Source organism: Micrococcus sp. EWR3.9.1 (assembly GCF_052615555.1).
This window is the reverse complement of record NZ_JBQXFD010000002.1, coordinates 57672-114028: the sequence shown is the minus strand read 5'-3', so window position 1 is coordinate 114028 and position 56357 is coordinate 57672. Positions and strand designations below refer to the sequence as shown.

Genomic DNA, 56357 nt, shown 5'->3' with positions numbered 1-56357 from the left:
CCATGACCGACGCTACCTCCGAGGACCAGCCGGACGACGTCCTGGGCCCGCTGCGGACCCACCTGACGGCGACCGTGGACGAGCTCGAGGCCGGGCGGCGGGCCCCCACGGTCCTGTTGCTGGCCTTCGAGGGGTGGAACGACGCCGGGGAGGCCGCGACCGGGGCCCTGGGCGCGCTGCGGGAGCAGTGGGACGCGGCGGACGCGGGACGGGTGTGCGACGGCGAGTTCTACGACTACCAGGTCACTCGACCCCTGGTCCGGCGCGACGCCGACGGGCTGGGGACGCTGGACTGGCCGGCGGTCACCCTGCACGAGGCGCTCCTGGACCGTGAGGGTCGGCCCGTCGCGGGCGAGGCTGCCCCGCCGGACGGGGTGCGTGTGCTCCTCGCCGTCGGCGTGGAGCCGAACGTGCGGTGGCGCGCGTTCCTCGAGGAGCTGTTCACGGCGGCCGACGCGCGTGACGTGGACGCCGTCGTGACGCTGGGCGCGCTGCTGGCGGACGTGCCCCACACCCGGCCCCTGCGCGCCCGCCCGACCTCGCCGCTCGTGGACGTGCGGGTGGCCGTCGGCGCGGACCGTCCGGTCTACGAGGGGCCCACCGGGATCATCGGCGTCATCGCGGACGAGGCCGCGCGCCGCGGCCTGCCGAGCCTCTCGCTGTGGGGGACGGTGCCCCACTACGTGGCCCAGGCGCCCTCCCCCAAGACGCTGCTCGGGCTGGTCGAGGCGGTCGAGGACCTGCTGCACGTGAGCGTGTCCACGCGCGGGCTCGAGGACGACGCGAGGGCCTGGCAGCGCGGCGTGGACGAGCTGGCCGCCGAGGACCCCGACGTCGCCGCCTACGTCCGGCAGCTCGAGGAGGCCCAGGACACCCAGCAGCTGCCGGAGGCCTCGGGCGAGTCGATCGCGCGGGAGTTCGAGCGCTATCTGCGCGGGCGCGGCGGACGCTGACGCCCGGCCGCGCCCGGCGGGGTCAGCGCAGGCGCAGACCCAGCAGCGCCGCCACGACGTCGACCACCGGCAGCGGGTCGGCGGCGGCCTCGGCCAGGCCCGGCAGGGTGCCGGCCGCCCATGCGTCGAGGGCCTCCAGCGCGCGGGGGGCGTCGAGGTCGTCCGAGAGCGCCGCGTGCACCGCGTCCAGCACGGCGACGCCAGCGGCGGCATGCGGTCCGTCCAGGGCGGCGCGCCAACGGGCCACCCGCGCCTGGGCGTCGGCCAGCACCTGCTCGGACCACTCCCAGTCCGACCGGTAGTGGTGCGCGAGGATCGCCGCGCGGACGGCCACCGGCTCGACGCCCCGCGCCCGCAGGCGGGAGACGAGTTCGAGGTTGCCGAGGGACTTGGACATCTTCTCGCCGTCCAGGGCCACCATGCCGGTGTGCGCGTAGGTGTGCGCGAGCGGCAGGCCGTCGACGGCGGTGGCGTGCGCGGCGGAGAACTCGTGATGCGGGAACCGCAGGTCGGAGCCGCCGCCCTGCACCGTGAACGGCGCCGGCAGGTGGGCCCGGGAGATCACGGAGCACTCGATGTGCCAGCCGGGCCGGCCGGAGCCGAGCGACCGCCCGTCCCAGGCAGGCTCGCCCTCGCGGTGCACGCGCCACAGCAGCGGGTCCAGCGGGTCGCGCTTGCCGGGGCGGTCGGGATCGCCTCCCCGCTCCGGGAACACCGCGGCCATCTCGTCCAGGCCCATCGCGGAGACCTGTCCGAGGCGGCAGTCGGTCGCGGACTGGGCCGCGCGGACGTCGAAGTAGACGTCCCCGTCGGGCTCGCCGTCGCCGCCCGGCACGCGGTAGGCCCGGCCCGCCGCCAGCATCGTCTCGACGGCGTCCACCACCAGGCCCACCGCCTCGGTCGCGCCGACGTAGTGGTCCGGGGCGAGCACCTCGAGGGCGGCCATGTCCGCACGGAACAGGTCGGTCTGCTCCTCGGCGAGCGCGCGCCAGTCGACGCCGGTCGCCTCGGCCCGCTCGAGCAGGGGGTCGTCCACGTCGGTCACGTTCTGGACGTAGGCGACCTCGAGACCGGCCGCGCGCCAGTAGCGGTGCAGCAGGTCGAAGGCCACGTAGGTGCTCGCGTGGCCGAGGTGCGTCGCGTCGTACGGGGTGATCCCGCAGACGTACAGCGAGGCGCGCTGGGCGTCGTTGCCCGGATGCCGGGTCCGTCCCGTGGCGGTGTCGTGCAGCCGCAGCCGGTCGGGGCGGCTCGGCACGGCGGGCGGGGCGGGGGTGCTCCAGGACTTCACGGGACTCCTCACATCGGGGTGGTTCGGCGGTGCCGGGCCGTCATGCCCGGCGGCGGGAGCGGGCTCAGGCGTTGATGACGCCCGCACCCAGCAGGGCGAACAGGACGCCGCCCAGGAGGATGCGGTACCAGACGAACGGCAGGAACGAGTTGGTGCTGATGAAGCGCATGAGCCAGGCGATGACCGCGTAGGCCACCACGAAGGCGATCGCGGTCGCGACCAGCGTCTCCCCCATGCCGTACGGGCCCTGCGTGCCGGGATCGGTGAGCGAGGTGTACAGCTTGTACAGGCCGGAGGCGAACACGGCGGGCACCGCCAGCAGGAACGCGTAGCGGGTGGCGGCGGGCCGGGTGTAGCCCATGGCCAGGCCGGCCGCGATGGTGCCGCCGGAGCGCGAGACGCCCGGGATCAGCGCGAGGGCCTGGGCCAGGCCGTAGAGGACGCCGTCCCGCACGGTGAGCTTCTCGAGCGGCTTGGTCTGACGGCCGAGCCGGTCCGCCAGGGCGAGCAGGACGCCGAACACGATGAGCATGGTCGCCGTGATCCACAGCGACCGGAACTCCGTGTCGATCCAGTCCTCCAGCAGCAGGCCCAGGACCGCGATCGGGATCGAGCCCACGATGATCAGCCAGCCCATGCGCGCATCGGGGTCCGAGTGCGGGATCCGCCCCGTGACCGCGGCGCACCACCGGCCGATGATGCGGGTGATGTCGCGCCAGAAGTAGATGAGGACCGCCAGCTCCGTGCCGAGCTGCGTGATGGCCGTGAAGGCCGCCCCCGGGTCGGTCGCGGAGGGCAGGAACTCGCCCACGATGCGGATGTGGGCGGAGGAGGAGATGGGCAGGAACTCCGTGAGGCCCTGCACCAGGCCCAGGATGATGGCTTCGATCCACGTCACGGAGGGTCACTGTACGCCACGGCCCCGGGTGGGAACCCGGGGCCGTGCGGTCCGTCACGAGCGGGACGGTCAGTCGTCGTCGTCCTCGTCGTCGAAGAGGTCGAGCGGGGTGACCTCCTCGGTGTCCGCGTACAGGGCGTCCTCGTAGGCCTCGAAGGCGTCGGCCACGGCGAAGAAGGCGGCTTCGACGGCGGGGTCGTCCTCGCCCCGCTTGTTCTGCGCGGCCACGAGGTGTTCGTTCAGGGCGGTGGTGAGGGCCTCGAGGGCCATGCGGGCGTCAGAGCTCATGGGTGAACGGTAACCCGGTGGCCGGTGACGCGGCCAGGGGTGGGCCGTGCGGGACCGGCCGCCGGACCCGACGCCGTCTGCCAGGATGGGCGGGTGCGTGAACAGCTGATGTCCTCGACCCTCGACGCGATCTCCCGCGGACAGAAGTGGGAGTACCTGGTGATGACGGTCGCCGCCCACGAGTCCCTCGCCGACGCCCGGCGGCGCCTCGTGGAGCACGCGGAGTACGGCCAATGGGAGCTGCAGCGCTCCGTGCACTACCGTGACGGGGCGCGCCGCTACTGGATGCGCCGCCGGGTGATGCGCGTGGCCTCGACCCTGCAGACCCTCTGAGGCGCGGGCGCGACGACGGCGCCCCGGCCGTCGTCGCCGCCCGCTGCCCGGATCAGCGCGGCTCCAGCATCCGCTCGAGCACCCGGCAGCCGAACTCGAGCGCGTCCACGGGCACCCGCTCGTCGATGCCGTGGAACAGGGACGTGAAGGCCAGGTCGGCAGGCAGGCGCATGGGCGCGAAGCCGTAGCCGGTGATGCCCAGCCGGGAGAGGGACTTGTTGTCCGTGCCCCCGCCGAGCATGAACGGCAGCACCTGGGCCTCGGGGTCCTCCGCCTGTAGCGCGGCGATCATCAGCTCCACCAGGTCTCCGGAGAAGGGGGTCTCCAGGGCGACGTCCCGGTGCTCGGGTGCGATGGTCACCTCGGGGCCGGCGAGCTCGGCGATCGTGGCGAGGGCGGACTCCTCCTCCCCGGGGATCAGGCGGACGTCCACGGTGCCGGTGGCCGAGGACGGGATGACGTTGTGCTTGTAGCCGGCGGTCAGCCCCGTCGGGTTGGACGAGGTGCGCAGGGTGCCGGCCACCCAGGAACGGGCCTGCCCGAGCGCGTCGAGCTGGGGCGTCGGGTCCGTCTCATCGAAGTCCACGCCCATGATCTCGGCCACCTGTTCGAGCAGCGCGCGCGTGGTCTTGGTGTACACGAGCGGCCACTCGTGCCCGCCGATGCGGGTCATGGCGCCGGCCAGCCGGGTGACCGCGTTGTCCGGGTGCGGGGCCGAGCCGTGCCCGGGGGCGCCCTCCGCGGTGAGGTTGAGCCAGGCGAGCCCCTTCTCCGCGGTCTGCACGAGGTAGGCGCGCGAGCCGTGCACCTCGGTGGAGAAGCCCCCCACCTCCGAGATCGCCTCGGTGCACCCGTCGAACACCTCGGGGTGGTGATCCACGACCCAGCGTGCGCCGTAGACGCCGCCGGCCTCCTCGTCGGCGAAGAACGCGACCGTCAGGGGTCGCCGCGGCCGGCGGCCCGTGCGGGCCAGGTGCAGCAGCACCGCGAGCACCATGGCGTCCATGCCCTTCATGTCCACGGCGCCGCGCCCCCAGATCATGCCGTCCTTGAGCTCGGCGCCGAACGGGTCCACGCTCCACTCGTCCGCCTCGGCGGGGACCACGTCCGTGTGCCCGTGGATGACGAGCCCCGGCGCCTCCGGATCCCAGCCCGGCAGGTGTCCGACGACGGAGACCCGGCCCGGCGCCGACTCGAAGAAGCGGGGGGTCATCCCCGCCTCGGTCATGAGCCGGGCGCAGTACTCCGCGGCCTCGGGCTCACCGACGGAGACGTTGCCCCCGCGGTTGGTCGTGTCGATCCGGATGAGGTCGCGGCAGATCTCCACGACGCGGTCCTCGGGGCGCGAGCGGGCGGGGTTCTCGATGTTCTCGACCATGGTTTTGAGCCTAGCCCGAACCCGTGCTATCTTTCTCGAGTTGCCTGGAGCGGGACGGACCGGACAGGACCGGAGTGCGGTGGGCGACGGAGCCTCTCCCAGGGCTCCACCGATGAGCGCGAGTGGCGGAATTGGTAGACGCGCAGCGTTGAGGTCGCTGTGTCCGCAAGGACGTGGGGGTTCAAGTCCCCCCTCGCGCACCGCTCGTCGAGCAGCAGGGCCCCGGTCGTCACGACCGGGGCCCTGCGTGTTCCCCGGCCCGGCGTCCCCTCTAGAGTGGTGTCCGTGCGACGGCAGGCGCCGTCGGTGGAACCGCACGACGGCATGGAGGACCCGATGGCCCTGGAAGCCCCCGCACTGCTGCATCGGCTCGCGCGAGCCCACGGGGTGCAGCCCGAGTACGTCGGGCAGGACGGCTCGGCCCAGACCGTGCCGGACGAGGCCCTCGTGAAGGTGCTCGCCGCTCTCGGGGTGTCGGTCCGTCCGGACGGGGTCGCCGCTCTGGCCGAGGCGCTGGAGGAGGCGGAGACGGCCCCCTGGCGGGACGTGCTCCCGCCCACCGTGGCCGCCCGGTCCGGCCACCGCCTGTCCGTGCCGTGCCACGTGGCCGCGGGCGAGCCGGTCGTGGCCCGCGTGCGCACGGAGGACGGGCGGACCCTCGAGGTGAGCGTGAGCGAGCCGGTGTCCGAGGTCCGCCTCGTGGACGGCGTCGAGCGCGAGCGCGTCCACGTGCAGATCCCCGCCGACCTCGCCCCGGGCTGGCACCGGCTGGAGGTGACCAGCGGCTCCGGCTCCACCGCCTCCGCGGTCCTGGTCTGCGCCCCGTCCCGGCTGAGCACGGCGCGTCCCTTCCTCGAGCGCCGCGGCTGGGGCGCGGCCGCGCAGGGCTACTCGGTGACCTCGGCGGACTCGTGGGGCATCGGCGACGCGGCGGACATGGCGTCCCTGGCCGAGATCGTCGCCCGGCACGGCGCCGACTTCCTGCTGCTGCACCCCCTGCACGCGGTCGAGCCCGGCCCCCATCCGGCGGACTCCCCCTACTCCCCCGTCTCCCGTCGGTTCCTCTCGGCGCTGATCGTGCACGTGCCCTCGATCCCCGAGTTCGCCGACCTGCCCGCCGCGGAGCAGGCGGAGCTGCGGTCGGCCGGCGCCCGCGTCCAGGCGGAGCTGGAGCGCACCGGCCGGATCGATCGGGCCGCCGTCGCCGCCGTCCTGTGGCCCGCGCTGCGCCGCGTGCACGAGGTGCCCCGCTCCCCCGAGCGCGAGGCCGCCTACGCGCGGTTCCGCGCCGAGGCCGGCCCGGGCCTGGACGACTTCGCCCTCTGGTCCGTCCTGCGCCTGGACGGCGACGGCACCGGGCCCGATCTCGCCGACCCGGCCTGGGCGCCGGGCGGGGTCGAGGCCGAGCGGGTCCGCGTCGAACGCGCGACCGACGTCGACCTGCACCGCTGGGTGCAGTGGATCGCCGCCGAGCAGCTCGCCGGCGTGCAGGAGCGGGCCCGGGCGGCCGGCATGCGCATGGGCGTCATGGTGGACCTGGCAGTCGGGGCGACCCGCGAGACCGCGGACGCGTGGATGCTCGGGGACGTGCTGGTGCCGACCATGTCCGTCGGCGCGCCGCCCGAGCTGTTCAACCAGCTGGGCCAGGACTGGTCGCAGCACCCCTGGCATCCGCGCCGCCTGGCCGAGACCGGCTACGCCGCGTTCCGGGACATGCTGCGCACCGTGCTGCGCGGCGCGGGCGGCATCCGGATGGACCACGTCCTGGGGCTGTTCCGCCTGTGGTGGATCCCGGAGGGCGCCGGTGCCACCCAGGGCGCGTACGTCGAATACGACCACGAGGCGATGCTCGCCGTGCTCACGCTCGAGGCCGAGCGGGCCGGCGTCGTCGTGGTGGGCGAGGACCTCGGCACGTTCGAGCCGTGGGTGCAGCGCCGCCTGGCCGAGGCCGGCGTGCTCGGCACGTCGATCCTGTGGTTCGAACAGGAGGACGGCGAGCCCACCCCGCCGGAGCGCTACCGGCGGCTGGCCATGGCGGCGGTGAACACGCACGACCTGCCGCCCACGGCCGGTTACCTCGAGGGCGTCCAGGTGGACCTGCGCGAACGGCTGGGCCTCTACACCGTGGACGTCGCCCAGGAACGCCGCCGGTCGGCGGAGGAGGTGCGCGCGTTCCTCGCCGCCGCGGCCCGGCGCGGGCTGCTCGCCGAGGCGGACGTGGACGTCCCCGACGCCGGCCCCGAGGTGCGCGAACGCCAGATCGTGGCCCTGCACCGCCTGCTCGCGCAGGCGCCCTCGGCCCTGCACAGCGTGGCGCTCGTGGACGCCGTGGGCGAGCGGCGCATCCAGAACCAGCCCGGCACCCTCCAGGACCAGTACCCGAACTGGACTGTGCCGCTCGGCGACGGCGCCGGACGGATGGTCTCCGTCGAGGACCTGGCGGACTCGGCGTCGGCGGCCCGGCTGTTCGACGCCGTGGACGCCGAACTGCGGGCGTCCGTGCCGGTGGGGATCGGGGTCAGCCTGCACACCTCCCCCCTGGCCCAGCCCGGCCGCGGCGACGCCGGCGGCATGAACGTCTACGTGCGGCAGGCCGCCGTGGCCCTGGCCCGCCGGGGCGTGCGGATGATCCTGCTGACCCGGGCGGAGGAGCCGGTGGGAGCGGATGGCGCACGGGTCCGGATGCTGGACGCCGGCGGGCAGGCCCCGCCGGTCACGGTCGTGGACCTCGCCGCCGGGCCGTCCGCTCCCGTGCCCAAGGAGGAGCTGGCGGGACTCGGCGCCGAGTTCACCCGCGCGGCCCTGGACTGGCTCGCCTCGGACGCCGTGCCGGGCGGTCCCGTCCTCGGTGGCGCGGACGCCCCGCCCGTCGCGTTCGTGCACGGCCACTACTGGCTCTCCGGGTCCACCGCCGCGGCGCTGGCGCGGGCGGCGCACGCCCCGTACCTGCAGACCATGCACACCACGGCGGCGGCGAAGATGCTCGAGGACCCCGAGCTGCGCGAGCCGGCCGCGCGGATCGAGGCCGAGCGCGAGGTCGCCGAGCGGGCCGACCTGCTCGTGGTCAACTCCGCCGCCGAGGTCGCCGACCTGCGCGAGCTGCTGGACGTGCCCCGCGCCCGCACCCGGGTGCTGCCCCCCGGGGCCGACCTCGAGACGTTCACGCCGGAGGGCGCCGCGCAGTGGCCGGGCGCCCCGGAGGACGACGGGGCCCTGCGCGTCCTGTTCGCCGGCCGCGTGCAGCGGCACAAGGGCCCGCACCTGCTCGTGGCCGCCCTCGGGGTGCTGCGCGAGCGGGCCGGTGGCGCGGGCGCCGACCCGGGGGTGCGCCTGCACGTGAACGGGGCCGCTTCGGGGGACGACGAGCTGGACCTGGCGGGCCTGGCCGCGCGGGAGGGGGTCGCCGACCTGGTGACGTTCTCCGGGCCGGTGCCCGCGCCCGCCCTGGCCGCCCAGTTCCGGGCGGCGGACGTCGTGGCGATGCCGAGCGCGTCCGAGACCTACGGCCTGGTCGCCCTCGAGGCACAGGCCTGCGGCACGCCCGTGCTGGCGCACCGGGTCGGCGGACTGGTCTACGCGGTCCTCGACGGCGTGTCCGGCCGCCACGTGACGGCGGGCACCCCCGAGGCGTGGGCCGATGCCCTGGCCGAGATCCTGGCGGATCGTGACGCCTGGGCGGCACTGGGGACCGGCGCCGTGCGCCACGCCGCCGGTCACTCGTGGGAGGCCTACGCGGACGGGCTGCTCGAGGCCGTCACCGCCGTGCCGCGGCGGTCGCCCGGGCTGGACGCCTGACCGCCCGAACGCACCGGCCCGCCGAGACAGCGAGTCTCGGCGGGCCGGTGCGCGGGCCCGGTGGCCGTCAGGACCCGAGCGGAGTGATCTCCCCGGAGAAGTGCGGGCGCCGGCGCCGCGCATCCCAGCCGCACACGCGCGTGCCGCCGTCGGGCCCGGGCTCGTAGCGGACGGCCACGGTGGTCGGCAGCACGACGGGCGCCTCGAAGTCGATGTGCCAGCGGAACCCGGCGCCGGCCGGCTCCCGGCCCTCGAGCATCCGGGCGGCCAGGAACATCCCGTGGGCGATCGCGCCCTTCATGCCGAACAGGCGGGCCGAGACGCCGGTCAGGTGGATCGGGTTCCAGTCCCCGGAGACGCCCGCGTACCGGCGCCCGGCCCCCGTGCCGAAGCGCCACTGGGCGGTCGGCGTCGGGGGCACGAAGTCCGGGCGGGCGGGCCGCTCGGGACGCAGGCCGGAGAGGTGGACGCCCTTGGCGAGGTACCGGGAGACGCCCTCCCACAGCAGTGCCTCCCCGCCGTCGTCGCCGGGCCCCTCCACGGTCACGACGACGTCCACCGCGGTGCCCGCGTGGTGCGGGACGAGACCCACCGCACGCGCGGTGACGCGCAGGGCGGTCTCAGCCGGGACGGGCCGGTGGTGCAGGACGGTGTTGCTCAGGTGCACCAGCCCGGGCAGGGGCAGCGGGAACTCGGGGTCGGCCATCAGCTCCATGGCGGCACCGAACACCTGGGTGTGCACCAGGACCGAGGGCAGGTCCGCCGGATCCGCGGACCCGACGGCCCCGCGCCACGCGGTCACGGCCTCGGCCGGGATGCGGTGGCCGGTCACGACCACCTGACGGTCCGGCAGCTCGCGGGGACGCCGGCGGCGGACGACGGCGTCCGTGGCGGCCTGCCCGGCGGCCCGGACGTAGAGGCGGGCGAGGGAGGGCGGGGCGGACAGCTGCGTGGTCTGCATCCTCACGCCCCCAGCTTCGACTGGCCGCAGACCCGCAGCGTGGCCCCGTTGGTGCCGCCTGCGGCGTCCGAGGCGAGCCAGGCCACCGTCTCGGCCACGTCCTGCGGCAGGCCGCCCTGCTGGAGCGAGTTGAGCCTCCGGCCCACCTCGCGCGTGGCGAGCGGGATCTTCGCGGTCATCTCGGTCTCGATGAAGCCCGGGGCCACCGCGTTGATCGTGCCCCCGCGGGCCGCGAGGACCGGGGCGGACGCCGCGGTCAGGCCGATGACCCCGGCCTTCGAGGCCGCGTAGTTCGTCTGGCCGCGGTTGCCCGCGATGCCGGAGATGGAGGCCAGGCCCACGATGCGCAGCCCCTGACCCGCCACGTCCCGGGCGTCCTCGGCGAGGAACGCCTCGTTCATGGCCAGCTGGGCCGTGGTGTTCACGGCGAGGACGGAGTCCCAGCGTGCGGCGTCCATGTTGGCCAGCATCCGGTCCCGGGTGATCCCGGCGTTGTGCACCACCGCGTCCATCCGGCCGTGCCGGGTGCGGCAGTGCTCGAGGATGCGCGCGCCGGCGTCCGGCGCCGTGATGTCCAGGGCCAGCGCGGTGCCGCCCACCTCGTTCACAACCTCGGCCAGCGCCTCGCCCGCCGCCGGGACGTCCACACCGACGACGACGGCCCCGTCGCGGGCGAGCGTCCGAACGATAGCGGCGCCGATGCCGCGGGCGGCACCCGTGACCACGGCCACCTTGCCGGCCAGCGGGCGCGCCGCGTCGGCGGGGACCGCGCCGTCGGCGGTGGCGACGGGCACGAACTGGCCGGAGACGTACGCCGCACGGCCGGAGAGCAGGAACGCCAGCGCGCCGGCCGCACCGGGGGCGGTGAGCGGCACACCCTCGCCCAGGACCAGGCCGTTGGCCGTGCCGCCGCGACGCATCTCGTGCGCGATGGAGCGGGTCAGGCCCGTCACGCCCTGGCGGGCGGCGCGCAGGGTCGGGTCCGTGGCGGCCTCGGGGTCCTCGAACACGGTCACCACGCGCGAGGAGGAGCCCAGCGAGCGCAGCGCGCCGCCGATCTCCAGCGCCACCGCGCCGAGGTCCGCGGGCGTGGCGACCCCGTCGAAGCACGCGACGATCGCCGCGTGGCGGGCGCCCTCCCGGGGGGCGTCGGCGACCTCGAGGCCCCACGAGGCCAAGAGGGTGCGGGCGTCCGCGGCTGCGGGGGTCGCGCCCAGGACGAGAACGGAGCCGGGCAGCACGGGGTCGCCGGGGGTGTGCCGGCGCAGCTCGACGGGCTGAGGCAGGCCCAGGGCGCCGGTGAGGCGGCGGCCCAGGGGCGAGGCGACGAAGGTGCCGTAACGGTCGGTCATGGTCGGTCCTCTCGGGTCGGGTCGGTCGGGGCTCAGCGGCCGCGGAGCAGGGCGACGATGCCCTGGCCGCCGGCGGCACAGACGGAGATGAGGCCGAGGGAGCCCTCCCCCTTCTCGTGCAGCATCTTGGCCAGCAGGGCGACGATGCGGCCGCCGGTCGCGGCGAAGGGGTGACCCGCCGCCAACGAGGAGCCGTGCACGTTGAGCCGGGCGCGGTCCACCGAGCCCAGCGCACCCGGCAGCCCGAGGCGCTCGCGGCAGTACTCCTCGTCCTCCCAGGCGGCGAGGGTGGACAGGACGGTGCCGGCGAACGCCTCGTGGATCTCCACGAAGTCGAGGTCGTCGAGGGTGAGCCCGTGCCGGGCCAGCAGGCGCGGGACGGCGTAGGCCGGGGCCATGAGCAGGCCCTCGTGCCCGTCGACGAAGTCCACGGCGGCGTTCTCCATGTCCACGAACTCGGCGAGCACGGGAAGCCCGCGCTCGGCGGCCCACTCCTCGGAGGAGAGCAGCACCGCGGAGGCGCCGTCGGTGAGCGGGGTGGAGTTGGCGGCCGTCATGGTCGCCTCGTCCCCCAGCTGGCGACCGAACGCGGGCTTCAGGCCGGCCAGCTTCTCCGGCGTGGAGTCGGGGCGGAGGTTGTTGTCGCGGGCCAGGCCGTGGAACGGGGTCACCAGATCGTCCATGTACCCGGCGGCGTACGCGGCGCCGAGGTTCCGGTGGGAGGCCGCGGCGAGCTCGTCCTGGGCCTGACGGGTGATGCCCCACTTGTGGGTGGTCAGGGCCTGGTGCTCGCCCATGGACATGCCGGTGCGCGGCTCGCCCGCACCGGCCGGCTCGGGCACGAGCTGCCCGGGGCGCAGCTGGGCGAGGGCGCGCAGGCGGTCCTTCATGGTCTTGGCGGTGTTCAGCTGCAGCAGCACGCGGCGCGCACCGTCGGAGAGCGAGACGGGTGCGTCCGAGATCGAGTCCACGCCGCCGCCGATGGCGGAGTCGAGCTGACCGAGCCGGATCTTGTTGGCCAGGGTGCCCAGGGCCTCCATGCCGGTAGCGCAGGCCACCTGGACGTCGGCGGCCGGGGTCGCGGCGGAGAGCGCGGAGCCCAGGACGGCCTCGCGGGTGAGGTTGAAGTTGCGCGGGTGCTTGAGGACGGCGCCGGCGGTGACCTGACCGAGGCGCTCGCCCTGGAGCCCGAACCGCGCGACGAGGCCGTCGAGCGTGGCCGTGAGCATCTCCTGGTTCCCGACCTCGGCATAGGCGGTGTTGGCACGGGCGAAGGGGATGCGGTTGCCGCCCAGGATGACGGCGGGGCGCAGCGCTCCACCGGCGACGGCGGGGCGGGAGGCGGTCTCGGACGCGGGGGTCTCGTGGTGGGTCATGACGGTCCTCTCGACGGCGGGCCCACCGCCGACGCGGCGGGGGCGTTGTCACCCCGGACGATACGGACGATACGGACGTCGGCGGGGTGGGTGACTGTGATCCACAGTACCTGATACGCTCGGTTTCGTGAATCCCGTCACGTCCACCGCCCGGGACGGTCGCAGCGTCCGCTGGGACCGGCACCGCGCCGAGCGCCGTCTGGAACTGGTCCGGGCCGCCCGGTCGGCCGTGCACGCCCTGGGCGCACACGCCTCGATGGAGGAGATCGCGTCCCACGCGGGCACCTCCAAGACCGTCTACTACCGCTATTTCGGCGACCGCGAGGGCCTGCGCCTGGCGGTGTCCGAGCGGGTCACCGCCCACATGGAGCGCCGCCTGCTCGAGGTCGCGGACGAACCGGTCTCCGAACCCGAGGCGCTGCGTCGCATGGTCGAGGTGTACCTCACGGTCGCGGCGACGTCGCCCGAGGTGTACGCGTTCGCCGTCGCCCCGTCCCCCGCCGCGGCCGAGGCCCCTGTGCTGGGCCCGTTCCTCGAGCGCGTCTACGCCATGCTCGAGTCGGGCCTGGCGCGCGGGATGGCCGCGCGGGGCCACGCCCCGGCGCCGGCGGACCCGCTCGCCCTGTGGCCGCGCGCCGCCGTCGGCCTCGTCCGGGCCGCCGCCGAGACCTGGCTGCGGACCCCGGCCGCCGGTCGCATCCCGGTCGAGGCGATGGCCCGCGCCATCGCCGACTGGCTGCTCACCGGCCTCATCGGCGCCGCGCCCGGCGCCGCCCTCGAACCCGCGGCGGCGGACGCCGTCCGCGCCCGCCCCCACTCACGAACAGGAGCATCGTCATGACCGTCCACGAGAAGCTCGCCCCCCAGTCCTCGACGCCCAGCACCGAGGTTCCCTCCGACGTCGCCGAGATCGCGCCCGAGCGGCCGACGCCCGGCTCCCTCGACGCCGCGGCCCTCGAGGAGGCCCTCCTCGGCCGCTGGGCCGCGGAGCGCCGCGAATCCCGCGAACTGGTCAAGGATCCCGCCCTGTGGCGCGACCCGCTGCTCGGCATGGACGAGCACCGCGCCCGCGTCCTGCGGCAGCTGGGCGTCCTCGTGGAGCGCAACGCGGTCCACCGCGCCTTCCCGCGCGAGTTCGGCGGCGAGGACAACCACGGCGGCAACCTCGCCGCCTTCGGTGACCTCGTGCTCGCCGACCCCTCCCTGCAGATCAAGGCCGGTGTGCAGTGGGGCCTGTTCAGCTCGGCGATCCTGCACCTGGGCACCGCGGAGCACCACCGCCGGTGGCTGCCGGGCGCGATGGACCTGAGCGTCCCGGGCGCCTTCGCCATGACCGAGATCGGGCACGGCTCGGACGTCGCCTCGATCGCGACGACCGCCACGTACGACGAGGCGACCCAGGAGTTCGTCATCCACACCCCGTTCAAGGGCGCCTGGAAGGACTACCTCGGCAACGCCGCGCTGCACGGCAGGGCGGCCACGGTCTTCGCGCAGCTGATCACCCGGGGCGTCAACCACGGCGTGCACTGCTTCTACGTCCCCATCCGGGACGAGGAGGGCGCCTTCCTGCCCGGCGTGGGCGGCGAGGACGACGGCCTCAAGGGCGGACTGAACGGCATCGACAACGGCCGTCTGCACTTCACTCAGGTCCGCATCCCGCGCACCAACCTCCTCAACCGCTACGGCGACGTGGCCGAGGACGGCACCTACTCCTCGCCCATCGCCTCCCCCGGGCGTCGCTTCTTCACGATGCTCGGCACGCTCGTCCAGGGCCGCGTCTCCCTGTCCCTCGCCGCCACCACGGCCTCCTTCCTCGGCCTGCACGGTGCGCTGGCCTACGCGGAGCAGCGCCGCCAGTTCAAGGCCTCCGACCCGCAGCGGGAGGAGGTGCTGCTGGACTACCAGAACCACCAGCGCCGCCTCATCGACCGCCTGGCCCGCGCCTACGCGGACGCCTTCGCCTCCAACGAGCTCGTCGAGAAGTTCGACGACGTCTTCTCGGGCCGCTCCGACACGGACGTGGACCGGCAGGAGCTCGAGACGCTCGCCGCGGCCGTGAAGCCGCTGACCACGTGGCACGCCCTGGACACCCTGCAGGAGGCCCGCGAGGCGTGCGGCGGCGCCGGGTTCCTCGCCGAGAACCGGGTGGCCCAGATGCGCGCCGACCTGGACGTGTACGTCACGTTCGAGGGCGACAACACGGTGCTCCTGCAGCTCGTGGGCAAGCGTCTGCTGACCGACTACTCGAAGGAGTTCGGACGTCTCAATGTGGGCGCCGTCTCCCGCTACGTGGTCCATCAGGCCTCGGACGCCCTCCACCGTGCGGGCCTGCACAAGGCCGTCCAGTCCGTGGCCGACGGCGGGTCCGAGCGCCGCTCGGCGAACTGGTTCAAGGACCCCGCCGTGCAGCATGAGCTGCTCACCGAGCGCGTCCGCGCCAAGACCGCCGACGTCGCCGGCACCCTCTCGGGGGCCCGGGGCAAGGGCCAGGCGGCGCAGGCGGAGGCGTTCAACACGCGCCAGCACGAGCTCATCGAGGCCGCCCGCAACCACGGCGAGCTGCTGCAGTGGGAGGCCTTCACCCGCGCCCTGGAGGGCATCACGGATGAGACCACGAAGACCGTCCTGACGTGGTTGCGCGACCTCTTCGCGCTGCGCCTCATCGAGGACGACCTCGGCTGGTTCGTGGCCCACGGCCGCGTCTCGAGCCAGCGCGCCCGGGCCCTGCGCGGCTACGTCAACCGGCTGGCCGAGCGGCTGCGCCCCTTCGCCCTCGAGCTCGTCGAGGCGTTCGGCCTCGAGCCCGAGCACCTGCGCATGGCGGTGGCCACGGACGCCGAGACCCAGCGCCAGGAGGAGGCCCACGCCTGGTTCACGGCCCGCCGGGCCGCCGGCGAGGAGCCGGAGGACGAGAAGGCCGTGCGCGCCCGCGAGAAGGCGGCGCGGGGTCGCCGCGGCTGACCGCGTCCGTCCCCGGACGCACCGGGCCCCCGTCACCTCGCGGTGGCGGGGGCCCGTCTGCGTGGTCGGCCGGGCGGGCTCAGCGCAGCACGGCCTCGTAGACCTCGATCGTGCGCTCCGCGATGGTCTCCCACGAGAAGTGCTCGATCGCGCGGGCCCGGCCGGCCTCACCCATCGCGCGGGCGCGCTCCGGGTCCTCCACGACGCGGGTGAGCGCGGCCGCGAAGTCGGCGGCGAACCCCTCCTCGTCCACGGGCGCCCCCGTGCCGTCGTCGACCTGCTCGAAGGGGACGAGCAGGCCGGTCTCGCCGTCCTGCACGACCTCCGGGATGCCGCCCACGGCGGAGGCGACGACGGCGGTGCCGCACGCCATCGCCTCGAGGTTGACGATGCCCAGCGGCTCGTAGACCGAGGGGCAGGCGAACACGGTGGCGGCCGTGAGGATCTCCATCACCTCGTGGCGCGGGATCATCCCCTCGATCACGACGACGCCCTGGCGGGTGCGCCGCAGCTCGGCGATCAACCCGTTCACCTCGTGCGCCAGCTCCGCGGTGTCCGGGGCGCCCACGCACAGCACGAGCTGGACGTCCTCCGGCAGCCGCAGGGCCGCACGGAGCAGGTGGGGCACGCCCTTCTGGCGCGTGATGCGGCCGACGAACGCGACGGAGGGCTTGTCCGGGTCGATTCCGTACTTCTCCAGTGCGGCGGTGCCGGTCTGCGGGGTCCAGACCTGTGTGTCGATGCCGTTGTGGACCGTGTGCACCTTTGCCGGGTCCACGTCCGGGTAGCAGGCCAGGATGTCCCGACGCATGCCGTCCGAGACCGCGATGACCGCGTCCGCCCCGAGGTAGGCCGTGCGCTCGGCCCAGCTGGACAGGGCGTAGCCGCCGCCGAGCTGCTCCGCCTTCCAGGGGCGCAGCGGCTCGAGGGAGTGCGCGGAGAGGACGTGGGGGGCCTCGTGCAGGAGCTTGCCGAGGTGGCCGGCCAGGTTGGCGTACCAGGTGTGGGAGTGGATGACGTCGGCGCCCTCGAGGTCCCCGAGGATCGTGAGGTCGGTGGCCAGGGTCTGCACGGCCCCGTTGGCGGCGTCGAACCCGGGCGGGTTCGGGTACGTCAGGACGCGGGCCCCGTGGTAGTCCGGGTCGCGCGGCTCGCCGAAGGCATGGACGCGGACGTCGACGCGGGAGGCGAGGACGCGGGTCAGCTCGGCGACGTGGACGCCGGCACCGCCGTAGATGGACGGGGGGAACTCTTTGCTCACGATGTCGATGCGCACGCCCCCAACCTAGTTCAGCCCGGCGGGGGTCGATAGTCTGGCGGCACGGATGCCCCGCACGCCCAGAGCACGCGTGCGGGTCGCGACGACCCGGCTCATGAGGAGTGACGCAGATGGTGCAGAAGAAGGTCCTCTCGGTCGTGCTGGCGGGCGGTGAGGGCAAGCGTCTGATGCCGCTGACGGCCGACCGTGCCAAGCCGGCCGTCCCGTTCGGCGGCACGTACCGCCTCATCGACTTCGCGCTGTCCAACCTGGTCAACAGCCGGTACCGCGAGATCGTCGTGCTGACGCAGTACAAGTCGCACTCGCTGGACCGCCACATCTCCGAGACGTGGCGGATGTCCACGCTGCTGAACAACTACGTGGCCTCCGTGCCGGCGCAGCAGCGCCGGGGCAAGGACTGGTTCACGGGCAGCGCGAACGCCATCTACCAGTCCATGAACCTGATCCACGACGCACGGCCGGACATCGTCGTCGTCATCGGCGCGGACCACGTCTACCACATGGACTTCCAGCAGATGGTGGACCAGCACATCGCCTCGGGCGCCAAGGCGACCGTGGCCGCGGTGCGCCAGCCCCTCGAGCTGGCCTCCTCGTTCGGGGTGATCGAGACGGACCCGCAGGACAGGACGCGGATCTCGGCGTTCGTGGAGAAGCCGAAGACGACCCCCGGCCTGCCGGACGACCCCACGCAGTTCCTGGCCTCGATGGGCAACTACGTGTTCGACACGGACGCCCTCGTGGCGGCGCTGAACCAGGACGAGGAGAACCCCGAGTCGAACAACGACATGGGCGGGGACATCATCCCGCTGTTCGTGGAGCGCGGCGAGGCCGGGGTGTACGACTTCACCTCCAACGAGGTGCCCGGCGGCACGGCCGGCAAGCACTACTGGCGGGACGTCGGCACCCTGGACTCCTACTACGACGCGCACATGGACCTGGTGCAGCCGTGGCCGGAGTTCAACCTCTACAACCGCGAGTGGCCGCTCTACACCCGCCAGTCCGTCTCCCCGCCCGCCAAGCTCGTGCGCTCGTCCACCCGCCGCCCCGGCTCGGCGAACGACTCGATCCTCTCCCAGGGCGTGGTCATCTCCGGCGGCACCGTGGCCCAGTCCGTGCTCTCCACGGACGTGCGCGTGCACAACGAGGCGTGGGTGGAGCAGTCGGTGCTGCTGGACTCCGTCGTGATCGGCGAGGGGGCCCACGTGCGCAACGCGATCCTGGACAAGAACGTGGTCGTGCCCCCGGGCGCGCGCATCGGCTTCGACCGGGCGGAGGACGAGGCGAACGGCTACACCGTGACAGAATCCGGCCTGACGGTGCTCTCCAAGGGCCAGCCCGTCCCGAAGCCGCACTGACGCGGCCCCGGGCCGCCGGTCCCGGACCACCGCCGACGCGCGGGCACGCCCCGGTGTGTCCGCGCGTCGCCGTCCCCGCTGGATCCCCGACCGGAGGCTCGCCTTGACCGACACCACCCCCGACCTCGACGCCACCAACGTCACCCGCGCTGAGGCCGCGGAACGCTCCCGCCTGCTCACGGTGCAGGACTACGCCTTGGACGTGGACCTCTCCGACGCCCGGGACGCCGCGACCGACACCTATCCGGTCCGCACCGTGATCCGCTTCGCGTGCGCCGAGCCGGGCGCGCAGACCCACCTGGACTGGATCCACGGGGGCGTGGAGTCGGTGACCCTCAACGGCACGGCGCTGGACGTGGCCGAGGTCGTGGGCGGGGCCCGGGTGCTGCTGCCCGATCTGGCGGCGCAGAACGTGGTCGAGCTGGTCGGCCGGTCCGTGTACTCCCGGTCGGGCGAGGGCCTGCACCGCTTCACGGACCCCGCCGACGGCGAGGTCTACCTCTACACCCAGTACGAGCCCGCCGACGCGCGCCGCGTGTTCCCGGACTTCGAGCAGCCGGACCTCAAGGCCGCCTTCACCTTCTCCCTCACCGGACCCGAGGACTGGGTGCTGGCCTCGAACCGGCCCGAGGTGTCCCGGACGCGGGCCGGGGACGGCGTCGTCCGGGCGGAGTTCGCCCCGACGCTCCCCCAGTCCACCTACATCACGACGCTGCTCGCCGGCCCCTATGCGCAGTGGGAGGACGCCTGGGACGGTCACCCGGCCAGCGGTGCGCAGGCCGTGCCGCTGCGGCTGTTCACCCGGCGCACGATGGCCGACGCGTTCGACCCCGAGGCCGTGTTCGACGTGACGAAGCGGGGGCTGACGTTCTTCCACGACCTCTTCGGCGTCGCGTACCCGTGGGGCAAGTACGACCAGGCGTTCGTGCCCGAGTACAACCTCGGCGCCATGGAGAACCCGGGCCTCGTGACCTTCACCGAGGACTTCGTGTTCACCTCGCGGGCCACCGCGGTCCAGTACGAGGGCCGGGCCAACGTGATCCTGCACGAGATGGCGCACATGTGGTTCGGCGACCTCGTGACGATGCACTGGTGGGACGACCTGTGGCTCAAGGAGTCGTTCGCGGACTACATGGGCGCCCTCGGCGTGGACGAGGCCACCGACTTCCGGACCGCGTGGGTGACCTTCGCGTCCCGCCGCAAGGCCTGGGCGTACGTGCAGGACCAGATGCCGACGACGCACCCCATCGTCGCGGACATCGTCGACCTCGAGGCCGCCCGTCAGAACTTCGACGGCATCACCTACGCCAAGGGCGCCTCCGTGCTCAAGCAGCTGGCCGCCTACGTGGGCCGGGACGCGTTCCTCGACGCCGCGCACCGCTACTTCGCCGCCCACGCGTGGGGCAACGCCTCCCTCGCCGACTTCATGGCCGCGCTCGAGGCCGCCTCGGGGCGGGACATGCGCGCGTGGGCGGACGCGTGGCTGCACACCTCCGGCGTGCCCCGGCTGCGGGTCGACGTCGACGGCGACGCCCCGGTGCTGCGCCAGGAGGGCACGGACCCGGTCACGGGCGGGCCGATCCTCCGCCCGCACGTGCTGAAGGTCGGCCTCTTCACGCCCGGGCAGGACGGCGTCCTGCGCCGCACCGCCCAGGTCACCGCCGACGTGCCGGGCGGGGCGGAGGGCGCGGCCGTGCCCCTGCCGGACCTCGAGGTCCCCGGGGGCGTCCGCCTCGTGCTGCCCAACGACGAGGACCTCACCTACGCCGCCGTCGCGCTCGACGCGGGCTCGCTGCGCGCGGCCCTGACGCACCCCATCGCGGACCCGCTCGCGGAGGCCACCGTGTGGGCCGCCCTGTGGTCGATGACCCGCGACGGCGAGCTGCCGGTCGCCCGGTTCCTGGACGCGGTGGCGACGCTGTCCGCGCGGATCGCGACCGTGGGCGTGCACGCGCAGGTGCTGACGCAGGCCGCCGCGGCCGTGGGCCAGTACGCCCGCGCCGAGGACCGGGACGCGCTGCGGGCCCGGCTGGGCGAGGTCCTGGCCGAGCAGACCCGCACGCTCGAGGCCGGCTCCGACCGCCAGCGCACCGCGGCCCGCACGTGGGCGACGCTGGCGCGCGCCGACGTCGGGATGGCCGCGGCCCTCGAGGCCGCCCTGCTCGGCGAGGACGCGGCGACGTCGGCGCCGGGCCTGGCGATCGACGCGGAGCTGCGCTGGCTCGTGCTCCAGGCCCTCGCCGCGACCGGCCGGGCCGACCAGGACCGCCTGGACGCGGAGCTCGAGGCCGGCCGCACCGCCCAGACGGTCACGTGGCATCGCCTCGCCACGGCCGCCCGCCCCGATGCCGAGGTCAAGGCCGCGGCGTGGGAGGCGGTCATGTCCGGTCGCACGGCCACTGGCACGGAGCTGTCCAACGACCTGCTCTCGGCCACGGCGGCCGGCTTCGCCGCGGGTGGGGTCGAGCTCCTCGCCCCCTACGAGTCCGGCTTCTGGCCGCGCCTGACCTCGGTGTGGGCCTCACGATCCAACGGGCTGGCCTCGCGCGCGATCGGCGGGCTGTTCCCGGCCCGCCAGGACGCGGTGGCCGGCGGCGCCGACGCGCAGGAGTCACACCCGACGCTGGCCGCGGCCCAGCGCTGGCTGGACGAGCACCCCGACGCCCCGGGGGCCCTGCGGCGCCTGGTCGTGGAGCACACGGACGCCCTGCGGCGGTCCCTGCGCGTGCAGGCGGTGCAGCCGGCGGGCTGAGCCGCCGGCCCGGTCCAGCCCGGAGTGGTCACGACACGCCGCGTCCCTGCGGGACAGACGGCGTGTCGTGACCATTCCAGCTCAGGGCGCGGCGACGCGGAGCACGCGTTCCCGGCCCACCCGGCGCAGGCCCACGGCGTCGGCGGCGCGCTGGGCGTCCCGGTCGCGCATCCCCACCCGCTCGACGACGACGGGCCGCGTCTCCAGCACGGCCGTCAGTTCGGCGTGGCGCGCCACGTGCGCGGCCCCGCCGTCCGGGTCGAGAGACAGCGCCTGCCGGTCGGCCGCGTGGAGCCAGGCCGCCGACACGTCCTCCACCGGGCCGCGCAGGTGCGCGCCGAGGGAGGCGTCGTCGAGCAGGTCGGAGACGTCGGCGTCCGCGAGGCGGGCCACGAGTGCGGGTGGCCCGGCGACCACCGCGGTCGTGTGGAGCAGGACCACGTGCAGCAGCTCCGGGTCGGCGTCCGCGGCGGGCGCGAGCACGACGCCCGGGTCCTCCCACGCCGTCGGCGCGACGCCGAGTCCCGCGGCCAGTCCGGTCCGCAGCGCGGCGGTCGCGTCGGCGCCCAGCACGTCGGCCGGCGCGAGCGTGCCGAGGGCCAGCGGGTGGACGCCGAGCAGCCGGTTCAGGGCGCGGGCCTCGCGGTGCGCCCGGTCCACGAGGGCGGCCAGCTCGGGCGAGGTCTCCCCCACCAGCGGCAGCTCGCGCAACGTTGCGGCCCCCACCGGCACCCCGGCCTCGGCCGCGACCGCTGCCAGCGCGTCCCAGTGTCGCGTCTCCTCCTGGGCAGGCGTGCGGCCGCCGCCCGGCTCGTCCGGCCCGGTCACCGTGGCGGCGGCCTCGTCGAGGTCGCGGACCGTGACGAGGTCCCACGTGCCGTCCGCGCTCCAGCCGCGGTCCGTGAGCAGAGGCACGCGGCGGCCGGAGGCGAGCTCCAGCTCGAGGGCGCAGTGGACGTCCACGGTCGACCGTGGGCGCCGCGGGGCGTCGGAGCGGGCGATCAGGCGGACGGGGGCGTCGTCGTCGGGGGTCATGGTCCGATCCTGACAGAGCCGCCCCGCCACACCTCGACGCGTCGGGGGCGGTTTCGGGCGGTATTCACGTCGAATACCACCGCAAACCGCCCCCGGACGGAAGCGTGCCGGACGGTGCCGGGACGCCGTCAGGCGGCTCAGGGCACCCGCGCGGTCCACTCCGGGGTCGTGAACTTGGTGCGGGCCAGCTGCTCGGCCTCCTCACGGGTGGCCTCGTCCAGCTCGACGCGGCGTGCGCCGTAGCGCTCCTCGAAGGTGGTCATCATGGTCTCCCAGATCTCGGCGCGGGAGACGCCGGTCTGGCGGCGGAGCGGATCCACCCGCTTCTTCGCCGAGGCCACGCCCTTGCCGCGCAGCTTCTCCCGGCCGATGCGCAGCACCTCGAGCATCTTGTCCGCGTCGATGTCGTAGCTCATCGTCACGTGGTGCAGCAGCCCGGCCGCGCCCACCCGCTTCTGCGCGGCGCCGCCGATCTTCCCCTGGTCCGTGGCGATGTCGTTGAGCGGCTGGTAGAACGCCTGCACGCCGAGTCGGGAGAGCGCGTCCATCGTCCACTCGTCCAGGAACGGGTAGGTCTCCGCCGTCTCCAGCCCGTCGACCAGCGACGACGGCACGTGCATCGAGTACGTGACGCAGTTGTCCGCCTCCATGAACATCGCGCCGCCGCCGGAGATCCGCCGCACCACGTTGATGCCGTGCCGCCGCGCCCCCTCGGGGTCCACCTCGTTGGCGAGCGACTGGAAGGCGCCGATCACCACGGCCGGCTCGTTCCACTGCCACAGGCGCATGGTCGGCTTGCGACGTCCCTCGGCCACCTGCCGGGTGAGCACCTCGTCCAGGGCCACGGTGAGCGCGATCGGCATCGGCTCCGGCGCGATGACCTCCCACTCGTGGTCCTCCCACGTGGTCGCCTTGCCGAGGGCCCGACGCACGGCCGAGGCCACCGCGAAGGCGTCCACGCCGAACAGCTCGGCCTCGGGTCGCAGGCCCTGCTCGACGGCCTCCCGGATGACGCGGTGCTCGGCGTCCGCGGACAACCCGGTCACCGCCGCGTTGAGGTCCTCGAGCGCCTCGTCCGGCTCGAGGAAGAAGTCACCGTTGATGCTGGCGGTCGCGATCCGGCCGTCCGCGAGGCTCAGGTCCGCCGCGACCAGCTTGCCGCCGATCACCTTGTATTCACCGTGGAGAGTCGTCATGCCCGCCAGCCTACGGGCGACGCGACGGGCCCCGCACCGCCCGGATCTCTCCGGGGGCGCGGGGCCCGTCGTCGTGGTGGGCGCGCGGCTCAGGCCGCCGCGGTCACTTCTTGCCGCCGAAGCCCTTGAAGCGGGCGTTGAAGCGCTCGACGCGGCCGGCGGTGTCCATGATGCGCTGCTTGCCCGTGTAGAACGGGTGCGAGGCGGCCGAGATCTCGACGTCGATCACCGGGTAGGTGTTGCCATCGGTCCACTCCGCGGTCTTCTCGGAGTTCGCGGTGCTGCGGGTGAGGATCTTCTCACCGGAGGCGAGGTCGTTGAAGATGACGTAGCGGTAATCCGGGTGGATCTCAGACTTCATGGTGCATCCTTCGTTTCAGCCGCCTGATTGGGACCAGGGGCGCGAGAGGTGTGGTCAGGGGGTCCGCCGGACGGCGGGCCAGCCGCCCACTCTACCGCACCCGGGCCGGTCAGCGTGCGCGCAGCTCCCACAGCGCGACCGCCGCGGCCGCGGCCACGTTCAGTGAGTCGACGCCGTCGGGCATGGGGATGACGACGTCGGCGTCGGTCTGGGCGAGGGTCTCGGGCCGGACCCCCGGCCCCTCCTGGCCGAGGACGAGGGCCAGGCGCTCGGCGGTCCGCAGCGGCTCGATCTCCGGCGAGTCCAGGCCCACGGCGCGGTCCGTCACCTCGAGGGCGGCCACCGCGAACCCGGCCGCCCGCAGCGCGGGCAGCGACGCGGCGACCGGGCCGGGCAGGCGCGCCCACGGCAGGCGGAACACCGTGCCCATCGAGACGCGGATGGCGCGCCGGTACAGCGGGTCGGCGGCCTGCGGGGTGAGCAGCAGCGCGTCCCAGCCGAGGGCGACGGCGGAGCGCACCACGGCACCCAGGTTCGTGTGGTCCACGACGTCCTCGGCGATGAGCACGCGCCGGGCGCCCGCGAGGACGTCGGCGAGCGGCCGGGGTGCGGGGCGGTCCATCGCGGCCAGGGCGCCGCGGTGCAGGTGGAAGCCGGTGAGGGCCTCGAGCACGTCGTCGGGTCCGGTGAAGACCGGGACGTCCGGATGGGCGGCGAGCACGTCCGCGAAGGACCCGCGGTAGCGGTCCCCCAGCAGGAAGGAGCGCGGGGTGTGTCCGGCGTCCAGCGCGCGGCGGACCACCTGGGAGGACTCGGCGAGGAAGACGCCGTGCTCCGCGTCGACGCGACGGCGCAGGGCCGCGTCCGTCATGGTCGTGTAGGGGGCCAGGCGGGGGTCGGCGAGGTCATCGATCCGCTCCAGGCGCACCTCGCGGGTCCCGCGCTCACCCACCCGAGACCTGCCGCATCACCATGACCACCAGCCCGGCCAGGCCCACGATCACGATGGTGACGCGCAGCGCCGTCGGCGAGATGCGCCGGCCGATCCGCGCGCCCACGAGCCCGCCCACGAGCGAGGAGAGCGCGATCAACAGGACGGCCCGCCAGTCGATGCGGTCGAAGGCGAAGACCAGGTAGAACGCGGCGGCGGTGAGGTTGACCACCAGCGACAGCCACGTCTTCACCGCGTTGGCGTGCACGAGGGTGCCGCCCACCAGCAGCACGCCGAAGATCGCCATGAGCATGACGCCCTGGGCGGCCACGAAGTAGCCGCCGTAGATGCCGGTCAGGAACACGAGCGTCCACAGTGTCGGGGTCACGGGGCCCACCGGCACGGGAGAGTCCGCGCCGGGGGTCGGTCCCTGGTCCTCCGCCCGACGCCGGACCCACCGCTGGATGCGCGGCTGCAGGACGACAACCGTCAGGGCCACCACGAGCAGCACCGGCGCGACGTAGCCGAACACGGCCGGGGGCAGCGTGGTGAGCAGGGCGGCGCCGATGATCGCGCCGAGCAGGGACGCGACGGTCAGCTTCGGCAGGAGCGCCCGGGACTGGGCCAGCTCGCGACGGTAGCCGTACGTGCCGGAGAAGCCCGAGGCCACCAGGCCCATCGCGTTGGAGACCTGGGCCGTCACGGGCGGGAAGCCGACCGCCACGAGCGTGGGGAAGGTGACGAGCGTGCCCGAGCCGATCACGGAGTTGATCGTGCCGGCCCAGAACCCCGCGACCAGCACGAGCAGGACCTGCCACAGGTCCATGCCCAGCAGCTGCGCGGTCAGCAGCCCCGTCACCGGGCCACGGCGGTGTACCGACCGCCGGTGCGGGTCACCTTCAGGTCCGTGCCGAATGCCGCGGAGAGGTGCTCCTCGGTGAGCGTCGACTCGATGGGCCCGGCCGCCACGACGCCGCCGTCCCGCAGCAGCAGCGCATGGGTGAAGCCCGGGGGCACCTCCTCGAGGTGGTGCGTGACGAGGATCAGCGCGGGCGCGTCCTCGTCCGTGGCGAGCGCCGTCAGCTGGCGCACGAGGTCCTCCCGCCCGGCGAGGTCCAGGCCTGCGGCGGGCTCGTCCAGCAGGAGCAGCTCGGGGTCGGTCATCAGGGCGCGGGCGATGAGCACGCGCTTGCGCTCACCGTCGGAGAGGGTGCCGAACGCGCGGTGCGCGAGGCGGGAGAGCCCCCAGGTCGCGACGAGGCCGAGGGCGCGGGCGCGATCCTCCGTCTCGTACCGCTCGCGCCACGTGCCGGTGATCCCGTAGGCGGCGGTGACGACGGCGTCCTGCACGGTCTCGTTCGCGGGCACCTGGGCGGCGAGCTGGGCGGAGGACAGGCCGATGCGCGGGCGCAGCTCGAACACGTCGACGGCGCCGAGCACCTCGTCCAGCACGCCGACGTCGCCGGCGGTCGGGTGCAGGCGGGCCGCGGCCAGCTGGAGCAGCGTCGACTTGCCGGCGCCGTTCGGGCCCATCACGATCCACCGTTGCCCCGCGCGGACCGTCCAGTCCAGGGGGCCGAGGATGTCGGTGGCGCCGCGGCGCACGCGCACGCGGCGCAGCTGCAGCACGGCGTCCTCATCCGGGAGGAACCAGTCGTCGGGAGGCGCGGGGGTGGTCATGGGGGCCAGCCTAGTCCGGCCGGCCGGCGCGTCGCCGATGCGACGCACGCCCGGCCGCGCCCGCACCCCCGCCTAGGATGCCGCGCATGAGCACCGTGCGCCGCCTCGTCCTCACCGCCGACCCCGCCCTCCTCCTCACGGACGCGCCCCCGGCCGGCGTGCCGGAGAACGCCGAACGGCTCGCCGACGACGGCCTGCGGGGCTGGCGCTTCGCCGCGGACGAGTGGGCGGCGGCCCCGGAGCCGGGCTCCGGGTGGGACGTGCTCACGGTGCCGGCGACGGTCGCCGCCGCACCGGCGCCCCTCGTGGTGACGGACGTGGACTCCACGCTGATCCGGCAGGAGGTCATCGAGCTGCTCGCCGCCCACGCCGGCCGCGAGGCCGAGGTCGCCGAGGTGACGGAGCGGGCGATGCGCGGTGAGCTCGACTTCGCCGCCTCGCTGCATGCGCGCGTCGAGGCGCTCGCGGGGCTGCCCGTGGGCGTCGTGGCGGACGTGGTGCGGGCCATCCGGCCCACCGACGGAGCCCTCGCGCTGATCGAGGCCGTCACCGCGGCCGGCGGCCGGGTGTGCGCGGTCTCCGGCGGCTTCACCCAGGTGCTCGCCCCGCTGGCCGAGGCGTGGGGCGTGCACGCCTACTGCGCCAACGAGCTCGAGGTGCGGGACGGGCACCTGACGGGGAAGGTGCTCGGCGACGTCGTGGACCGCGCGGCGAAGGCCGCCATGCTGCGCGCCTGGGCCGAGGACGCGGGGCTCACCCCCGAGCAGGCCGTCGGCGTGGGCGACGGCGCCAACGACATCGATCTGCTCGAGGCGGCCGGCTGCGGCGTGGCGCTGTGCGCGAAGCCGATCCTCCGGGAGCACGCGGACGTCGTCGTCGACGTGCCCTCCTTCACCCCCCTGCGGTGGCTCCTCGGTCTCTGAGGCGTCCGCTCCCGGAGGTCACGAGGGCCGGATCCCACGGATCCGGCCCTCGTCGTCTGGGGTGTGGTGGGGTTCAGTCCTGCCCGAGGAAGTCCTCGGCGCCGCCCACGAGCTCGGTGTGGCCGACCTCGAGGCCCTCGCGGCCCACGAGGGAGGCGATCTCGGCGGCGAACTCCTCCACGGTGTAGAGCCTGCCGGCGGCCTCGCGGCGGGCCTCGATGGCACCTGGCTCGGCGCGGTCGAGCAGGGTGGCGGTGATGGTGCCCTCGATCATGTCGCCGGAGACCACCACGAAGCCCACGCCCTTCTCGGTGAACGCGGGGATGCGCTCGCGCAGGGCGTCCTCGCCGGCGCGCTTGGAGCGGGCCACGGGCTCGTAGGAGTCCATCGTGGCGACCTCGTCGATGAAGTGCGCCTGGTGGGAGGTCACGAACACGATCTGCCCGCCGGCACCCATGCGCTCGAGCGCGGCGTCGGCCAGCGCGGCCTGGGCGTCACGGTTGAGCTTCAGGGCGTAGTCCTCGCCGAACTGGGACTCCATGCCGCCCGAGGCGTTGAGCACGAGCACGTCGAGTGAGCCGAAGTGCTCCACGGCGGCGTCCAGCAGCGCGGCCCGATCCTCGGCGACGGTCACGTCGCCGCCCACGGCCACGGCGCGGCCGCCGGCCTCCTCGATCTTCTGCACCACCTTGTTCGCGCGCGGCGCCTTCTGGCGGTAGTTCACCACGACGCCCGCGCCGCGGGCGGCCAGCAGCTCGGCGGTGGCGGCTCCGATGCCGCGGGAGGAGCCGGTGACGACGACGCCGCGTCCGGCCAGGTCCTGCTCGGTCATGTTCTGTGCTTCCTGTCTGCTCAGCGGTCGGTGGTCGTCAGTGGCCCATGCCCAGGCCGCCGTCCACGGGGATCACGGCCCCGGAGATGTACGCGGCCTCGTCCGAGGCCAGCCAGCGCACGACGCCGGCCACCTCCTCCGGGTCGGCGAAGCGGCCGGCCGGGATGGACGTCTTGTACTGGGCCTTGAGCTCGTCGTCGAGGGACTGCGTCATCTCGGTGTCGATGTAGCCGGGGGCCACGACGTTCGCGGTCACGCCGCGCGCGCCGAGCTCGCGCGTGATCGAGCGGGCCATCCCGACGAGGCCGGACTTGGAGGCGGCGTAGTTGACCTGGCCGGGCGAGCCGAGCAGGCCCACCACGGAGGAGATCAGGACGATGCGGCCGCGCTTCAGGCGCATCATGCCCTTGGTGGCGCGCTGCACTACGCGGAAGGCGCCGGTGAGGTTCGTGTCGATCACCGAGGTGAAGTCATCCTCGGACATGCGCAGCAGCAGCTGGTCGTGGGTGATCCCGGCGTTGGCCACGAGCACCTCGACCGGGCCGTGGGCCTGCTCGACCTCGCGGAAGGCCGCGTCCACGGAGGCCGCGTCCGTCACGTCGGCCCGGACCGCGAGGACCCCCTCCGGCCCCTCCCCCGAGCGGGAGGTGATGGCCACGCGGTCGCCGTTCGCGGCGAACGCCCGGGCGATGGCCAGGCCGATGCCGCGGTTGCCCCCCGTGACGAGGACGCTGCGGCCGGCGGCCTGCGCGTCCGCTGCGGGCGTGGTGGTCTGATCGGCCATGGGAACACCTTCCGTACGGGACGGGACTAGACTGGAGCACCGGCGCGGCGCCGTCGACGCCGTCCTGCGGGACGCCGCCGACGGCGGGCGCGCCGGCATGTGAACCACCACTCTACGTCCGCGGCCGCGCGGGGGCCCTCCGCAGGGCGCGACGTGCCAGGAGGATGCGCCATGACCAGCTCCACCGCCGGCTCCCGAGCCGGCCGTCCCGCCCACGCCGGGCGCGGGGCGACACCGGAGGTCCAGGGGGTCACCACCGCCGCCGCCGGCCGCAGCGCGGACCGGGAGGCGCGCATGAGGGTCTACCTGGTCCAGATGCTGGTCCGCACCGCCTGCTTCGTCGCCGCGCTCTTCACCCACGGCTGGTGGCAGCTCGGGTTCATCCTCGGCGCGGTCGTGCTGCCCTACGTCGCCGTCGTGCGCGTGAACAACACCGGCCCGCAGCAGGCCGGCACCCTGCGCGCCGTGCCCGCCCAGGGACCGGCCCTGACCCCCCGCCCCGACGACGCGGCGGCGCCCGAGCCGGTCGTGCTCACCGGCGACCTCGTGGACGACCCGCGCGACCGTGCGCCACGGGCGCTGGGCCGAGGGTCCTCGTCCGCCGGCGGTCCCGGCCTGCCCGGACGGGGCGGCGCGTGATCGGCGCGGTCCCGGGTGAGCCGGGCATGGACCTGCTGGGCGCCCTCGCGTCCGGCCGCCTTGACCCCGCCGCCGGTGCCTCCACTGCCCGATCCCCGCACGCCGCCGTGGACGGGCCCGAGCGGCCGGTCTGCTCGCGTCGTGGCTGCACCGCGGAGGCCGCCTGGGCCCTGGAGTGGAACAACCCGCGCGTCCACGCCCCGGACCGCGTGAAGACCTGGCTGGCCTGCGCGGACCATCGGCCCTTCCTGGACGACTTCCTGAGCGCCCGCGGCTTCCTGCGGCGCTCCCGCCCGCTCGACCCGGCCGCCACGCAGGCGCCCGAGGTCGACACGCCCGAGACCCCGCAGGAGCCCCCGCGCCCATGAGCACCCCCGCCCCCATGACGGACCCGACCGCCCGCGACGCCGAACGCCTGCCTGCCCTGCGCTTCGGCTTCCTCGCCACCGGCCCGTGGATCCTCGGCTTCGTGGTGTGCGTCCTCTTCGCGTTCCTGTGCCATGCGCTCGCGCAGTGGCAGTGGGACCGCCGCGTGGAGGTCCAGCACCGCGTCAACCGCGTCCTGGAGAACTACGACGACGACCCGGTACCGTTCGCCGAGGCCTCCCGGCTGTTCACCGCGTTCCAGACCGAGGACGAGTGGACGCCCGTGACACTGACCGGCGAGTACCTCGTCGACGAGACGCTCATCGTCCGCAACCGCCCCCGGGCCGGCCAGCCCGGCTACGAGGTGCTCGTGCCGTTCCGGACGGACGAGGGCCCCGTCGTCGTGGTGGACCGCGGCTGGCTCCCGGTGGGCAACAGTCCGGGTCAGCCGGACGCCGTGCCGGCCCCGCCCGCCGGCCACGCCGAGGTCGTGGTGCGGGTCAAGCCCGGGGAGCCGGCCCTGGACCGCGACGCCCCGGAGGGCCAGGTGCCCTCGATCGACCTCGCCGAGATCGCCGACACCGTGGGCGGGCCCGTGGCCGGAACTGCCTACGGGATCATGGTCACGGAGGACCCGGCGGTGGAGCCGATGCCGCAGAAGCTCGTCGAGCCCACCCTCGACGAGGGCCCGCACCTGTCCTACGCGATCCAGTGGTACCTGTTCGCGGCCATGGGCTTCGGGGTGTGGGGGTACTCCGCGTGGATGCGCGCCCGCAACGACCGGGCCGACGCCCTCGACGACGCCGCGGACGACGGGCTGCTCTCCGCTCACCGGGTCCCCCGCGCCAAGCCGGTCCGGCGGCGCGACGGGCGGCTCACGGACGAGGAGGCCGAGGACGCGCTCTTCGACTGAGCCCGCCCTCCGCCTCGGCGGCCCGCGGACTCAGGCGAGGGTGATGAGGTCCCTGTAGTCGTCGTTCCAGAGGTCCTCGACCCCGTCCGGCAGCAGCACCACGCGCTCGGGGTCGAGCGCCTCGACGGCGCCCTCGTCGTGGGTCACGAGCACCACGGCGCCCTCGTACTGCTGCAGCGCGTTCAGGATCTCCTCACGGCTGGCGGGGTCGAGGTTGTTCGTGGGCTCGTCCAGCAGCAGCACGTTCGCGCTCGAGGCCACGAGCGTGGCCAGCGCCAGGCGGGTCTTCTCGCCGCCGGAGAGGACGCGGGCGGGCTTGTCGACGTCGTCGCCCTGGAAGAGGAACGAGCCGAGCAGCGTGCGCGCCTGGGTGTCGCCGAGCTGCGGGGCGGCGTGGCGCATGTTGTCCAGGACGGACGCGTCCTGGTCCAGGGTGTCGTGCTCCTGGGCGAAGTAGCCCAGCTTGAGCCCGTGGCCCGCCTGCACCTCCCCGGTGTCCGGGGTCTCCTCCCCGGCGAGCATGCGCAGCAGCGTCGTCTTGCCGGCGCCGTTGTAGCCCAGGATGACCACGCGCGCGCCCCGGTCGATCGCCAGGTCCACTCCCGTGAAGATCTCGAGCGAGCCGTAGGACTTGGAGAGGTTCTCGGCGCGCAGCGGCGTCTTGCCGGAGGCCTGCGGGGTGGGGAAGCGGATCGCGGCCACGCGATCGACCGCGCGCTCGCCCTCGACGCCGCGCATGAGCCGCTCGGCGCGCTTGATCATGTTCTGCGCGGCGGTGGCCTTGGTCGCCTTGGCACGCATCTTCTCGGCCTGGGCCATGAGGGCCGAGGCCTTCTTCTCCGCGTTGGCGAACTCCCGGCGGCGGCGCGCCTCGTCCTGCTGGCGCTGGGCGAGGTAGTTCTTCCACGTCATGTTGTAGACGTCCATGGTCTGCCGGTTCGCGTCCAGGTAGAGGACCTTGTTCACGGTCATCTCCATGAGCTCGACGTCGTGCGAGATCATCAGGAGGCCGCCGGAGTAGGTCTTCAGGTAGTCGCGCAGCCACACGATCGAGTCGTGGTCGAGGTGGTTGGTGGGCTCGTCCAGCAGCAGGATGTCCGCGTCGGAGAAGAGGATGCGGGCGAGCTCCACGCGGCGGCGCTGGCCGCCGGAGAGGGTGTGCAGCGGCTGGTCCAGGACGCGGTCCGGCAGGCCGAGGTTGGACGTGATCCGGGCGGCCTCGGACTCGGCCGCGTAGCCGCCGCGGGCCTCGAACTCCGCCTCCAGACGGGAGTAGCGGTTCATCGCCCGCTCCCGCTCGGCGTCGTCGACGGCGGCCATCCCGGCCTCGGCCTCGCGCATGCGCCGGATGGTCTGGTCCAGGTCGCGGGCGGAGAGGATGCGGTCTCGGCCGGACTGGTCCATGTCCTCGACCTTGGGGTCCTGGGGCAGATAGCCGATGCGCCCGGTCCGGGTCACGGTGCCCGCCGTGGGCTGCCCGCCGCCGGCCAGGACCTTGGTCAGCGTCGTCTTGCCGGCGCCGTTGCGCCCCACGAGGCCGACCTTGTCCCCCTTGTCCACGCGGAAGTTCACCTCGTCCATGAGGAGACGGGCGCCCACGCGCAGTTCGACATCGGTGACGGTCAGCATGGGGGTGTCAGACTCCAGGGGTCGAGGGAAGAACAGGGGTGCACCGGCGGGGCCCGGCCGATCCCGACGGGCGGGGGCCAGTGCGGTGCCGGGCCAGTCTAGTCCGTCTACACTCTGGCCCCATGAGCTTCAACGAGAACGTGCAGATCGACGCCGGCCGGGCCCGATCGGGCGGTGGCGGCGGGCTGGGGGGCCGGGGCATCGCCATCGGCGGTGGCGGCGGCCTGCTCGCGTTGCTGCTCGCGATCTTCGCGCCCGGGCTGGCCGAGCAGCTCGGCATCGACACGGGCGGCGGATCCGCCGGACAGAGCCAGTACCAGCAGCAGACGGGCTCGGGCGGCCAGGGCCAGCCCCTCTCGGACGAGGCGTGCGCCAGCGGTGCGGACGCCAACCAGAACACGGACTGCCGCGTCATCGCGACCACCGAGGCCGCGGACGAGTTCTGGGGCGAGTACCTCGCCCAGTTCTCGGACATCCAGTGGCGCCAGCCGCAGCTCACCCTGTTCCGGGGCGGCGTGAGCACCGGCTGCGGCAGCGCCTCCTCGGCCACGGGCCCGTTCTACTGCCCGGCGGACGAGTCCATGTACTTCGACACCGCGTTCTTCGAGACGCTGCAGACCGACTTCGGCGCCGAGGGCGGGCCGCTGGCGGAGGAGTACATCGTGGCGCACGAGTACGGCCACCACGTCCAGCAGGTCACCGGCTACCTGCAGCACTCCAAGGACGGGACCACCGGCCCCACCTCCGGCGCCGTGCGCGCGGAGCTGCAGGCCGACTGCTTCGCCGGCATGTGGGCCGGGCACGCCGCTTCCACCGTGGACCCCGAGTCCGGCGCGCCGTTCCTGAAGCCGATCTCGCAGGACCAGCTGCGCCAGGCCATCGACGCGGCCTCCGCCGTGGGCGATGACCGCATCCAGTCCACCCACACCGGCCGGGTGAACCCCGAGGCGTTCACGCACGGCACCTCCGAGCAGCGCATGGCCTCGTTCATGCGCGGCTACCAGAGCTCCCAGCAGGAGCCGGACATCCGTCAGTGCGACACGTTCCGGGCCTCCTCCCTGGACATCTGAGCCGGGAGCCCCGGGGCGCCTGCGGGCCCGTCCGCACTCCCCCACCACGACGGCGGCCCGTCACCTTCACGCAGAAGGTGACGGGCCGCCGTCGTGGTCCGGGCCGGATCAGATGTTGAAGCCGAGGGCGCGCATCTGGTCGCGACCGTCCTCGGTGATCCGCTCGGGGCCCCACGGGGGCATCCAGACCCAGTTCAGCCGCCACTCGTCCACCATGGTGCCGATCGCGCGGGAGACCTGGTCCTCGATCTCGTCCGTGAGCGGGCAGGCCGCGGTGGTCAGGGTCATGTCCACGAGCAGCGCGCCGTCGTCGGCGTAGTGCAGCCCGTAGAGCAGGCCCAGGTCCACGACGTTGACGCCCAGCTCCGGATCGATCACGTCCTTGAGGGCCTCACGGATGTCCTCCGTGGGCGCCTGGTTCGTGGTCTCCGTCATCTCAGGCCCCCGCCGCGGCCTTCTCGAAGCGGGCGTAGCCCTCGGCCTCGAGCTGCTCGGCGAGCTCCGGGCCGCCGGACTCGGCGACGCGGCCGTCCACCAGCACGTGCACGTGATCCGGCTTGATGTAGTTGAGGATCCGCGTGTAGTGGGTGATCAGCAGGGTGCCCATCTCGTTCTGCGCCTGGGCGCGGTTGACGCCCTCGGAGACGATGCGCAGCGCGTCGACGTCGAGGCCGGAGTCGGTCTCGTCGAGGATCGCGAACGTGGGCTTGAACAGCTCGAGCTGGAGGATCTCGGCGCGCTTCTTCTCGCCGCCGGAGAAGCCCTCGTTGACGTTGCGGTTCATGAACGCCGGGTCGATCTGCAGGGCCTCGAAGGCGCCCTTGACGTCCTTGGTCCAGGTGCGCAGCGAGGGGGCCTGGCCGTCGAGCGCGGTCTTCGCGGTGCGCAGGAAGTTGGTCATGGTGACGCCCGGGATCTCCACGGGGTACTGCATGGCCAGGAAGAGGCCGGCCTGGGCGCGCTCGTCGACGCTCATCTCCAGCACATCCTCACCGTCGAGGGTGATGGAGCCGGAGGTGACCTCGTAGCGCGGGTGGCCGGCGATGGTCGAGGCCAGGGTGGACTTGCCGGAGCCGTTCGGGCCCATGATCGCGTGGGTCTCGCCCGTCTCGATGGTCAGGGAGAGGCCCTTCAGGATCTCCTTGGGGCCGTTCTCGGTCGCGATCTGCACGTGCAGGTCGGTGATCTGCAGGGTTGCCATGGTGGTTCTCCTCGGGTGGAAGGCGGTGGGGTCTGCGGGGCGTCGGTCAGAGCTGCGCGATGCGGAGCTCGTCCTCCATGACGGCGGTCAGCTCGTCCTCGACGTCGCCGACACCGATCTTCTGGATGATCTCGTTGAGGAAGCCGCGCACGATCAGGCGGCGGGCCTCGGTCTCGGGGATGCCGCGGGCCATCAGGTAGAACAGCTGGGTCTCGTCGAAGCGGCCGGTCGCGGACGCGTGGCCCGCACCCTCGATCACGCCGGTCTCGATCTCCAGGTTCGGCACCGAGTCCGCGCGCGCCCCGTCGGAGAGCAGCAGGTTCTGGTTCTTCTCATACGTGTCCGTGCCCTCGGCCTCCTTGCGGATCAGCACGTCGCCCACCCACACGGTGCGCGCGTCCGTGCCCTGCAGGGCGCCCTTGTAGAGCACGTTCGAGACGCAGTCCGGCTGGTTGTGGTCCACGAACAGGCGGTTCTCGAGGTGCTGCCCGGCGTCGGCGAAGTACAGGCCGTACATCTCGGCCTCACCGCGCTCGGCGGCGAACCGCGCGGTCGGGGTCAGCCGCACCACGCCGCCGCCGTAGGAGACGGCCACGTGCTTGAAGTGCGCGTTCGTGGCGACCGAGGCCTGCTGGGCCGAGACGTGCACGGCATCGCCCTCCCAGGCCTGCAGCGCGACCACGTTCAGGCGGGCGTCGCGGCGCACGTCGAACTCGACGTTCTGGGCCAGCACGGCGGTGCCGCGGTGGGCGATCACGACGTCGGCCTGCGCGTTCTCCTCCACGAGCACGGTCAGGTGCATCGCGGCCGGGTCGGCGGAGGAGCCGACGACGTCGATGCGCACCGGCTCGGCGACCTCGCCGGAGATCGTGACGACGGTGGCCTCGGAGACCGAGTTCCAGGCCGCGGCGGACACGCGGTCGTCGGGGGTCAGGACGGAGCCGACGCGGGCGTCGTCGCGGGCCACGGTCTCCACCGTGACGCCGGCCTGCTCGGCCACGGCCACGGCGGGCGCGGCACCGGTCAGGCGCGCGTCGTCGCCCTCGGGCAGGTGCAGCCCGCCCAGGCGCTTGAGCGGGGTGAAGCGCCAGTCCTCCTCGCGCCCCGTGAGCACGGGGAAGTCGGACAGCTCGAAGGAGCTGAGGCGATCGGCGCGCGAGCCCGCGGCGTTGCGCTCCCGGCCCCCGGCCCGGGCGACCGGGTTCTGCGCGACGGTGAGCTTCTCGCCCTCCTCGCCCATGCCCGGGATCATGGTCCGCTGGGTGTTCTCCACGGTGTCGGTCATGTCAGCCCACCGATCCTTCCATCTGCAGTTCGATCAGCTTGTTGAGCTCGAGCGCGTACTCCATGGGCAGCTCGCGGGCGATCGGCTCGATGAAGCCGCGCACGATCATGGCCATGGCCTCGTCCTCGGACATGCCGCGGCTCATGAGGTAGAAGAGCTGCTCCTCGGACACCTTCGAGACGGTCGCCTCGTGGCCGAGGGTCACGTCGTCCTCGCGGATGTCGATGTACGGGTACGTGTCGGAGCGGGAGACCGTGTCCACGAGCAGGGCGTCGCACACCACCGAGTTCGCGGAGCCGTTCGCGCCCTCGGCGATCTGCACCAGGCCGCGGTAGGCGGCGCGGCCGCCGCTGCGGGCCACGGACTTGGACACGATCGAGGAGTTCGTGTGCGGGGCCATGTGCACCATCTTGGAGCCGGTGTCCTGGTGCTGGTCCTTGCCCGCGAACGCGACGGAGAGGGTCTCGCCGGTGGCGTGCTCGCCGGTCAGGTACACGGCCGGGTACTTCATGGTCACCTTGGAGCCGATGTTGCCGTCGATCCACTCCATGGTGCCGCCGGCCTCGACCACGGCGCGCTTGGTCACGAGGTTGTACACGTTCGTGGACCAGTTCTGGATGGTGGTGTAGCGCACGCGGGCGTTCTTCTTCACCACGATCTCCACGACGGCCGAGTGCAGCGAGTCGGACTGGTAGATCGGGGCGGTGCAGCCCTCGATGTAGTGCACGTACGAGTCCTCGTCCGCGATGATCAGCGTCCGCTCGAACTGGCCCATGTTCTCCGTGTTGATGCGGAAGTAGGCCTGCAGCGGGATCTCCACGTGCACGCCCTTGGGCACGTACACGAAGGAGCCGCCGGACCACACGGCCGTGTTCAGGGAGGCGAACTTGTTGTCGCCGACCGGGATCACGGTGCCGAAGTACTCCTCGAAGATCTCCGGGTGCTCCTTGAGCGCGGTGTCGGTGTCGAGGAACACGACGCCCTGCTCCTCCAGGTCCTCGCGGATCTGGTGGTAGACGACCTCGGACTCGTACTGGGCGGCGACGCCGGCCACCAGACGCTCGCGCTCGGCCTCGGGGATGCCCAGGCGCTCGTAGGTGTTGCGGATGTCCTCGGGCAGGTCCTCCCAGGTCTTGGCCTGGCCCTCGGTGGAGCGCACGAAGTACTTGATGTTGTCGAAGTCGATGCCGGACAGGTCCGGGCCCCACGCCGGCATCGGCTTGCGCTCGAAGTACTTGAGGGCCTTGAGGCGCAGGTCGCGCATCCACTCCGGCTCGTCCTTCTTGCCGGAGATGTCGCGCACGACGTCCTCGTTCAGACCGCGGACGGCCTTCTCGCCGGCCGCGTCGGAGTCGGCCCAGCCGTACTGGTAGGCGCCGATGGCGTTGAGCTCGGGGTTCTTGTCGAGGATCTCCTGGATCACGCCGGGGTCGGCGGTCTCCGCGGAGTCCCGCTGGACGATCTGGTCGGTCATCTCAGCCTCTCTCACTAGTCACTGCGGTCGGGGTCGGTCGGGTGGTCGGCGGGAGCCGGGGCGTGGCCCGCGCGGCTCAGTCGCGGCCCAGCGGCACGTGTGTGGTGCACACGTGGGCGCCGGCGGCGAGGGTCGAGAGCCGGCGCACGTCCACCTCGAGCAGGCGGGCGAACAGCGCGGTCTCCTCTTCACAGAACTCCGGATGGCGCGCGGGAATTCCCTGGAACGGGCAGTGCCCCTGGCAGACCTGGTCCGCGCGGAGGGTGGGCGCCAGGCCCGCGCCGAAGTGGCGCAGCGTGCCGGCGTAGCCGGCCTCGTCGAGGACCCGCGCGAGGATCCGGGTGCGGTCCTGCAGCGCAGTCTCCCGGCCGTCGACGGCGGCCGTGAAGCGCTCCTCGATCTCCCGGAAGGCGTGGCGCGCGGTGCGGCGCACCTCCTCCTCCCCGCCGAGCTCCTCGAGGCGGGCCAGGGTGTCCAGGGCGACGGCGAGGTGGTCCTTGGGCAGGTGCTCCTGCGCGTGCGAGGTGACCACGTAACGGCGGGAGGGCCGTCCCGCGCCGCGGGCCGCGGTGACCCGCTTGACCTCGACGAGCGAGTCCTCCTCGAGCGCGTCCAGATGGCGGCGCACGGCGGCCGCGGTCAGCTCCAGCTCGCGACCGATCTCGGCCGCGCTGACGGGACCACGCGTCAGGACCAGCTGCAGCACACGCTCGCGCGTGCCCTCGGCCGGGGCCGGAGCGGGGGGCGACGCAGACTGATCCGAATACACCACGCCATCATGACCTATTGATCTGGAACGGTTCAAGTGAGGCTCGCCTGGCTTGATGACGGTCGCGGCGGAACCCGCGGCAGACCCGGGCACCCCCGGCCCCACGAGCCGGGGTCGCAGGGCCCGAGGACTAGACTGGCACAGTGCCCCGACCTCCCCTGACCCCGGATCCCGTGCCGCGCGACGAGCCCGTCCTGCGCCTGAGCGACGTCCACCGGAGCCTCGGCCGCGGCCGGTCCCGCACCCCCGTCCTGCGGGGCGTCGACCTCACCGCCCGTGCCGGCGCCGTCACGGTGCTGCTCGGCCCCAACGGGGCCGGCAAGTCCACCACCCTCGGCCTCTGCCACGGCATGGACCGGCCCGACGCCGGCACCGTGCGCGTGTTCGGCGCAGACCCGTGGCGGGCCTCCGCCGACCTGCGCGCCCGCATCGGCGTGATGTGGCAGGAGGGCGGCCTGCCGCCCGCGATCCCCGCCCGCCGCTTCATCGGCCACGTGGCGTCCCTGTACCGCGACCCGCTGCCCGTCGAGCCGCTGCTGGAGCGCCTGCTGATCGCCGACGTCGCCGGCCGCCCCCTGCGCCGCCTCTCCGGTGGCCAGCGCCAGCGCGTCGCGCTCGCGGCCGCCCTCGTCGGCCGGCCGGACATGCTGTTCCTCGACGAGCCCACCGCGGGCCTCGACCCGGAGACCCGGCCCGTCGTGCACGACGTCGTGCGGGAACAGACCGACCGCGGCGCCGCCGTGCTGCTGACCACGCACCTGCTCGACGACGCCGAGCGGCTCGCGGACGACGTCGCCATCCTGCGCGCCGGCCGCGTGGTCCGCTCCGGCCCGCTGTCCGAGCTCACACGCGTGGCCGAGGGCGACGTCGTCGACGTGGACTTCGGCGACGCCTCCCCCGACGCCGTCCGCGCCTGGGCCGACACCCTGCCCGCGCCGCTGCGCGCGGCCGGCCTCGACGAGTCCGCCCGCCTGCGCGTGGCCGGCGTCCGCGGCCCGGACGACCTGGCCGTCCTCGCGGCGAGCTGGCGGGAGCACGCCCTGATGCCCACCCGATTCGAGCGCGCCGGACTGCGCCTCGAGCAGATCCTCCGGGAGACCGCCGCATGAGCATGCCCGTCGTCGACCACCGCGCCCCGGCCGGCGCCGGAGCCCACGCCGGCGCCGCCCCGCTGGCCACCCGCGTCCTGCGTCAGGCCGGCTACGAGACCGGCACCGCGCTGCGCAACGGCGAGCAGCTGCTCGTCACCGTGGTGCTGCCCCTGCTCGCGCTCGTGGGCGTGCACGTCACCGGCCTGCTGGACGCCCCCGGCCGGTCGGGCCTGGACGTGGCCGTGCCCGGCGTGCTCGCCCTGGCCGTGATCAGCTCCGCGTTCACGGCCACCGCGATCGCCACGGGCTTCGAGCGTCGCTACGACGTGCTCGCCGCCCTGGCCACCACCCCGCTGGGCACGCTCGGCCTCGTCGCCGGCAAGGCCCTGGCGGTGGTGGCCCTCCTGCTGGTGCAGGTGAGCGTGATCGGCGGCGTCGGCCTGGCGCTCGGGTGGCGTCCGGACCCCGAGGGGATCCTGCCGGCCCTGGTCGCCCTCGCACTGGGGGCCGCCGCCTTCACGGCCCTCGGGCTGCTGCTCGCCGGCACGGCCCGGCCGGAGGCGACCCTCGCCGTCGCCAACCTGCTGTGGGTGCTGTTCGGCGCCGTCGGCGGCACGGTGTTCCCCGCCCGGGTCCCCGGCGTGGACCTGCTCCCCTCCGGCGCGCTGGGCACGGCCCTGCGGGCCGCCCTCCTGGACGGGTCCTGGTCGCCCGTCCCCCTGCTCGTGCTCACCCTGTGGGGCGCCGTGGCCGTCGCGGCCGCGCTCCGCTGGTTCCGCTGGCGGCCCTGAACCGTTCCCCGTCCCCCTGCATCGAACGATCGGAAGGACACCGTGTCCACCACCACCCCCGCGGCCCGGACCGCCCCGGCCGGACTCGCCGCCCGTCTGCCGCAGCGCCTCTCGAAGGCCACCATGGCCCTCGCCGTGGCGTCCCTGGCGTCCGAGATCGGCATCATCGTCACCGGCGGCGCCGTGCGCCTCACCGGCTCCGGCCTGGGCTGCCCCACGTGGCCCAAGTGCTCGCCCGAGTCCCTCACCAACACCCCGGAGATGGGCATCCACGGCTACATCGAATTCGGCAACCGGACGCTGACGTTCGTCCTGGTGGTCATCGCCGCCGCCATGTTCCTGTCCCTGTGGAACCTGCGCGGCACCCACCGGAGCCCCTTCTGGCTCTCCGTGGGCCTGCTGGCCGGCATTCCCGCGCAGGCCCTCGTGGGCGGCGTCGTGGTCCTGACGAATCTGAACCCGTGGTGGGTGGCCGGCCACTTCATCGTGTCCTCGATCATGGTGGCCGTGGCGACCCTGCTCGTGGTGCGCATCGCCGCCGAGCGCCGTGCCGGCCGGGCGGGGGTGCCCCTCGTGGACGGCGCCACCACCGGCCGGTCCCGTGCCGCCGCCTGGGCGGCGTTCGCGCTGACGTGGGCCGCCGTGTACCTGGGCACCGTGGTGACCGGCACGGGCCCGCACTCCGGCGACCCCGGCTCGCCGCGCCACGAGTTCGACCCGCTGTTGGTCACGCGTGCCCACGTGGTCCCGGTGTACCTGCTCCTGGCGGCCACCCTCGTCCTGTTCTTCACGGTGCGCCGCGCGGCCGGCGCCTCCCGCCTGCAGCGCGCCGCCGTGCTGCGGCTCCTGCTCGCCCTCGTGTTCCAGGCCGCCGTGGGCTACACCCAGCACTTCACGGGCCTGCCGATCGGCGTGGTCCTGCTGCACATGCTGGGCTCTGCCCTGCTCGTGGCCGCCGCGACGGAGACCTGGGACCGCCAGGTCGCCCGCTACGTCACGGCCGGGCCGGGTGTCCCGGTCGAGGCCGCCGCCCCCACGCGCACCGTCGCCGCGGGCTGACGCCCCGCGCACGCGAACGGCCCCGCACCGGCTGGTGCGGGGCCGTCGTCGTCGGCGTCCCGGGGAGCGCTGGGGGCGGACCGGCGCTCAGGCGCCGAAGTGCATCAGCGGCGCGCCCACGAACGGGTCCACGGCCAGGGCGATGAACAGCAGCGTCAGATAGGTGATGGAGAGGTGGAAGACCTTCATGGCCTTGCGGTCCTCGAAGTCCTCGCGCTGGGCCTGCACCTGCAGCACATGGGACTCCCAGATGAACCAGGCTCCGACGACGAGCGCGACCGCGGTGTAGACGATGCCGGCCCAGCCCATCGGCACGAGCAGGAGGGAGCACGCCACGGTGGCCCACGCGTAGAGCACGACCTGGTTGGAGACGTGGCGCGCGGAGGCGATGGCGCCGAGCATCGGCACGTCGGCCTGCTGGTAGTCGCGCTTGTACTTCATGGACAGCGGCCAGTAGTGCGGGGGCGTCCACAGGAAGACCACGAGGAACAGCACGATGGCCGGCCACTCGACGGTCCCGCGCACGGCCGCCCAGCCGATCAGCACGGGGAAGCAGCCGGCGATGCCGCCCCACACGATGTTCTGCTCCGTGCGGCGCTTGAGCACGAGCGAGTACACGACCACGTAGAAGAAGATGGCGGCCACACCCAGGCCGGCCGCCAGCCAGTTGGCGCCGAACCCGAGGATCAGGATGGACACGACGGTCTGCACCCACGCGAACACGAGGGCCTCGCGCGGGGTGACCTCGCCGGTGACGAGCGGCCGGTTCTCGGTGCGCTTCATGACCCGGTCGATGTCCCGGTCGATGTAGCAGTTGAAGGTGCCGGAGGCGCCGGCGGCGAGCGCACCGCCGACGAGCGTGGCGATCATGGTGAGCACGTCCGGGAAGCCGCGCTGCGCGAAGATCATGGTCGGCAGCGTGGTCACCAGCAGCAGCTCGATCACCCGGGGCTTCGTCAGCTCGACGTACGCCCGCACCTTGCGGCGCAGGGGCAGCGGGGACCGGTCGACGACGCCGGGCTCGGCGGCGACGCGGGCGGCGGACGGCGACTCCAGGGAGGATGACATCTGCTTCTCACGGTGAGGGGACGGTGGGCGTGCCCGTCCCGGGGTTCGGATCGGCCACTCGGGCGGTCCGCCTGCGGGCAGGCCTTGACGCAGTCTACTCGTGTCAACGGCCGTTCGCCCGGGGACGAACCGTGTCATGGGACGCCCGGTCGGGCCCGCCTCGCGGTCGCGGGGCTAGGCTGGGATGACGGCCCCGCGCCGCGACGCCCCGGCGTCGGCCGGGGTCGCGCCCCAACGCTCCCGATCCGCCAGGAGAGAACCCGTGACCGACGCCGCGCAGCCGTCCATTCCCCCGACCCTGGACCGGGTGGCCCCGGCCCGCGGGTTCGTCTACTCGGAGCAGGACCGCCGGATGGTCGACACGCTCAAGGCGCTCTCGGCGGACGCCGTGGAGAAGGCCGGGCACGGCCACCCCGGCACCGCGATCTCGCTGGCACCCGTGGCGTGGCAGCTGTACCAGAACGTCATGCACCTGGACCCCACGGACGACCGCTGGGAGGGGCGGGACCGCTTCATCCTCTCCGCGGGCCACGCCTCCCTCATCCAGTACCTTCAGCTGTTCGCCGCGGGCGCCGGGCTCGAGCTCGAGGACATCCAGGCGCTGCGCACCGAGGGCTCCAGGACTCCGGGCCACCCGGAGTACGGCCACACCCACGGCGTCGAGGTGACCACGGGGCCGCTGGGCCAGGGCCTGGCGATGGGCGTCGGCTTCGCGTATGAGCAGCGCCGTGTGCGCGGGCTGATGGACCCCGACGCCGCCCCCGGCACCTCCCCGTTCGACCATCACGTGTTCGTGCTCGCCTCCGACGGGGACATCCAGGAGGGCGTCGCCGCCGAGGCCTCCTCGCTGGCCGGGCACCAGGAGCTCGGGAACCTGGTCGTCGTCTACGACGCGAACCGCATCTCGATCGAGGACGACACGGACATCGCGTTCACCGAGGACGTGGTCCGCCGCTACGAGGCCTACGGCTGGCACGTGCAGGAGGTCGACTGGACCAACGGCGCCCAGGGCCACGCCGTGACCGAGTACACGGAGGACGTGGAGGCCCTGTACGACGCCCTCGTCGCGGCCAAGGCCGAGACCGGCCGGCCCTCGCTGATCAAGCTGCGCACCGTGATCGGCTGGCCCTCCCCCACGAAGCAGAACACCGGCGGCATCCACGGCTCCAAGCTCGGCACGGACGAGGTCGCCGGCCTCAAGGAGAGCCTCGGGCTGGACCCGACCAAGACCTTCGACGTCGACCCCGAGCTCCTGGCCCGCGCCCGGTCCATCGCCGAGCGCTCGGCAGAGTACCGCCGCGGCTGGGAGGCGGCGTTCCAGGCCTGGCGCGAGGCCCACCCGGAGAAGGCTCGCCTGTACGACCGACTGGCCGGACGAGAGCTGCCCGCTGGCTTCGCGGACGCGTTCCCGTCCTGGGACGCGGACGAGAAGGGCCTGGCCACGCGCGCAGCCTCCGGAGAGGTGCTCACGGCCCTCGCGCCGGTCATGCCCGAGCTCTGGGGCGGCTCGGCCGACCTCGCCGGGTCGAACAACACCACCATGAAGGGCGAGCCCTCCTTCATCCCGGCCCGCCGCTCCACCGCCACGTGGCAGGGCCACGAGTACGGCCGCACCCTGCACTTCGGCGTCCGCGAGTTCGCGGCCGGGGCGATCGTCAACGGCATCACGATCGGCGGCCTGACCCGCGCGTACGTGGGCACGTTCCTGACGTTCTCCGACTACATGCGCCCCGCCGTCCGCCTGGCCGCCCTCATGGGCACCCCGAGCACGTACGTATGGACGCACGACTCCATCGGCCTCGGCGAGGACGGCCCCACGCACCAGCCGGTGGAGCACCTGGCCGCCCTGCGGGCCATCCCCGGGCTCGACGTCGTCCGCCCGGCCGACGCCAACGAGACCGCGTGGGCGTGGCGGACGGTGCTCGAGCACCGGGACCGCCCGGCCGGGCTCGTCCTGTCCCGGCAGAGCCTGCCCGTGCTCCCCCGGGACACGGACGGCTTCGCCCCCGCCTCGGGCGTGGCCCGCGGCGCCTACGTCCTCATCGACGCCACGGATGCCGACGGCGCGCCGACGCCGGCCCGCGCGCTGCTGATCGCGACCGGCTCCGAGGTCTCCGTGGCCGTGCGGGCCCGCGCGCTGCTGCAGGCCGACGGCGTCCCGACCCGCGTCGTCTCCGCCCCCTGCCTCGAGTGGTTCGCCGAGCAGGACGAGGCCTACCGGGCCGAGGTCCTGCCCGACGGCCCCGACGCCCCGGTCCGCGTCTCCGTCGAGGCCGGCATCGCGATGCCGTGGTTCGAGCACACGGTGACGGCCTCCTCCCCGGGCGCCCGCGTGAGCCTCGAGCACTACGGCGAGTCGGCCGACGGCGCCCGCCTGATGGAGAAGTACGGATTCACTGGCGAGCACGTCGCCGAGGTGACCCGCGGCCTCCTCTGAGGCCCGGCGCCCACGGCGCCCCGAGCACGTCCACCCCGAAGGGAAGGCACCCGCAGACCATGAGCACCCCGCAGAACCCGAACACCGCCGCGCTGGCCCAGGCCGGTGTGTCGATCTGGCTCGACGACCTCTCCCGCACGCGGCTGGACGAGGGCACGCTCGAAGAGCTGATCGCCACCCGCTCGGTCACCGGCGTCACCACGAACCCGTCCATCTTCGCGGTCGCCCTCGCGGACGCGGGCGCCTACCAGGGACAGCTGCGCGAACTCGCCGCGGCTGGCGCCTCGGTGGACGAGGCCGTCGTCGCCCTGACGACCGAGGACGTGCGCCGCGCCGCCGACGTGCTCGCGCCCGTCCACGAGCGCACCGGCGGGGCGGACGGCTTCGTCTCCCTTGAGGTCGATCCGCGCCTGGCCCGCGACGCCGCCGGCACCGTGGCGCAGGCCCGCGAGCTGGCGGCGGCCGTCGACCGTCCCAACCTCATGGTGAAGATCCCCGCGACCGTGGAGGGCCTGTCCGCCATCGCGGACGTGCTCGGCGCGGGCATCAGCGTGAACGTGACCCTGATCTTCTCCCTGCCCCGCTACCGCCGGGTGCTCAACGCCTGGCTCACCGGCCTGGAGAAGGCCCGGGCGAACGGGCACGACGTCCGCCGCCTCCACTCGGTGGCCTCCTTCTTCGTCTCCCGTGTGGACACGGAGGTCGACGCGCGGCTGCGCGCGATCGGCACCCCCGAGGCCGAGGCGCTGACCGGCCGGGCCGCCGTCGCCAACGCGCGCCTGGCCTACCGAGCCTTCGAGCAGGCCCTGGACTCGGAGCGCTGGCGCCTGCTCGAGGCGGCCGGCGCCCCCGTGCAGCGGCCCCTGTGGGCCTCCACCGGCGTCAAGGACCCCGCCCTGCCGGACACGCTGTACGTCACCGAACTCGTGGCACCGCACACCGTGACCACCCTGCCGGAGAAGACCCTCGAGGCGGTCGCCGACCACGGGGTGATCGCGGCGGACACCGTCACGGGCGCCTACGCCGAGGCCGATGCCCTGCTCGACGCGGTCGGCGCGGCAGGCGTGTCCTACCAGGACGTCGTGGACGTGCTGGAGACTGAGGGCCTGGAGAAGTTCGAGGCCGCGTGGGACGAGCTGCTCGGCTCGGTCCGCTCCGGGCTCGACGCCCATCGCTGACCGCACCCGCCCCCCGACCCCGCCGCCCGCTCGCCACGCGCACGGAAGGACCCCCCATGAGCACCCTCGGCCTCACCGCCACCGGAGCCGCCCTCGAGGCGATCGACCGCCATCTGCCCGCCCTCCTCCAGGACCGCGTCGCCTCCCGCCTCGGGGCGCAGGACGCCGACCTGTGGGGGGCGCCGGCCCGCGACGAGGCCGCCAAGCGGCTCGGCTGGATCGACCTGTTCGAGGACTCCCGCGCCCTCGTCCCGCACATCGCCCAGCTGACCCGGGAGCTGCGCGCCGAGGGCGTGGACCGCGTGCTCCTGGCGGGCATGGGCGGTTCGTCCCTGGCCCCCGAGGTGATCGCGGCGACGGCCGGCGTCGAGCTCGAGGTCCTGGACTCCACGGACCCGCTGCAGGTCTCCCGTGCCCTCGAGCGCGACCTCGAGCGGACCGTGCTGGTGGTCTCCTCCAAGTCCGGCTCCACCGTGGAGACCGACTCGCAGCGCCGCGTCGTCGAGGCCGCGTTCCGCGACGCCGGGATCGACCCCCGCACCCGCCTGGTCGCCGTCACGGACGCGGGCTCGCCGCTGCACGCCGCGTGCGAGTCCGCCGGCTGGCGCGCCGTCTTCACCGCGGACCCGACCGTGGGCGGGCGTTTCTCGGCTCTCACCGCGTTCGGCCTGGTCCCCACCGGCCTGGCCGGGGTGGACGTCGCGGCCCTGCTGGACGACGCGGAGGCCGTGCTCGACCTGCTGACCGCCGACGACGAGGACAACCCGGGCCTGCAGCTCGGCGCGGCCCTGGGCGGCACGCAGCCGCCGCGCGACAAGCTCGTCTTCGCCGACCACGGGTCCGGCATCGCCGGACTGCCGGCCTGGATCGAGCAGCTGATCGCCGAGTCCACGGGCAAGGACGGCACCGGGCTGCTGCCCGTCGTCGTCGCCCCCGGCGACCCCGAGACCGTGTGGGACGCCCCCGACCTGCTGCAGGTGCAGCTCGTCGGCGAGGACGACGTCGCGGCCCCGGGCCACGGCGTGCAGGTCGCCGGCTCGCTCGGCGCCCAGCTGCTGCTGTGGGAGGTGGCCACCGCGGTGGCCGGCCGCCTGCTCGGGATCAACCCCTTCGACCAGCCGGACGTGGAGGCCGCCAAGGCCGCCGCGCGCACCCTGCTGGACGGCCCCGCCGCCGAGCGGACGGCCGACGGTGAGGTGGAGGGCGTCGAGGTCTCCGGCCCGGCGTCCGTGACCTCTGCCCCGGACCTGGCCGGCGTGCTGCGCGCCACGGCGGCGCTGGTGCCCGAGGACGGCTACCTGGCGGTCCACGCCTACCTCTCCCGTCATGACGACGCCGAGCTCGAGGAGCTGCGCGCAGACCTGGCGGACCTGGTCGGCCGCCCGGTCACGTTCGGCTGGGGTCCGCGGTTCCTGCACTCCACCGGGCAGTTCCACAAGGGCGGCCCGGCCGTCGGCGTGTTCCTGCAGATCACCGGCGACGCCGGCCGGGACCTCGAGGTGCCCGGCCGCCCGTTCTCCCTGGGCAGGCTCATCGCCGCGCAGGCAGCGGGCGACGCCCGGGTGCTGGGCGATCTCGGCCGCCCCGTGGTCACCCTGCACCTGCGCCGCCGCGACGCGGGCATCGAGGCCCTGAGGAGCGCCGTCCGTGGCCGGTGAGTCCCGGACCGTCCCCCGCAACCCGCTGCGCGACCCCCGTGACCGGCGCCTGACCCGCATCGCGGGCCCGTCGGCGCTCGTGCTGTTCGGCGTGACGGGCGACCTGGCGAAGAAGAAGCTCCTGCCGGCCATGTACGACCTGGCCCAGCGCGGCCTGCTGCCGCCGGCGTTCTCCCTCGTCGGCTTCGGTCGCCGCGACTGGTCCGACGAGGAGTTCGCCGACTACGTGCGCGCCGCCGTCGAAGCCTCCTCCCGGACCACGTTCGACGAGACCGTGTGGGACCAGTTCCAGGGCGGCCTGCGCTTCGTCTCCGGCGCGTTCGACGACGAGGCGGCCTACGTCCGTCTGGACGAGGTGCTCGCCGAGCTCGAGACCTCACGCGGCACGCGCGGGAACACCGCGTTCTACCTCTCCATCCCGCCGGACTGGTTCGAGGCCGTCTCCCGCCACCTGGCCGACCAGGGCCTGGCCGACCGGTCCCAGCCGGCCGACGGCCCGTGGCGCCGCGTGGTCATCGAGAAGCCCTTCGGCCACGACCTGGCCAGCGCGCAGGAGCTCAACGCCGTGATCGAGCGCGTCTTCCCCTCGGACGCCGTGTTCCGCATCGACCACTACCTCGGCAAGGAGACGGTGCAGAACATCCTCGCGTTCCGGTTCGCCAACCGGATGTTCGAGCCGCTCTGGAACGCGGAGCACGTGGACCACGTCCAGATCACGATGGCCGAGGACATCGGCATCGGCGGACGGGCGAGCTACTACGACGGCGTGGGCGCGGCCCGCGACGTCATCCAGAACCATCTCCTGCAGCTGCTCGCGTTCACGGCGATGGAGGAGCCGATCTCGTTCGACGCGGACCACCTGCGCGCGGAGAAGGAGAAGGTTCTCGAAGCCGTGACCGTCCCGGACACGCCCGAGGGACTCGCGGGGGCCTCCGCCCGCGGCCAGTACACCTCCGGCTGGCAGGGCGGCGAGCAGGTCACGGGCTTCCTCGACGAGGAGGGCTTCAACCCGGCGTCCGTCACGGAGACGTACGCCGCGCTCAAGGTGGGCATCCGCACGCGCCGTTGGCAGGGCGTCCCGTTCTACCTGCGGGCCGGCAAGCGCCTCGGCCGGCGGGTGACGGAGATCGCCGTCGTCTTCAAGAAGCCCCCGCACCTGCTGTTCCCCGTCCACGACGGGGACGAGTTCGGGCAGAACGTCATCGTCATCCGGGTGCAGCCGGACGAGGGCGTCACCATCCGCTTCGCGTCCAAGGTGCCCGGCACGCAGACCGAGATCCGCGACGTCACGATGGACTTCGGCTACGGCCACGCCTTCACCGAGGACTCCCCCGAGGCGTACGAACGGCTCATCCTCGACGTACTCCTCGGGGAGCCGCCGCTGTTCCCGCGTCAGGCCGAGGTGGAGCTGTCCTGGCGGATCGTGGACCCGTTCGAGGAGCACTGGGCGAGCCTGGGCACCCAGCCCGAGCCCTACGCCCCGGGCACGTGGGGCCCGCCCTCGGCCGACGCCCTCATGGCCCGCGACGGACGAAGCTGGAGGCGCCCGTGAAGATCCGCATGCAGGACACCACCACCTCCCAGGTGGCCAAGCGCATCACGCAGCTGCGCGAGAAGAGCGGGGTCGTGACCCTCGGCCGCGTCCTCACGCTCGTGATCAGCACGGACGACGCCGGCATCGAGTCCGCCGTCCAGGCCGCCAACGCGGCCTCGTTGGAGCACCCGTGCCGCATCATCGTCCTGGCCCTGGGCGACCCTGCGGCACCCACCCGCCTGGACGCCGAGATCCGGGTCGGCGGCGACGCCGGCGCCTCCGACGTCGTGGTGCTGTGGTGCGCCGGGGAGAACGCCCACGCCGATGAGTCGCTCGTCTCCGGGCTGCTCCTGCCCGATGCGCCCATCGTCGCGTGGTGGCCCGGGGTGCCGCCCGAGGTCCCCTCGGCGACGGCGCTCGGTCGCCTGGCCCACCGCCGGATCACGGACACGGCATCGGCGTCCGCGGCCGAGCCCGCCCTGTGGGCTCTGCGCGCGGGCCACCATGAGGGCGACACCGACCTGGCCTGGACGCGCCTGACGCTGTGGCGGATCCAGGTGGCCGGCATCTTCGACACGCTCGACGTGGCCACCCTGCGCTCGGTGACGGTGGACGGGGCGCCGGACTCCCCCAGCACCATGCTGCTTGCGGCGTGGCTCACCCTGGCCCTGAAGGTGCCGGTGACGATCGCGCACTCGAAGGCCGGCCACGGGATCCGTGCGGTGCGCCTGCGGTGCACGGACGGGGACGTGGTGCTCTCCCGCTCGCACTCGCAGGTGGCCCGGCTCTATCAGCAGGGCAGGCCGGTGCAGCGCATCTCCCTGCCACGCCGGACGATCCAGGACTGCCTGGCGGAGGAGCTGCGCCGCCTGGACCCGGACGAGGTCTTCGGCGCCGTGCTCCACCGGGGCCTGCCGCGCACGGACCTCTCCCCCGTGCAGGCCTCCGAGCGCTGAGCAGCACCCGGCGCCGCACCAGCCCGGGACGCGCGAACGCCCCGCACGGAACATCCGTGCGGGGCGTTCGCATCGTGGCCCGGCGGGGCGGCCTCAGGACTCCATGGCCAGACGCGGCAGGACGCCGAGCAGCGCGATCACGACACCCCAGGCGACCACGGAGCCGACGGTCAGGCGGGTGAGCAGGCGCTGGGCGGAGCCGGAGGAGCTCATCGAGGTGGTCACGCCACCGCCGAACATGTCCGAGACGCCGCCGCCGCGGCCCTTGTGCAGCAGGATGAGCAGCACGATGACCACGCTGAGCACGACCACGAGGATCTGCAGGGCCAGGGTCAGGACGTCCACGGGAGGGCTCCTCGGGTCGAGGTGCGGCCCCGGCGCACGCCGGGGCCGTCACGGAGAATGCGGTCGGTCGGGCCGGACGGATCAGGCCTGGTCGAACTGGACGATCCTAGCAAACTCGTCCGCGTCGAGGCTGGCGCCGCCCACGAGGGCGCCGTCCACGTCCGGCTGCGCCAGCAGGGCCGGCGCGCTGGAGGACTTCACGGAACCGCCGTAGAGGATCCGCAGCCCGGCGGCGACGTCGTCGCCGTGCAGTGCAGCCACGCGGGCGCGCAGGGCCGCGCCCATCTGCTGCGCGTCCTCGGGGCCGGCGACCTCGCCCGTGCCGATCGCCCACACGGGCTCGTAGGCGACGACGACGCCGGCCACGTCCTGCGCCGACAGGCCCGCGATGGAGCCCTCCAGCTGGGCGAGCGTGTGCTCGACGTGCCGGCCGGCCTGGCGCACCTCCAGGCCCTCGCCCACGCAGATCACCGGGGTGAGGCCGTGGCGCAGGGCCGCGGCGGCCTTGCGCGCGACGAGGGCGTCGTCCTCCCCGTGGAGGGTGCGGCGCTCGGAGTGGCCCACGATCGCGTAACGGCACCCCAGCGCGGCCAGGAACGCGCCGGAGACGTCGCCCGTGTAGGCGCCGGCGTCCTCGGGCGAGAGGTCCTGCGCGCCGTAGACGAGGTCCAGGCGGTCGCCGGTGACGAGCGTCTGCACGGACCGCAGGCCCGTGAAGGGCGGGAACACCGCGACCTCCACGGCCTCCTGGTCATGGTCCGCGTCCGAGAGGAGCCACGTGAGGCGCTGCACCAGGGTGACGGCCTCGAGGTGGTCCAGGTTCATCTTCCAGTTGCCCGCGATCAGCGGCACGCGCGTGGTCTGCTCCGCCATGCTCACGCCCGCCCCTCGCCGGCCAGGGCGGTGACGCCCGGCAGCTCCTTGCCCTCGAGGTATTCGAGGGAGGCGCCGCCACCGGTGGAGATGTGGCCGAACGCGTCGTCGGCGAAGCCGAGCGTGCGCACGGCCGCCGCGGAGTCGCCGCCGCCGACCACCGACAGGCCGCCGGCCGCGGAGGCCTCGGTGAGGGCCTGCGCCACCGCCCGGGTGCCCTCCGCGAAGGCCGGGAACTCGAACACGCCCATGGGGCCGTTCCAGAACACGGTCTGGGCGCCGCGGATCTGCTCGGCGAACGCCCGGGCCGTCTCGGGGCCGATGTCCAAGCCCATGGCGGACGCGCCGTGCGCGCCCGAGGTGAGGGCGTCCGCGGCCAGGACCTCGTGCTCGGCGTCGGCCGCGAAGCCGGAGGCCATCACGATGTCCGTGGGGAGCACGATGCGGGCGGCCCCGGCCTCGGAACGGCGCAGGTATTCGCGAACGGTGTCGAGCTGGTCCTCCTCGAGCAGGGAGGCGCCCACCTCGTGGCCCTGCGCCTTGAGGAAGGTGAAGAGCATGCCGCCGCCGATCAGCAGCATGTCGGCCTTGTCCAGCAGGTTGTCGATCACGGCCAGCTTGTCCGAGACCTTCGACCCGCCCAGCACGACGACGTAGGGCCGCTCCGGGGACTCGGTCAGGCGGGTGAGCACCTCGAGCTCGGCGGCGACCAGCGGGCCCTGGTAGGCCGGCAGCTGCGCCGCGACGTCGAACACGGAGGCGTGCTTGCGGTGGACCGCGCCGAACGCGTCGCCCACGTAGGCACCGTCCGCGCCGGCCAGGGCAGCCATCTCCCCGGCGAGTGCGGCGCGCTCGGCATCGTCCTTGGAGGTCTCGCGGGCGTCGAAGCGCACGTTCTCCAGCAGCAGCACCTGGCCGTCCTGCAGGGCGGCGGCGTGGGCGCGCGCGTCGTCCCCGGTCACGTCTGCGGCCAGGGCGACGTCGGCGCCCAGCAGCTCGGCCATGCGCGCGGCGACCGGACGGAGGGAGTACGCGGGGTCGGGCTCACCCTTGGGGCGGCCCAGATGGGCCATGACGATCACGCGGGCCCCGGCCTCCGCCAGGTCCCGGATCGCGGGCAGCGAGGCACGGATGCGGCCGTCGTCGGTGACGGTGTCCCCGTCCAGCGGGACGTTCAGGTCGGACCGGATGAGCACGGTGCGGCCGGCGACGCCGGCCTCGAGCAGATCGTTGAGGGTCGATGCGGGCATGATGCCTCCTGGGGTGCCGGAGCGGGGTCGGTTCACGGTGCAGTCTAGGGGGACGGCCCGGGCCGACGGAGGAACCGTCGGCCCGGGCCGTCGGGCGCCGTGCGGGCTCAGAGCTTCGAGCCGATGAGGTCTGCGAAGTCCATGAGCTGGGAGGTGTAGCCGTACTCGTTGTCGTACCAGCCGATGATCTTCACGGTCTGGCCGATGGACTTGGTCAGCGGGGCGTCGAAGGTGCACGCCGCCGGGGAGGTGATGATGTCCGAGGACACGATCGGGTCCTCCGAGTAGACCAGGCGGCCCTGCAGCGGACCGGACTCCGCGGCCTTCTTGAACGCCGCGTTGATCTCCTCGACCTCCACGTGGCGCGTCAGCTCCACGGTCAGGTCGGTGGCCGAGCCGGTGATGGTGGGCACCCGCATGGCGAAGCCGTCGAGCTTGCCCTTCAGCTCCGGGATGACCTCGCCGATGGCCTTGGCCGCGCCCGTGGAGGTGGGCACCATGTTCTGGGCCGCGGCGCGCGCCCGACGGCGATCCTTCTTGTGCACGTTGTCGTGCAGGTTCTGGTCGCCGGTGTACGCGTGGATCGTGGTCATGATGCCGTCCACGATGCCGAACTCGTCGTTGAGGACCTTCGCCATCGGGGCCAGGCAGTTCGTGGTGCACGAGGCGTTCGAGACGATGTGCATCGACTCCGCGTCGTAGGTGTGCTCGTTCACGCCCATCACGAAGGTGCCGTCGACCTCCTTGGCGGGGGCCGAGATGAGGACCTTCTTGGCCCCCGCGTCGAGGTGGGCCTGCGCCTTGGGGCCGGTCGTGAAGATGCCGGTGCACTCGATGACCAGGTCCACGCCGAGCTCACCCCACGGCAGCTTCGTCGGGTCGGCCTCCTGGAAGAACGCGACGTCGCGGCCGTCGATGCGGAACCCCTTCTCGGTCCGCTCCAGCTCGCCCGGGTAGCGGCCCAGGATGGTGTCGTACTGGGTCAGCCAGAACAGGTCCTCGGGGTCGGCGAGGTCGTTCACCGCGACCAGCTCGAGGTTCTCGTGGCCGCGGTCCCTGAGCACGCGCACGATGTTGCGTCCGATGCGGCCGTAGCCGTTGATGGCGATCTTGGTCATGGTGGTCTCTCTCGTTAGTTCGCGTTGCGTGGTCCCCGTGGCGGTGGGTCCGGGGCGGTACGGTCGAGCGGTCGCGCCCGGTCCGGGCGCGCGGTGGGGACAGGGCCGGAGCGCCGAGCCCCTCCCCGCATCGGGGCGCTGACGTCGTGGGGCCACGACGTCAGCGCCCCGGTGCGCGGTGTGGATCAGGCCGGGAGGATCAGGCCGGAGGCGCCGGCGCGGGCGGCCTCGAAGCGGGCCTGCACGTCGGCCCAGTTCACGATGTTCCAGATCGCCTTGACGTAGTCCGCCTTGACGTTCTGGTAGTCGAGGTAGAAGGCGTGCTCCCACATGTCCAGCTGGAACAGCGGGATGGTGGCGACCGGCACGCCGTTCTGCTGGTCGTAGAACTGCGCGATCACCAGGTTGCCGCCGATGGGCTCGTAGGCCAGCACGGCCCAGCCGGAGCCCTGGATGCCGAGGGCGGCGGCGGTGAAGTGGGCCTGGAACTGGTCGAACGAGCCGAAGTACTCGTCGATGGCGGCGGCCAGCTCGCCGGTCGGCTTGTCGCCGCCCTCCGGCGAGAGGTTCTTCCAGAAGATCGAGTGGTTCGTGTGCCCGCCCAGGTTGAAGGCGAGGTCCTTCGACAGCTGGTTCACGGAGCCGAAGTCGCCGGCCTCACGCGCGGCGGCCAGCTTCTCCAGGGCGGTGTTCGCGCCCTTGACGTACGTGGCGTGGTGCTTGGAGTGGTGCAGCTCCATGATGCGGGCCGAGATGTGCGGCTCCAGCGCGGCGTAGTCGTAGTCCAGCTCCGGAAGGGTGTATTCGGTCATGCTTCCTCCTTGGTCAGGCGAGGCTGCGGGCAGGACGCCCTCGGCCTCCACCTCGGGCAACCTCGCGTCTCGGCGGCGTATTCCGTCCGTCTCCATTGTGATCGGGGGCGGAGCGCCGGGGCCAGATCCCGTCGACGGTGATCCCGCGCTCAGCCTTCGGAGGCCGCGTCCGTCCCGGGGATGCCCCGCTCGGCGGCCCGCTTGTCCGCCATGGCCAGTAGCCGGCGGATGCGCCCGGCGACGGCGTCCTTGGTCATCGGCGGGTCCGCGAGGCGGCCGAGCTCGTCGAGGGAGGCCTGCTTGTGCTCGAGGCGCAGCCGTCCCGCGTAGCGAAGGTGGTCGGGCACCTCGTCCCCGAGGATCTCGAGGGCCCGCTCCACCTTCGCCCCGGCCGTGACAGCGGCCTGGGCGGAACGGCGCAGGTTGGCGTCGTCGAAGTTCGCCAGGCGGTTGGCGGTGGCCCGGACCTCTTTGCGCTCGCGCCGCTCGCGCCAGAGGGTCGCGGTCTGCTCCGCGCCGACGGCGGCGAGCAGCGTGGCGATCGCCTCGCCGTCGCGGACCACGACGCGGTCCGACTGACGCACCTCGCGCGCCTTCGCCGCCACGCGGAGCCGACGCGCGGCCCCCACCAGCGCGAGCGCGGCCTCCGGGCCCGGCGTGGTCACCTCGAGGGCCGCCGAGCGGCCGGGCTCGGTGAGGGAGCCGTGGGCCAGCAGGGCCCCGCGCCACACGGCGGCGGTGGCCGCCGTCGTCCCGCTGACGAGGACCGGCGCGAGGCCACGCACGGGCCGCCCCCGCTGGTCGATGAGCCCGGTCTGCCGGGCGAGGTCCTCTCCCCCGCGCACGACCCGGAGCACGTACCGCTGACCACGGCGCAGGTTGCCGCCGGAGACCACCACGATCTCCGGGGCCAGGCCGTACAGCTCGGTGATGGCGGCGCGCAGGCGGCGCACGCTGGCGCCGTGGTCCAGCTCGGCCTCGACGACGACGCGGCCGGCCACGAGGTGCAGGCCCCCGGCGAACCGCAGCATCGCCGCGGTCTCCGCCCGCCGCTCCGGGGTCGCGGCGACCGGCACACGGGCCAGCTCCTCCTTGAGGGTCATGGTCAGCGCCATGCTCGTGCTCCTTCTCGGCGAGGTGCGCGCGTCAGTGGGTCATCGCCTCGTCGATCGCGACGGCCAGGCGCAGCGGGTCGTGGACCTGGGGATCCTGGGCACTGCTCACTCTACTGAACGCCACGCGCGCGCCCATCCGGGCCGCCTCGGCCTCCACCGCCGCCCGGTCGGTGACCGCGTCCACGTCGGCGATCACCACGTCCAGCCGGAGGTCCGGCGCATAGGAGCGCAGCACCTTGAGGTGGTCGGCGTGGGTGAGGCCGGTGGTCTCCTGGTCTCCCGTGCGCAGGTTCAGCACCATGAGGCGCCGGGCGGTGGTGGCGGCGAGGGCCGCGCGCACGTCCGGCATCAGCAGGTGCGGCAGCACCGACGTGTACAGCGAGCCGGGTCCGAGCACCACCCAGTCGGCCAGCTCGATCGCCGAGAGCGCCTCCGGGGTGGCGGGGGCGTCGGACGGGCTCAGGCGGACGTCGGTGACGCGCCCCTCGAACGCGGCGACCGCGAGGGCCACCTGGCCCTCCACGCATCGGGTGCGCAGGCGGCCGTCCGGGCCGGCGCTGAGCACGTCCCCGCCGATGGTCAGCGGCACCCGCGAGACCGGCAGGACCTCGCCGTGCGCCCGCAGCAGGGCGCCGGCCCAGCGCAGCCCGTCCACCGGGTCGCCCAGCAGCTCCCAGAGGGCGACGATCAGGAGGTTCCCGAGCGCGTGGTTGTCCAGGGTGGCCTGGTCCGCGGGCACCTCGGTGGAGCGGAAGCGGTGCTGCATGACGTGGGCCCAGGTCCGACCCCAGTCGGTGTCGTCGCACAGGGCGGCCAGCGCCATGCGGAGGTCGCCGGGCGGCAGCACCGCCATCTCCCGGCGGATGGTGCCGGAGGAGCCGCCGTCGTCCGCCACCGTGACGACGGCCGTGAGGTGCCCGGCCACGTGCCGCAGGGCCGCGAGGGACGCGGAGAGGCCGTGGCCGCCGCCGAGGGCGGTGACCCGGGCCGTGGGGCGGGACATGCCGGCGCC

General features: G+C 73.8%; 50 protein-coding genes and 1 tRNA gene (1 of these 51 only partly in view). 21 read left to right on the top strand and 30 right to left on the bottom strand.

The genetic code is table 11. The features are described 5' to 3' along the window. Nucleotides 1-2 precede the first annotated feature (2 nt). Nucleotides 3-953: a proteasome assembly chaperone family protein gene (locus tag ACUJ8O_RS02110; protein WP_036315178.1), complete on the top strand. Its 951-nt coding sequence runs from the start codon at nucleotides 3-5 to the stop codon at nucleotides 951-953. 22 nt (nucleotides 954-975) lie between these two features. On the opposite strand, the gene mshC is transcribed toward ACUJ8O_RS02110, so the two are convergent. The 3 genes from mshC to ACUJ8O_RS02095 all read right to left on the bottom strand — a co-directional run bounded on the left by mshC (nucleotide 976) and on the right by ACUJ8O_RS02095 (nucleotide 3430). Beyond that, on the bottom strand, nucleotides 976-2244 hold the full coding sequence (mshC, locus tag ACUJ8O_RS02105) for a cysteine--1-D-myo-inosityl 2-amino-2-deoxy-alpha-D-glucopyranoside ligase (RefSeq protein ID WP_371506547.1): 1269 nt from the start codon (nucleotides 2242-2244) through the stop codon (nucleotides 976-978). Between the two features lie 64 nt (nucleotides 2245-2308). Continuing rightward, nucleotides 2309-3142 (bottom strand): undecaprenyl-diphosphate phosphatase, encoded by an 834-nt coding sequence (locus tag ACUJ8O_RS02100; protein ID WP_159833155.1) that lies wholly within the window; start codon nucleotides 3140-3142, stop codon nucleotides 2309-2311. Between the two features lie 69 nt (nucleotides 3143-3211). Then, nucleotides 3212-3430, bottom strand: a complete 219-nt coding sequence (locus ACUJ8O_RS02095; protein ID WP_036315190.1) for a hypothetical protein — start codon at nucleotides 3428-3430, stop codon at nucleotides 3212-3214. 93 nt (nucleotides 3431-3523) lie between these two features. On the opposite strand from ACUJ8O_RS02095, the gene ACUJ8O_RS02090 reads away from it, so the two are divergent. Further along, nucleotides 3524-3763 carry a DUF5703 family protein gene (locus ACUJ8O_RS02090; protein ID WP_036315193.1) on the top strand — a complete coding sequence of 80 codons (240 nt, stop codon included), beginning with the start codon at nucleotides 3524-3526 and terminating at the stop codon, nucleotides 3761-3763. Nucleotides 3764-3815: 52 nt separating this feature from the next. On the opposite strand, the gene ACUJ8O_RS02085 is transcribed toward ACUJ8O_RS02090, so the two are convergent. Then, on the bottom strand, nucleotides 3816-5141 hold the full coding sequence (locus tag ACUJ8O_RS02085) for a M20/M25/M40 family metallo-hydrolase (RefSeq protein WP_102708390.1): 1326 nt from the start codon (nucleotides 5139-5141) through the stop codon (nucleotides 3816-3818). A 116-nt stretch (nucleotides 5142-5257) separates the two neighbouring features. On the opposite strand from ACUJ8O_RS02085, the gene ACUJ8O_RS02080 reads away from it, so the two are divergent. Continuing rightward, nucleotides 5258-5341: transfer RNA gene (locus ACUJ8O_RS02080), tRNA-Leu, on the top strand. Nucleotides 5342-5426: 85 nt separating this feature from the next. Continuing rightward, on the top strand, nucleotides 5427-8936 hold the full coding sequence (malQ, locus tag ACUJ8O_RS02075) for a 4-alpha-glucanotransferase (RefSeq protein ID WP_445373107.1): 3510 nt from the start codon (nucleotides 5427-5429) through the stop codon (nucleotides 8934-8936). A 67-nt stretch (nucleotides 8937-9003) separates the two neighbouring features. Here the strand turns inward: malQ and ACUJ8O_RS02070 are convergent, their stop codons facing one another. Genes ACUJ8O_RS02070 through ACUJ8O_RS02060 form a run of 3 tightly spaced genes read right to left on the bottom strand, consistent with a single transcriptional unit; the run spans nucleotide 9004 to nucleotide 12625 of the window. Next, nucleotides 9004-9897, bottom strand: coding sequence for a MaoC/PaaZ C-terminal domain-containing protein (locus ACUJ8O_RS02070; RefSeq protein WP_144819790.1), 894 nt, complete (start codon nucleotides 9895-9897; stop codon nucleotides 9004-9006). A gap of 2 nt (nucleotides 9898-9899) precedes the next feature. Next, the gene (locus ACUJ8O_RS02065) at nucleotides 9900-11249 is read right to left on the bottom strand and encodes a 3-oxoacyl-ACP reductase (RefSeq protein WP_144819784.1); all 1350 of its coding nucleotides are present in this window, start codon (nucleotides 11247-11249) and stop codon (nucleotides 9900-9902) included. Nucleotides 11250-11281: 32 nt separating this feature from the next. After that, a complete protein-coding gene (locus tag ACUJ8O_RS02060; RefSeq protein WP_036315208.1) occupies nucleotides 11282-12625 on the bottom strand; it encodes an acetyl-CoA C-acetyltransferase in 1344 nt (447 codons plus the stop codon). 127 nt (nucleotides 12626-12752) lie between these two features. Between ACUJ8O_RS02060 and ACUJ8O_RS02055 the strand changes: the two genes are divergently transcribed. Together ACUJ8O_RS02055 and ACUJ8O_RS02050 are read left to right on the top strand one after the other, a co-directional pair. Further along, entirely contained in the window at nucleotides 12753-13466 is a 714-nt protein-coding gene (locus ACUJ8O_RS02055; RefSeq protein WP_036315211.1) for a TetR/AcrR family transcriptional regulator, read from the top strand. Continuing rightward, the gene (locus ACUJ8O_RS02050; protein ID WP_445373106.1) at nucleotides 13463-15586 is read left to right on the top strand and encodes an acyl-CoA dehydrogenase family protein; all 2124 of its coding nucleotides are present in this window, start codon (nucleotides 13463-13465) and stop codon (nucleotides 15584-15586) included. The genes ACUJ8O_RS02055 and ACUJ8O_RS02050 overlap by 4 nt, the downstream gene beginning before the upstream one ends. 79 nt (nucleotides 15587-15665) lie before the next feature. Here the strand turns inward: ACUJ8O_RS02050 and glgA are convergent, their stop codons facing one another. Next, nucleotides 15666-16862 carry a glycogen synthase gene (gene glgA, locus ACUJ8O_RS02045; protein ID WP_002855046.1) on the bottom strand — a complete coding sequence of 399 codons (1197 nt, stop codon included), beginning with the start codon at nucleotides 16860-16862 and terminating at the stop codon, nucleotides 15666-15668. A gap of 113 nt (nucleotides 16863-16975) precedes the next feature. Between glgA and glgC the strand changes: the two genes are divergently transcribed. Both glgC and pepN read left to right on the top strand, forming a co-directional pair. After that, entirely contained in the window at nucleotides 16976-18220 is a 1245-nt protein-coding gene (glgC, locus tag ACUJ8O_RS02040) for a glucose-1-phosphate adenylyltransferase (protein WP_061867262.1), read from the top strand. A gap of 103 nt (nucleotides 18221-18323) precedes the next feature. Beyond that, nucleotides 18324-20972 (top strand): aminopeptidase N, encoded by a 2649-nt coding sequence (gene pepN, locus ACUJ8O_RS02035; protein ID WP_445373105.1) that lies wholly within the window; start codon nucleotides 18324-18326, stop codon nucleotides 20970-20972. Between the two features lie 81 nt (nucleotides 20973-21053). Here pepN and ACUJ8O_RS02030 read toward each other — a convergent pair whose 3' ends face one another. The 6 genes from ACUJ8O_RS02030 to ACUJ8O_RS02005 form a co-directional block, all read right to left on the bottom strand. Continuing rightward, nucleotides 21054-22007: a hypothetical protein gene (locus ACUJ8O_RS02030; RefSeq protein WP_036336847.1), complete on the bottom strand. Its 954-nt coding sequence runs from the start codon at nucleotides 22005-22007 to the stop codon at nucleotides 21054-21056. 137 nt (nucleotides 22008-22144) lie between these two features. Next, nucleotides 22145-23203, bottom strand: a complete 1059-nt coding sequence (locus tag ACUJ8O_RS02025; protein WP_445373104.1) for a lipoate--protein ligase family protein — start codon at nucleotides 23201-23203, stop codon at nucleotides 22145-22147. Nucleotides 23204-23306: 103 nt separating this feature from the next. After that, entirely contained in the window at nucleotides 23307-23564 is a 258-nt protein-coding gene (locus tag ACUJ8O_RS02020; protein ID WP_036336843.1) for a type B 50S ribosomal protein L31, read from the bottom strand. A 109-nt stretch (nucleotides 23565-23673) separates the two neighbouring features. After that, nucleotides 23674-24516, bottom strand: a complete 843-nt coding sequence (locus ACUJ8O_RS02015) for a TrmH family RNA methyltransferase (protein ID WP_445373103.1) — start codon at nucleotides 24514-24516, stop codon at nucleotides 23674-23676. After that, a complete protein-coding gene (locus tag ACUJ8O_RS02010; RefSeq protein WP_070709054.1) occupies nucleotides 24509-25354 on the bottom strand; it encodes a sulfite exporter TauE/SafE family protein in 846 nt (281 codons plus the stop codon). The genes ACUJ8O_RS02015 and ACUJ8O_RS02010 overlap by 8 nt, the downstream gene beginning before the upstream one ends. Further along, on the bottom strand, nucleotides 25351-26175 hold the full coding sequence (locus tag ACUJ8O_RS02005; protein WP_052001030.1) for an ABC transporter ATP-binding protein: 825 nt from the start codon (nucleotides 26173-26175) through the stop codon (nucleotides 25351-25353). Before ACUJ8O_RS02005 ends, ACUJ8O_RS02010 begins: the two co-directional genes overlap by 4 nt. 86 nt (nucleotides 26176-26261) lie before the next feature. Here ACUJ8O_RS02005 and serB point away from each other — a divergent pair, with 86 nt between their 5' ends. Then, entirely contained in the window at nucleotides 26262-27098 is an 837-nt protein-coding gene (gene serB / locus ACUJ8O_RS02000; RefSeq protein ID WP_445373102.1) for a phosphoserine phosphatase SerB, read from the top strand. A 73-nt stretch (nucleotides 27099-27171) separates the two neighbouring features. Here serB and ACUJ8O_RS01995 read toward each other — a convergent pair whose 3' ends face one another. Both ACUJ8O_RS01995 and ACUJ8O_RS01990 read right to left on the bottom strand, forming a co-directional pair. Beyond that, a complete protein-coding gene (locus tag ACUJ8O_RS01995; RefSeq protein WP_435034784.1) occupies nucleotides 27172-27930 on the bottom strand; it encodes an SDR family oxidoreductase in 759 nt (252 codons plus the stop codon). 37 nt (nucleotides 27931-27967) lie between these two features. After that, the gene (locus ACUJ8O_RS01990) at nucleotides 27968-28714 is read right to left on the bottom strand and encodes a beta-ketoacyl-ACP reductase (RefSeq protein ID WP_396831386.1); all 747 of its coding nucleotides are present in this window, start codon (nucleotides 28712-28714) and stop codon (nucleotides 27968-27970) included. Between the two features lie 171 nt (nucleotides 28715-28885). Between ACUJ8O_RS01990 and ACUJ8O_RS01985 the strand changes: the two genes are divergently transcribed. Genes ACUJ8O_RS01985 through ACUJ8O_RS01975 form a run of 3 tightly spaced genes read left to right on the top strand, consistent with a single transcriptional unit; the run spans nucleotide 28886 to nucleotide 30632 of the window. After that, a complete protein-coding gene (locus ACUJ8O_RS01985; protein ID WP_155933081.1) occupies nucleotides 28886-29353 on the top strand; it encodes a DUF3099 domain-containing protein in 468 nt (155 codons plus the stop codon). Then, nucleotides 29350-29721 (top strand): hypothetical protein, encoded by a 372-nt coding sequence (locus tag ACUJ8O_RS01980; RefSeq protein WP_155933083.1) that lies wholly within the window; start codon nucleotides 29350-29352, stop codon nucleotides 29719-29721. Before ACUJ8O_RS01985 ends, ACUJ8O_RS01980 begins: the two co-directional genes overlap by 4 nt. After that, on the top strand, nucleotides 29718-30632 hold the full coding sequence (locus tag ACUJ8O_RS01975) for an SURF1 family cytochrome oxidase biogenesis protein (RefSeq protein ID WP_155933085.1): 915 nt from the start codon (nucleotides 29718-29720) through the stop codon (nucleotides 30630-30632). The genes ACUJ8O_RS01980 and ACUJ8O_RS01975 overlap by 4 nt, the downstream gene beginning before the upstream one ends. A 30-nt stretch (nucleotides 30633-30662) precedes the next feature. On the opposite strand, the gene abc-f is transcribed toward ACUJ8O_RS01975, so the two are convergent. Beyond that, on the bottom strand, nucleotides 30663-32261 hold the full coding sequence (abc-f, locus tag ACUJ8O_RS01970; protein WP_445373101.1) for a ribosomal protection-like ABC-F family protein: 1599 nt from the start codon (nucleotides 32259-32261) through the stop codon (nucleotides 30663-30665). A 122-nt stretch (nucleotides 32262-32383) separates the two neighbouring features. Between abc-f and ypfJ the strand changes: the two genes are divergently transcribed. Continuing rightward, complete coding sequence (ypfJ, locus tag ACUJ8O_RS01965) at nucleotides 32384-33331, top strand: KPN_02809 family neutral zinc metallopeptidase (RefSeq protein ID WP_445373100.1); 948 nt, start codon at nucleotides 32384-32386, stop codon at nucleotides 33329-33331. Nucleotides 33332-33439: 108 nt separating this feature from the next. Here ypfJ and ACUJ8O_RS01960 read toward each other — a convergent pair whose 3' ends face one another. From ACUJ8O_RS01960 to ACUJ8O_RS01940, 5 genes are all read right to left on the bottom strand, one after another. Further along, the gene (locus ACUJ8O_RS01960; protein ID WP_002855327.1) at nucleotides 33440-33766 is read right to left on the bottom strand and encodes a metal-sulfur cluster assembly factor; all 327 of its coding nucleotides are present in this window, start codon (nucleotides 33764-33766) and stop codon (nucleotides 33440-33442) included. A 1-nt stretch (nucleotide 33767) separates the two neighbouring features. Then, complete coding sequence (gene sufC / locus ACUJ8O_RS01955; RefSeq protein ID WP_036315253.1) at nucleotides 33768-34532, bottom strand: Fe-S cluster assembly ATPase SufC; 765 nt, start codon at nucleotides 34530-34532, stop codon at nucleotides 33768-33770. Between the two features lie 46 nt (nucleotides 34533-34578). Continuing rightward, nucleotides 34579-35817, bottom strand: a complete 1239-nt coding sequence (sufD, locus tag ACUJ8O_RS01950) for a Fe-S cluster assembly protein SufD (protein ID WP_158184448.1) — start codon at nucleotides 35815-35817, stop codon at nucleotides 34579-34581. A 1-nt stretch (nucleotide 35818) separates the two neighbouring features. Continuing rightward, a complete protein-coding gene (gene sufB, locus ACUJ8O_RS01945; protein WP_036315257.1) occupies nucleotides 35819-37291 on the bottom strand; it encodes a Fe-S cluster assembly protein SufB in 1473 nt (490 codons plus the stop codon). A gap of 76 nt (nucleotides 37292-37367) precedes the next feature. Then, nucleotides 37368-38063: a helix-turn-helix transcriptional regulator gene (locus ACUJ8O_RS01940; protein WP_230297443.1), complete on the bottom strand. Its 696-nt coding sequence runs from the start codon at nucleotides 38061-38063 to the stop codon at nucleotides 37368-37370. A 140-nt stretch (nucleotides 38064-38203) separates the two neighbouring features. Here ACUJ8O_RS01940 and ACUJ8O_RS01935 point away from each other — a divergent pair, with 140 nt between their 5' ends. Genes ACUJ8O_RS01935 through ACUJ8O_RS01925 form a run of 3 tightly spaced genes read left to right on the top strand, consistent with a single transcriptional unit; the run spans nucleotide 38204 to nucleotide 41001 of the window. Continuing rightward, nucleotides 38204-39169 carry an ABC transporter ATP-binding protein gene (locus tag ACUJ8O_RS01935; protein WP_233263272.1) on the top strand — a complete coding sequence of 322 codons (966 nt, stop codon included), beginning with the start codon at nucleotides 38204-38206 and terminating at the stop codon, nucleotides 39167-39169. Further along, complete coding sequence (locus tag ACUJ8O_RS01930; protein ID WP_251679523.1) at nucleotides 39166-39942, top strand: ABC transporter permease; 777 nt, start codon at nucleotides 39166-39168, stop codon at nucleotides 39940-39942. The genes ACUJ8O_RS01935 and ACUJ8O_RS01930 overlap by 4 nt, the downstream gene beginning before the upstream one ends. 42 nt (nucleotides 39943-39984) lie before the next feature. Next, nucleotides 39985-41001, top strand: coding sequence for a COX15/CtaA family protein (locus ACUJ8O_RS01925; protein WP_036338548.1), 1017 nt, complete (start codon nucleotides 39985-39987; stop codon nucleotides 40999-41001). Nucleotides 41002-41088: 87 nt separating this feature from the next. Here the strand turns inward: ACUJ8O_RS01925 and ACUJ8O_RS01920 are convergent, their stop codons facing one another. Next, entirely contained in the window at nucleotides 41089-42069 is a 981-nt protein-coding gene (locus ACUJ8O_RS01920; protein ID WP_036338551.1) for a heme o synthase, read from the bottom strand. Nucleotides 42070-42331: 262 nt separating this feature from the next. Between ACUJ8O_RS01920 and tkt the strand changes: the two genes are divergently transcribed. From tkt to ACUJ8O_RS01895, 5 genes are read left to right on the top strand one after another with little or no spacing between them, the layout of a single operon-like run. Then, nucleotides 42332-44506 carry a transketolase gene (gene tkt, locus ACUJ8O_RS01915; protein WP_036338554.1) on the top strand — a complete coding sequence of 725 codons (2175 nt, stop codon included), beginning with the start codon at nucleotides 42332-42334 and terminating at the stop codon, nucleotides 44504-44506. Nucleotides 44507-44565: 59 nt separating this feature from the next. Continuing rightward, nucleotides 44566-45684, top strand: a complete 1119-nt coding sequence (gene tal / locus ACUJ8O_RS01910) for a transaldolase (RefSeq protein ID WP_036338557.1) — start codon at nucleotides 44566-44568, stop codon at nucleotides 45682-45684. Between the two features lie 56 nt (nucleotides 45685-45740). Further along, on the top strand, nucleotides 45741-47342 hold the full coding sequence (locus ACUJ8O_RS01905) for a glucose-6-phosphate isomerase (protein ID WP_159305522.1): 1602 nt from the start codon (nucleotides 45741-45743) through the stop codon (nucleotides 47340-47342). Beyond that, the gene (gene zwf, locus ACUJ8O_RS01900) at nucleotides 47332-48894 is read left to right on the top strand and encodes a glucose-6-phosphate dehydrogenase (RefSeq protein WP_036338562.1); all 1563 of its coding nucleotides are present in this window, start codon (nucleotides 47332-47334) and stop codon (nucleotides 48892-48894) included. Before ACUJ8O_RS01905 ends, zwf begins: the two co-directional genes overlap by 11 nt. Next, a complete protein-coding gene (locus ACUJ8O_RS01895) occupies nucleotides 48891-49832 on the top strand; it encodes a glucose-6-phosphate dehydrogenase assembly protein OpcA (RefSeq protein WP_010078714.1) in 942 nt (313 codons plus the stop codon). The genes zwf and ACUJ8O_RS01895 overlap by 4 nt, the downstream gene beginning before the upstream one ends. A 93-nt stretch (nucleotides 49833-49925) precedes the next feature. On the opposite strand, the gene secG is transcribed toward ACUJ8O_RS01895, so the two are convergent. From secG to ACUJ8O_RS01860, 7 genes are all read right to left on the bottom strand, one after another. Next, on the bottom strand, nucleotides 49926-50177 hold the full coding sequence (secG, locus tag ACUJ8O_RS01890) for a preprotein translocase subunit SecG (protein WP_155933095.1): 252 nt from the start codon (nucleotides 50175-50177) through the stop codon (nucleotides 49926-49928). A gap of 81 nt (nucleotides 50178-50258) precedes the next feature. Next, nucleotides 50259-51050: a triose-phosphate isomerase gene (gene tpiA, locus ACUJ8O_RS01885; protein ID WP_155933097.1), complete on the bottom strand. Its 792-nt coding sequence runs from the start codon at nucleotides 51048-51050 to the stop codon at nucleotides 50259-50261. A 2-nt stretch (nucleotides 51051-51052) separates the two neighbouring features. Beyond that, nucleotides 51053-52300 carry a phosphoglycerate kinase gene (locus ACUJ8O_RS01880; RefSeq protein ID WP_251679524.1) on the bottom strand — a complete coding sequence of 416 codons (1248 nt, stop codon included), beginning with the start codon at nucleotides 52298-52300 and terminating at the stop codon, nucleotides 51053-51055. 107 nt (nucleotides 52301-52407) lie between these two features. Continuing rightward, entirely contained in the window at nucleotides 52408-53418 is a 1011-nt protein-coding gene (gene gap, locus ACUJ8O_RS01875) for a type I glyceraldehyde-3-phosphate dehydrogenase (RefSeq protein WP_036315293.1), read from the bottom strand. A 185-nt stretch (nucleotides 53419-53603) separates the two neighbouring features. Beyond that, nucleotides 53604-54230, bottom strand: coding sequence for a superoxide dismutase (locus ACUJ8O_RS01870; RefSeq protein WP_251679525.1), 627 nt, complete (start codon nucleotides 54228-54230; stop codon nucleotides 53604-53606). A gap of 149 nt (nucleotides 54231-54379) precedes the next feature. After that, the gene (whiA, locus tag ACUJ8O_RS01865; protein WP_036338572.1) at nucleotides 54380-55345 is read right to left on the bottom strand and encodes a DNA-binding protein WhiA; all 966 of its coding nucleotides are present in this window, start codon (nucleotides 55343-55345) and stop codon (nucleotides 54380-54382) included. 31 nt (nucleotides 55346-55376) lie between these two features. Beyond that, a protein-coding gene (locus tag ACUJ8O_RS01860) for a gluconeogenesis factor YvcK family protein (RefSeq protein WP_049147872.1) crosses the window boundary here: on the bottom strand, nucleotides 55377-56357 show its 3' portion. It continues 66 nt past the right edge of the window; only the last 981 of its 1047 coding nucleotides appear in the window; its start codon lies beyond the right edge, outside the window; it ends in the stop codon at nucleotides 55377-55379.

Coding starts and splice junctions, on each gene's coding strand:
- sufC (WP_036315253.1), bottom strand. CDS start 34,532: ATGGCAACCCTGCAGATCACCGACCTGCACGTGCAGATCGCGACCGAG.
- ACUJ8O_RS02065 (WP_144819784.1), bottom strand. CDS start 11,249: ATGACCGACCGTTACGGCACCTTCGTCGCCTCGCCCCTGGGCCGCCGC.
- ACUJ8O_RS01960 (WP_002855327.1), bottom strand. CDS start 33,766: ATGACGGAGACCACGAACCAGGCGCCCACGGAGGACATCCGTGAGGCC.
- ACUJ8O_RS01990 (WP_396831386.1), bottom strand. CDS start 28,714: ATGGCCGATCAGACCACCACGCCCGCAGCGGACGCGCAGGCCGCCGGC.
- ACUJ8O_RS02085 (WP_102708390.1), bottom strand. CDS start 5,141: ATGGTCGAGAACATCGAGAACCCCGCCCGCTCGCGCCCCGAGGACCGC.
- tpiA (WP_155933097.1), bottom strand. CDS start 51,050: ATGGCGGAGCAGACCACGCGCGTGCCGCTGATCGCGGGCAACTGGAAG.
- serB (WP_445373102.1), top strand. CDS start 26,262: ATGAGCACCGTGCGCCGCCTCGTCCTCACCGCCGACCCCGCCCTCCTC.
- ACUJ8O_RS02095 (WP_036315190.1), bottom strand. CDS start 3,430: ATGAGCTCTGACGCCCGCATGGCCCTCGAGGCCCTCACCACCGCCCTG.
- sufD (WP_158184448.1), bottom strand. CDS start 35,817: ATGACCGACACCGTGGAGAACACCCAGCGGACCATGATCCCGGGCATG.
- gap (WP_036315293.1), bottom strand. CDS start 53,418: ATGACCAAGATCGCCATCAACGGCTACGGCCGCATCGGACGCAACATC.
- sufB (WP_036315257.1), bottom strand. CDS start 37,291: ATGACCGACCAGATCGTCCAGCGGGACTCCGCGGAGACCGCCGACCCC.
- ACUJ8O_RS02030 (WP_036336847.1), bottom strand. CDS start 22,007: ATGACCCCCGACGACGACGCCCCCGTCCGCCTGATCGCCCGCTCCGAC.
- ACUJ8O_RS01920 (WP_036338551.1), bottom strand. CDS start 42,069: ATGTCATCCTCCCTGGAGTCGCCGTCCGCCGCCCGCGTCGCCGCCGAG.
- glgC (WP_061867262.1), top strand. CDS start 16,976: ATGGTGCAGAAGAAGGTCCTCTCGGTCGTGCTGGCGGGCGGTGAGGGC.
- ACUJ8O_RS02020 (WP_036336843.1), bottom strand. CDS start 23,564: ATGAAGTCTGAGATCCACCCGGATTACCGCTACGTCATCTTCAACGAC.
- ACUJ8O_RS01930 (WP_251679523.1), top strand. CDS start 39,166: ATGAGCATGCCCGTCGTCGACCACCGCGCCCCGGCCGGCGCCGGAGCC.
- ACUJ8O_RS01870 (WP_251679525.1), bottom strand. CDS start 54,230: ATGACCGAATACACCCTTCCGGAGCTGGACTACGACTACGCCGCGCTG.
- ACUJ8O_RS01905 (WP_159305522.1), top strand. CDS start 45,741: ATGAGCACCCTCGGCCTCACCGCCACCGGAGCCGCCCTCGAGGCGATC.
- ACUJ8O_RS02060 (WP_036315208.1), bottom strand. CDS start 12,625: ATGACCCACCACGAGACCCCCGCGTCCGAGACCGCCTCCCGCCCCGCC.
- ACUJ8O_RS02070 (WP_144819790.1), bottom strand. CDS start 9,897: ATGCAGACCACGCAGCTGTCCGCCCCGCCCTCCCTCGCCCGCCTCTAC.
- whiA (WP_036338572.1), bottom strand. CDS start 55,345: ATGGCGCTGACCATGACCCTCAAGGAGGAGCTGGCCCGTGTGCCGGTC.
- ACUJ8O_RS02025 (WP_445373104.1), bottom strand. CDS start 23,203: ATGACGACTCTCCACGGTGAATACAAGGTGATCGGCGGCAAGCTGGTC.
- ACUJ8O_RS01985 (WP_155933081.1), top strand. CDS start 28,886: ATGACCAGCTCCACCGCCGGCTCCCGAGCCGGCCGTCCCGCCCACGCC.
- ypfJ (WP_445373100.1), top strand. CDS start 32,384: ATGAGCTTCAACGAGAACGTGCAGATCGACGCCGGCCGGGCCCGATCG.
- ACUJ8O_RS02005 (WP_052001030.1), bottom strand. CDS start 26,175: ATGACCACCCCCGCGCCTCCCGACGACTGGTTCCTCCCGGATGAGGAC.
- abc-f (WP_445373101.1), bottom strand. CDS start 32,261: ATGCTGACCGTCACCGATGTCGAACTGCGCGTGGGCGCCCGTCTCCTC.
- ACUJ8O_RS02050 (WP_445373106.1), top strand. CDS start 13,463: ATGACCGTCCACGAGAAGCTCGCCCCCCAGTCCTCGACGCCCAGCACC.
- ACUJ8O_RS01975 (WP_155933085.1), top strand. CDS start 29,718: ATGAGCACCCCCGCCCCCATGACGGACCCGACCGCCCGCGACGCCGAA.
- tal (WP_036338557.1), top strand. CDS start 44,566: ATGAGCACCCCGCAGAACCCGAACACCGCCGCGCTGGCCCAGGCCGGT.
- ACUJ8O_RS02110 (WP_036315178.1), top strand. CDS start 3: ATGACCGACGCTACCTCCGAGGACCAGCCGGACGACGTCCTGGGCCCG.
- ACUJ8O_RS01880 (WP_251679524.1), bottom strand. CDS start 52,300: ATGCCCGCATCGACCCTCAACGATCTGCTCGAGGCCGGCGTCGCCGGC.
- ACUJ8O_RS01995 (WP_435034784.1), bottom strand. CDS start 27,930: ATGACCGAGCAGGACCTGGCCGGACGCGGCGTCGTCGTCACCGGCTCC.